General features: G+C 68.1%; 52 protein-coding genes (2 of these 52 only partly in view). 24 read left to right on the top strand and 28 right to left on the bottom strand.

Annotated elements, in window-relative coordinates; all coding sequences use genetic code 11:
• Positions 1–537, bottom strand: the 5' portion of a protein-coding gene (locus AC3WT6_RS04330; protein WP_492652334.1) for an SIR2 family NAD-dependent protein deacylase. 201 nt of this gene lie to the left of the window's left edge; only the first 537 of its 738 coding nucleotides appear in the window; its start codon is at positions 535–537; its stop codon lies off the left edge, out of view.
• Positions 538–594: 57 nt separating this feature from the next.
• Between AC3WT6_RS04330 and AC3WT6_RS04325 the strand changes: the two genes are divergently transcribed.
• From AC3WT6_RS04325 to ptsP, 14 genes are all read left to right on the top strand, one after another.
• Positions 595–1,818 (top strand): RsmB/NOP family class I SAM-dependent RNA methyltransferase, encoded by a 1,224-nt coding sequence (locus AC3WT6_RS04325; protein WP_492652333.1) that lies wholly within the window; start codon positions 595–597, stop codon positions 1,816–1,818.
• A 34-nt stretch (positions 1,819–1,852) separates the two neighbouring features.
• Positions 1,853–2,824 carry a KpsF/GutQ family sugar-phosphate isomerase gene (locus AC3WT6_RS04320; RefSeq protein ID WP_492652332.1) on the top strand — a complete coding sequence of 324 codons (972 nt, stop codon included), beginning with the start codon at positions 1,853–1,855 and terminating at the stop codon, positions 2,822–2,824.
• Positions 2,824–3,339 (top strand): KdsC family phosphatase, encoded by a 516-nt coding sequence (locus AC3WT6_RS04315; protein ID WP_492652331.1) that lies wholly within the window; start codon positions 2,824–2,826, stop codon positions 3,337–3,339. The genes AC3WT6_RS04320 and AC3WT6_RS04315 overlap by 1 nt, the downstream gene beginning before the upstream one ends.
• A gap of 6 nt (positions 3,340–3,345) precedes the next feature.
• Positions 3,346–3,897 (top strand): LPS export ABC transporter periplasmic protein LptC, encoded by a 552-nt coding sequence (gene lptC / locus AC3WT6_RS04310; RefSeq protein ID WP_492652330.1) that lies wholly within the window; start codon positions 3,346–3,348, stop codon positions 3,895–3,897.
• Positions 3,881–4,438: a lipopolysaccharide transport periplasmic protein LptA gene (lptA, locus tag AC3WT6_RS04305; protein WP_492652329.1), complete on the top strand. Its 558-nt coding sequence runs from the start codon at positions 3,881–3,883 to the stop codon at positions 4,436–4,438. Before lptC ends, lptA begins: the two co-directional genes overlap by 17 nt.
• Entirely contained in the window at positions 4,435–5,175 is a 741-nt protein-coding gene (gene lptB / locus AC3WT6_RS04300) for an LPS export ABC transporter ATP-binding protein (protein ID WP_492652328.1), read from the top strand. The genes lptA and lptB overlap by 4 nt, the downstream gene beginning before the upstream one ends.
• A gap of 87 nt (positions 5,176–5,262) precedes the next feature.
• Positions 5,263–6,738: an RNA polymerase factor sigma-54 gene (locus tag AC3WT6_RS04295; protein ID WP_492652327.1), complete on the top strand. Its 1,476-nt coding sequence runs from the start codon at positions 5,263–5,265 to the stop codon at positions 6,736–6,738.
• Positions 6,739–6,862: 124 nt separating this feature from the next.
• Positions 6,863–7,186, top strand: a complete 324-nt coding sequence (hpf, locus tag AC3WT6_RS04290) for a ribosome hibernation-promoting factor, HPF/YfiA family (protein ID WP_492652326.1) — start codon at positions 6,863–6,865, stop codon at positions 7,184–7,186.
• Between the two features lie 118 nt (positions 7,187–7,304).
• Entirely contained in the window at positions 7,305–7,757 is a 453-nt protein-coding gene (gene ptsN, locus AC3WT6_RS04285; RefSeq protein ID WP_492652325.1) for a PTS IIA-like nitrogen regulatory protein PtsN, read from the top strand.
• 15 nt (positions 7,758–7,772) lie between these two features.
• Positions 7,773–8,603 carry an HPr(Ser) kinase/phosphatase gene (locus tag AC3WT6_RS04280; protein WP_492652324.1) on the top strand — a complete coding sequence of 277 codons (831 nt, stop codon included), beginning with the start codon at positions 7,773–7,775 and terminating at the stop codon, positions 8,601–8,603.
• Positions 8,600–9,478: an RNase adapter RapZ gene (rapZ, locus tag AC3WT6_RS04275; protein WP_492652323.1), complete on the top strand. Its 879-nt coding sequence runs from the start codon at positions 8,600–8,602 to the stop codon at positions 9,476–9,478. The genes AC3WT6_RS04280 and rapZ overlap by 4 nt, the downstream gene beginning before the upstream one ends.
• Positions 9,478–9,885 carry a PTS sugar transporter subunit IIA gene (locus AC3WT6_RS04270; protein ID WP_492652322.1) on the top strand — a complete coding sequence of 136 codons (408 nt, stop codon included), beginning with the start codon at positions 9,478–9,480 and terminating at the stop codon, positions 9,883–9,885. The genes rapZ and AC3WT6_RS04270 overlap by 1 nt, the downstream gene beginning before the upstream one ends.
• 14 nt (positions 9,886–9,899) lie before the next feature.
• Positions 9,900–10,175: an HPr family phosphocarrier protein gene (locus AC3WT6_RS04265; RefSeq protein ID WP_492652321.1), complete on the top strand. Its 276-nt coding sequence runs from the start codon at positions 9,900–9,902 to the stop codon at positions 10,173–10,175.
• A gap of 38 nt (positions 10,176–10,213) precedes the next feature.
• Positions 10,214–11,959 carry a phosphoenolpyruvate--protein phosphotransferase gene (gene ptsP, locus AC3WT6_RS04260; RefSeq protein WP_492652320.1) on the top strand — a complete coding sequence of 582 codons (1,746 nt, stop codon included), beginning with the start codon at positions 10,214–10,216 and terminating at the stop codon, positions 11,957–11,959.
• A 48-nt stretch (positions 11,960–12,007) separates the two neighbouring features.
• Here ptsP and pmbA read toward each other — a convergent pair whose 3' ends face one another.
• The 4 genes from pmbA to AC3WT6_RS04240 form a co-directional block, all read right to left on the bottom strand.
• Complete coding sequence (pmbA, locus tag AC3WT6_RS04255; RefSeq protein WP_492652319.1) at positions 12,008–13,342, bottom strand: metalloprotease PmbA; 1,335 nt, start codon at positions 13,340–13,342, stop codon at positions 12,008–12,010.
• Between the two features lie 248 nt (positions 13,343–13,590).
• Positions 13,591–14,271, bottom strand: coding sequence for a SanA/YdcF family protein (locus AC3WT6_RS04250; RefSeq protein WP_492652318.1), 681 nt, complete (start codon positions 14,269–14,271; stop codon positions 13,591–13,593).
• A gap of 23 nt (positions 14,272–14,294) precedes the next feature.
• Complete coding sequence (locus tag AC3WT6_RS04245) at positions 14,295–14,699, bottom strand: MAPEG family protein (RefSeq protein WP_492652317.1); 405 nt, start codon at positions 14,697–14,699, stop codon at positions 14,295–14,297.
• A gap of 34 nt (positions 14,700–14,733) precedes the next feature.
• Positions 14,734–15,915, bottom strand: a complete 1,182-nt coding sequence (locus tag AC3WT6_RS04240; RefSeq protein WP_492652316.1) for a vWA domain-containing protein — start codon at positions 15,913–15,915, stop codon at positions 14,734–14,736.
• 29 nt (positions 15,916–15,944) lie between these two features.
• On the opposite strand from AC3WT6_RS04240, the gene AC3WT6_RS04235 reads away from it, so the two are divergent.
• Positions 15,945–16,601, top strand: coding sequence for a DNA-3-methyladenine glycosylase family protein (locus AC3WT6_RS04235; protein WP_492652315.1), 657 nt, complete (start codon positions 15,945–15,947; stop codon positions 16,599–16,601).
• 157 nt (positions 16,602–16,758) lie between these two features.
• On the opposite strand, the gene AC3WT6_RS04230 is transcribed toward AC3WT6_RS04235, so the two are convergent.
• Positions 16,759–17,556: an AAA family ATPase gene (locus AC3WT6_RS04230; protein ID WP_492652843.1), complete on the bottom strand. Its 798-nt coding sequence runs from the start codon at positions 17,554–17,556 to the stop codon at positions 16,759–16,761.
• Positions 17,557–17,716: 160 nt separating this feature from the next.
• On the opposite strand from AC3WT6_RS04230, the gene AC3WT6_RS04225 reads away from it, so the two are divergent.
• On the top strand, positions 17,717–18,082 hold the full coding sequence (locus tag AC3WT6_RS04225) for a hypothetical protein (RefSeq protein WP_492652314.1): 366 nt from the start codon (positions 17,717–17,719) through the stop codon (positions 18,080–18,082).
• Between the two features lie 63 nt (positions 18,083–18,145).
• Here AC3WT6_RS04225 and AC3WT6_RS04220 read toward each other — a convergent pair whose 3' ends face one another.
• The 6 genes from AC3WT6_RS04220 to tkt all read right to left on the bottom strand — a co-directional run bounded on the left by AC3WT6_RS04220 (position 18,146) and on the right by tkt (position 24,625).
• Entirely contained in the window at positions 18,146–19,324 is a 1,179-nt protein-coding gene (locus tag AC3WT6_RS04220) for a phosphoglycerate kinase (RefSeq protein ID WP_492652313.1), read from the bottom strand.
• Between the two features lie 107 nt (positions 19,325–19,431).
• Positions 19,432–20,436, bottom strand: a complete 1,005-nt coding sequence (gene gap, locus AC3WT6_RS04215) for a type I glyceraldehyde-3-phosphate dehydrogenase (RefSeq protein WP_492652312.1) — start codon at positions 20,434–20,436, stop codon at positions 19,432–19,434.
• A gap of 141 nt (positions 20,437–20,577) precedes the next feature.
• Positions 20,578–21,276, bottom strand: a complete 699-nt coding sequence (locus tag AC3WT6_RS04210) for a TonB family protein (protein ID WP_492652311.1) — start codon at positions 21,274–21,276, stop codon at positions 20,578–20,580.
• 25 nt (positions 21,277–21,301) lie between these two features.
• Positions 21,302–21,757 (bottom strand): ExbD/TolR family protein, encoded by a 456-nt coding sequence (locus AC3WT6_RS04205; protein ID WP_492652310.1) that lies wholly within the window; start codon positions 21,755–21,757, stop codon positions 21,302–21,304.
• Between the two features lie 44 nt (positions 21,758–21,801).
• Positions 21,802–22,491 carry a MotA/TolQ/ExbB proton channel family protein gene (locus tag AC3WT6_RS04200; RefSeq protein ID WP_492652309.1) on the bottom strand — a complete coding sequence of 230 codons (690 nt, stop codon included), beginning with the start codon at positions 22,489–22,491 and terminating at the stop codon, positions 21,802–21,804.
• Positions 22,492–22,639: 148 nt separating this feature from the next.
• Positions 22,640–24,625 (bottom strand): transketolase, encoded by a 1,986-nt coding sequence (tkt, locus tag AC3WT6_RS04195; protein ID WP_492652308.1) that lies wholly within the window; start codon positions 24,623–24,625, stop codon positions 22,640–22,642.
• A gap of 163 nt (positions 24,626–24,788) precedes the next feature.
• Here tkt and AC3WT6_RS04190 point away from each other — a divergent pair, with 163 nt between their 5' ends.
• The 4 genes from AC3WT6_RS04190 to AC3WT6_RS04175 all read left to right on the top strand — a co-directional run bounded on the left by AC3WT6_RS04190 (position 24,789) and on the right by AC3WT6_RS04175 (position 28,864).
• Complete coding sequence (locus AC3WT6_RS04190) at positions 24,789–25,733, top strand: UDP-glucuronic acid decarboxylase family protein (protein WP_492652842.1); 945 nt, start codon at positions 24,789–24,791, stop codon at positions 25,731–25,733.
• Positions 25,734–25,794: 61 nt separating this feature from the next.
• Positions 25,795–27,663: a cytochrome c3 family protein gene (locus AC3WT6_RS04185; protein ID WP_492652307.1), complete on the top strand. Its 1,869-nt coding sequence runs from the start codon at positions 25,795–25,797 to the stop codon at positions 27,661–27,663.
• Between the two features lie 4 nt (positions 27,664–27,667).
• A complete protein-coding gene (locus AC3WT6_RS04180) occupies positions 27,668–28,111 on the top strand; it encodes a hypothetical protein (RefSeq protein WP_492652306.1) in 444 nt (147 codons plus the stop codon).
• Between the two features lie 60 nt (positions 28,112–28,171).
• The gene (locus AC3WT6_RS04175; protein ID WP_492652305.1) at positions 28,172–28,864 is read left to right on the top strand and encodes a hypothetical protein; all 693 of its coding nucleotides are present in this window, start codon (positions 28,172–28,174) and stop codon (positions 28,862–28,864) included.
• Between the two features lie 63 nt (positions 28,865–28,927).
• Here the strand turns inward: AC3WT6_RS04175 and AC3WT6_RS04170 are convergent, their stop codons facing one another.
• A complete protein-coding gene (locus AC3WT6_RS04170) occupies positions 28,928–29,839 on the bottom strand; it encodes a LysR family transcriptional regulator (protein WP_492652304.1) in 912 nt (303 codons plus the stop codon).
• Between the two features lie 116 nt (positions 29,840–29,955).
• Here AC3WT6_RS04170 and AC3WT6_RS04165 point away from each other — a divergent pair, with 116 nt between their 5' ends.
• On the top strand, positions 29,956–30,666 hold the full coding sequence (locus AC3WT6_RS04165; protein ID WP_492652303.1) for a pirin family protein: 711 nt from the start codon (positions 29,956–29,958) through the stop codon (positions 30,664–30,666).
• A 51-nt stretch (positions 30,667–30,717) separates the two neighbouring features.
• Here the strand turns inward: AC3WT6_RS04165 and AC3WT6_RS04160 are convergent, their stop codons facing one another.
• Entirely contained in the window at positions 30,718–31,704 is a 987-nt protein-coding gene (locus AC3WT6_RS04160; RefSeq protein ID WP_492652302.1) for a DUF3187 family protein, read from the bottom strand.
• Between the two features lie 391 nt (positions 31,705–32,095).
• Between AC3WT6_RS04160 and AC3WT6_RS04155 the strand changes: the two genes are divergently transcribed.
• Positions 32,096–33,151 carry a 3-deoxy-7-phosphoheptulonate synthase gene (locus AC3WT6_RS04155; protein ID WP_492652301.1) on the top strand — a complete coding sequence of 352 codons (1,056 nt, stop codon included), beginning with the start codon at positions 32,096–32,098 and terminating at the stop codon, positions 33,149–33,151.
• Positions 33,152–33,176: 25 nt separating this feature from the next.
• On the opposite strand, the gene AC3WT6_RS04150 is transcribed toward AC3WT6_RS04155, so the two are convergent.
• From AC3WT6_RS04150 to AC3WT6_RS04110, 9 genes are all read right to left on the bottom strand, one after another.
• On the bottom strand, positions 33,177–34,286 hold the full coding sequence (locus tag AC3WT6_RS04150) for a hypothetical protein (protein WP_492652300.1): 1,110 nt from the start codon (positions 34,284–34,286) through the stop codon (positions 33,177–33,179).
• Positions 34,287–34,399: 113 nt separating this feature from the next.
• The gene (locus AC3WT6_RS04145) at positions 34,400–36,385 is read right to left on the bottom strand and encodes an SDR family oxidoreductase (RefSeq protein WP_492652299.1); all 1,986 of its coding nucleotides are present in this window, start codon (positions 36,383–36,385) and stop codon (positions 34,400–34,402) included.
• A gap of 73 nt (positions 36,386–36,458) precedes the next feature.
• Complete coding sequence (locus AC3WT6_RS04140) at positions 36,459–37,481, bottom strand: chorismate transformation FkbO/Hyg5 family protein (RefSeq protein WP_492652298.1); 1,023 nt, start codon at positions 37,479–37,481, stop codon at positions 36,459–36,461.
• A gap of 99 nt (positions 37,482–37,580) precedes the next feature.
• Positions 37,581–37,967: an SH3 domain-containing protein gene (locus tag AC3WT6_RS04135; protein WP_492652297.1), complete on the bottom strand. Its 387-nt coding sequence runs from the start codon at positions 37,965–37,967 to the stop codon at positions 37,581–37,583.
• Entirely contained in the window at positions 37,964–38,602 is a 639-nt protein-coding gene (locus AC3WT6_RS04130; RefSeq protein ID WP_492652296.1) for an SH3 domain-containing protein, read from the bottom strand. Before AC3WT6_RS04130 ends, AC3WT6_RS04135 begins: the two co-directional genes overlap by 4 nt.
• A gap of 160 nt (positions 38,603–38,762) precedes the next feature.
• Entirely contained in the window at positions 38,763–39,602 is an 840-nt protein-coding gene (locus tag AC3WT6_RS04125) for an Aq_1264-related membrane protein (protein WP_492652295.1), read from the bottom strand.
• Entirely contained in the window at positions 39,595–40,392 is a 798-nt protein-coding gene (locus AC3WT6_RS04120) for a hypothetical protein (RefSeq protein ID WP_492652294.1), read from the bottom strand. The genes AC3WT6_RS04125 and AC3WT6_RS04120 overlap by 8 nt, the downstream gene beginning before the upstream one ends.
• Before the next feature lie 11 nt (positions 40,393–40,403).
• The gene (locus AC3WT6_RS04115) at positions 40,404–42,125 is read right to left on the bottom strand and encodes a hypothetical protein (protein WP_492652293.1); all 1,722 of its coding nucleotides are present in this window, start codon (positions 42,123–42,125) and stop codon (positions 40,404–40,406) included.
• A 227-nt stretch (positions 42,126–42,352) separates the two neighbouring features.
• Positions 42,353–44,800 carry a hypothetical protein gene (locus tag AC3WT6_RS04110; RefSeq protein ID WP_492652292.1) on the bottom strand — a complete coding sequence of 816 codons (2,448 nt, stop codon included), beginning with the start codon at positions 44,798–44,800 and terminating at the stop codon, positions 42,353–42,355.
• A gap of 232 nt (positions 44,801–45,032) precedes the next feature.
• On the opposite strand from AC3WT6_RS04110, the gene AC3WT6_RS04105 reads away from it, so the two are divergent.
• Positions 45,033–45,674: a TetR/AcrR family transcriptional regulator gene (locus tag AC3WT6_RS04105; RefSeq protein ID WP_492652291.1), complete on the top strand. Its 642-nt coding sequence runs from the start codon at positions 45,033–45,035 to the stop codon at positions 45,672–45,674.
• 276 nt (positions 45,675–45,950) lie between these two features.
• A complete protein-coding gene (locus tag AC3WT6_RS04100) occupies positions 45,951–49,331 on the top strand; it encodes a M36 family metallopeptidase (RefSeq protein WP_492652290.1) in 3,381 nt (1,126 codons plus the stop codon).
• A gap of 61 nt (positions 49,332–49,392) precedes the next feature.
• On the opposite strand, the gene AC3WT6_RS04095 is transcribed toward AC3WT6_RS04100, so the two are convergent.
• From AC3WT6_RS04095 to AC3WT6_RS04075, 5 genes are all read right to left on the bottom strand, one after another.
• Positions 49,393–51,102 (bottom strand): M14 family zinc carboxypeptidase, encoded by a 1,710-nt coding sequence (locus AC3WT6_RS04095; protein ID WP_492652289.1) that lies wholly within the window; start codon positions 51,100–51,102, stop codon positions 49,393–49,395.
• Between the two features lie 53 nt (positions 51,103–51,155).
• Positions 51,156–52,442 (bottom strand): DUF1501 domain-containing protein, encoded by a 1,287-nt coding sequence (locus AC3WT6_RS04090; RefSeq protein ID WP_492652288.1) that lies wholly within the window; start codon positions 52,440–52,442, stop codon positions 51,156–51,158.
• A gap of 5 nt (positions 52,443–52,447) precedes the next feature.
• Positions 52,448–54,025, bottom strand: coding sequence for a DUF1800 domain-containing protein (locus AC3WT6_RS04085; RefSeq protein ID WP_492652287.1), 1,578 nt, complete (start codon positions 54,023–54,025; stop codon positions 52,448–52,450).
• Positions 54,026–54,184: 159 nt separating this feature from the next.
• Positions 54,185–54,829, bottom strand: coding sequence for a sensor histidine kinase (locus AC3WT6_RS04080; protein ID WP_492652286.1), 645 nt, complete (start codon positions 54,827–54,829; stop codon positions 54,185–54,187).
• A protein-coding gene (locus tag AC3WT6_RS04075) for a serine/threonine-protein kinase (protein WP_492652285.1) crosses the window boundary here: on the bottom strand, positions 54,826–56,003 show its end. Its footprint extends 1,234 nt past the window's final position; 1,178 of the gene's 2,412 nt are visible here — the last part of the coding sequence; the start codon falls outside the window, past its right edge — the gene reads right to left on this strand; the stop codon is at positions 54,826–54,828. The genes AC3WT6_RS04080 and AC3WT6_RS04075 overlap by 4 nt, the downstream gene beginning before the upstream one ends.

Below are 56,003 nucleotides of genomic sequence, written 5' to 3'. Positions count from 1 at the left end.
CCCGACCGAGACGAACAGATCGGCGCGGCGCACCCAGTCCGCCACCCGCTCGAAACAGGCGGCGTCCACCGCGTCTTCGAACCAGGTGATGTCCGGCCGCAGCCATTGCCCGCAGTCGGCGCAACGCCGCCGCGGGTACTCGGCCGGGGCCGGGGCCTCCCGCGCCCCGCAGGCGCAGCGCAGCCGCCAGAGCGAGCCGTGCAGTTCGGCGTCAACCCGGATGCCGGCGCGTTGCAGCAGGCCGTCGATGTTCTGGGTCACCACCCGCAGCGCCGGCCAGGCCGACTGCAATCGGGCCAGATGCTGGTGACCGGCGTGCGGCTGGCAGGCCAGCACCGTCGCCCGCCGCAACTGGTGAAAATCCAGCACCTTTTCCGGATCGCGCTCGAAAGCCCGCTGGCAGGCGTAGTCCTGGTAGTCGTATTGCTCCCAGATACCGCCGCGCCCCCGGTAGGTGGGCACGCCGGACTCGGCGCTCATGCCGGCGCCAAGGAAGAACAAGGGCGCGCGGTGGGCGGACAGATCGATGGCGTCCATGGCGATTCAGGGCTTGAGTCCTGCGGACCAGCTTGGCCCGCCCTTTAGACTGTGGCAATGACCGAATCCCCCAAGCCTCGCCGCGCCCACGTCGCCCGTGCCCGCGCGGCGCTGGAAGGCATCGCCGCCGGCAGCCGGCCGGCCGACCAGATCCTCGACGCCCTGTTCCGCAGCCACCGCGAGATGGGCAAGCGCGACCGCGCCCAGGTCAGCGCGCTGGTCTATGGCGTGCTGCGCGATGTGCTGCGCCTGCAGGCCCTGGCCGGCCCCGAGCCCGCCGCCTGGCTGGCGCGCCACCTCGCCGACCTCGGCGGCGACCCGGCCGACTACGAGCTGCCGCCGGCCGCCGCGCTGGCGCCGGTCTCCGCCGCCGCCGCCGCCAATCTGCCGGAGGCCATCTACGCCGCGCTGAGCGCGCAGTACGGCGAGGCCGAAACCCTGGCGCTGGCCCGCGCGCTCAATCAGGAGGCGCCTGCCGACCTGCGCGCCAACAGCCTGAAGATCGGCCGCGACGCCCTGCTCGCCCAGCTAGCCGAAGACGGCATCGCCGCCAGTGCCACGCCCTATTCGCCTTGGGGCATCCGCCTGGGCAAGCGCATCGCCAGCGGCGCGCGCGCCTTTACCGAAGGTCTGGCCGAGCCGCAGGACGAGGGCAGCCAGTTGCTGGCCCTGCTGGTGGCCGCACAACCGGGCGAGACGGTGATCGACTTCTGCGCCGGCGCCGGCGGTAAGACGCTGGCGCTGGCGGCGACGATGCGCGACCGCGGCCGGCTGATCGCCGCCGACAGCTCCGCCGGCCGGCTGGCGCGGCTTGCACCCCGGCTGGAACGGGCCGGCGTCGCCTGCGTGGAAACCCGGCCACTGGTAGCCGACGACCCGGAGCCCTTCCCCGATCTGGCCGGGCAGGCCGACGCGGTACTGGTCGATGCCCCCTGCTCCGGCACCGGCACCTGGCGGCGCAATCCGGAGCTGCGCCTGCGGTCGGTCGATACGGCGGCGCTCGCCGAGCAACAACTGGCCATCCTCGAACGCGCGGCGCGGCTGGTCCGCCCCGGTGGGCGACTGATCTATGCCACCTGCAGCCTGCTGGCCGCCGAGAACGAGGCGGTGGTCGATGCCTTTCTCGCCCGACACCCCGACTACGCAGCCGACCCCGCCGCCGGCCAGCACTGGCCGCCGCTCGCCAAGCTGCTCGGCCCCGACCTCCGGCTGCGGCTGCTGCCACAGCGCCACGGCAGCGACGGCTTCTTCGCCGCGCCGCTGCGGCGCCGGGCCGACTAGGTCGGCCTGGGCGAGCGCCTACAATAGCCATCCCATGAACTCAGAAACCCTATTCGCCAGCGCCCGCCGGACGCTGGAGATCGAACGCGACGCCGTCGCCGCCCTCGCCCCCCGCATCGGCGAGGATTTCGCCCGCGCCTGCGCCGCCGTCCTCGCCTGCAAGGGCCGGGTGGTGGTGACCGGCATGGGCAAGAGCGGCCATATCGGCGGCAAGATCGCCGCCACCCTGGCCTCCACCGGCACGCCCAGCTTCTTCGTGCATCCCGGCGAAGCCAGTCACGGCGATCTCGGCATGATCACCCGCCAGGACGTGGTGATCGCCATCAGCAACTCCGGCGAGACCGCCGAGGTGCTGACCATCCTGCCGCTGATCAAGCGCCTGGGCGTGCCGCTGATCGCCATGACCGGCAGGCCCGGCTCCACCCTGGCCAAGGCCGGCGATGCCCACCTCGACGTGTCGGTGACGCAGGAAGCCTGCCCGCTCAACCTCGCTCCCACCGCCAGCACCACCGCCACCCTGGCGATGGGCGATGCCCTGGCGGTCGCCCTACTGGAAGCACGCGGCTTCACCCCCGAGGACTTCGCCTTTTCGCACCCCGGCGGCGCACTCGGCCGGCGCCTGCTGCTGACGGTGGAAAACCTCATGCAGAAGGGCGAGCGCCTGCCGCAGGTGAGCCGCGACGTGCCGCTCACCGCCGCCCTGCTGGAGATGACCCGCAAGGGCCTGGGCATGACGGCGGTGATCGACGCCGACGGCGTGGTCCAGGGCGTGTTCACCGACGGCGATCTGCGCCGGGTGCTGGACAGCGGCGTCGACGTGCGCACCGTGCCCATCGCCCGGGTGATGACGCCGGGCGGCAAGCGCATCGCCGCCGAGGCCCTGGCCGCCGAGGCGGTGCAGAAGATGGAGGCCGCGAAGATCACCTCGCTGATGGTCACCGACGCGGCCGGCAAGCTGATCGGCGTGATCCATTTGCAGGACCTGCTGCGCGCCGGGGTGGTCTGATGAGCACCACCGCACTGCCACCGAGCGCCGAGGAGCGCGCGCGCCAGATCCGTTGCGTGATCTTCGACATCGACGGGGTGATGACCGACTGCAAGCTCTACCTCACGCATGACGGCGAGGAGATCAAGGCGGTCAACGTCCGCGACGGTCTCGGCATTAAGCTGCTCATGAAGAACGGCATCGAGGTGGCGGTGATCTCCGGGCGGCCCAGCGTGGCCATGCAGAAGCGCCTGAAATTCCTCGGCGTGAAGCACATCTGGCTCAACACCGAGGACAAGCTGCCGGCCTACCGCAAGTTGCTCGACACCCTGGGCATCAGCGATGCCCAGTGCGCCCACATGGGCGACGACGTGCCCGACCTGCCGCTGTTCCTGCGCGTCGGCCTGGCACTGGCGCCGGGCGATGCCCACCCCAAGGCCAAGGCGGCGGCGCATTGGGTGAGCCAGGCGCGCGGCGGCGATGGCGCGATTCGCGAGGCGGTGGATTTCATCCTCGCCTGCCAGGGCAAGGACTAGTCCGGCGTGCTTTCGCGCCTGCTGCTGGGCCTGCTGGCGGTCGCGCTGGCGGCCTGGCTGCTGTTCGGCGAATTCCACGCGCCGGTCGATCCGGTCGCCGAGGCCGCCCAGGGCTTTGCCCCGCGCTACAGCCTGGACGGACTGGACCTGCTGCGCACCGACGAACAGGGCCGGCCGACACTGGCGGTGCGCGCCAGTCATGCCGACTATTTCGACGACGGCTCGGCGGAGCTCAAGACCATCGTCGCCCTGGGCCTGAGCGGGATGGCGGCCCCCTGGCAGCTGCAGTCGCCGCGCGGTCTGGTGCCGGTGGGTGAGCAGCGCCTGCAATTGCTGGCGCCGGTGACCGGCCTGGGCCGCTGGCCGGACGGCGAGCCGCTGCGGCTGACTGCCGCCGAGGTCTGGATCGACGATCAGCACAAGCGCATTGAATCGGCGCAACCGATCGCCATAGAAAGCGAGTCGCGGTCGGCCAAGGCGCAGAGCTTCAACGCCCCCTTCGATGCCGCCACACTGCAACTGAACTCGGTGGAGATGCGCTATGCGCTACGCGATTAGTTTCCTGCTGCTGGCGCTCGCCGCCGGCCTGGCGCAGGCCCAGAGCCCGTCGCGGCCCAGCGGCCCGATCACCATCACCGCCAAGAGCGGCGAATGGCAGGACGGGGTGATGATCTACAGCGGCGATGTGCTGATGAAGTCCAAGACCCTGGAACTGCGCGGCGCGCGGCTGGAACTGCGCCAGCCCGGCGGCAATCGCGCGCCCTACGAGATCACCCTCACCGGCGAGCCGGCGACCCTGATGCACGCCGGCGAAACCCCGGCCGAGCTGCCGGTGGAGGCGCGCGCCAGCCGCATCGTCTACCGCTCGGCCAGCCAGGACGTGGAGCTATCCGGCAGCGCCCAGCTGTTGCGCGGCAAGGACGAGATCAATGGCGAGAAGGTGCGCTACAACGTGCCCAGCCGGCGGGTGCAGGCCGATGGCGGCGACACCGGCCAGGTGCGCATCGTCATCGACGTGCCGGAAGACGGCGCGCCCCTGACGCCGCCCGCCGTCGCCCCTGCGCCGCAAGAGAAGCCAGCACCGGTGCCGCAGCCATGAGCGCCCAGCCGCCGGCGCGCCTGGTCGCGCGCAACCTGGTCAAGCAATACAAGAAGCGCACGGTGGTGCGCGACGTGTCGCTGGAAGTCGCCGCCGGCGAGATCGTCGGCCTGCTCGGCCCGAATGGCGCCGGCAAGACCACCTCCTTCTACATGGTGGTGGGCCTGGTGCCCGCCGATGGCGGCAGCGTCGAGCTGGACGGCGAGGACATCACCCACCTGCCCATGCATGCCCGCGCCAAGCGCGGCATCGGCTATCTGCCGCAGGAAGCCAGCGTGTTCCGCAAGCTGTCCACCGCCGACAACATCCTGGCGATCCTAGAAACCCGTGCGGACCTCGACGCCCAGGGCCGCCAGCGCGAGCTGGAGCGCCTGCTCGGCGAGCTGCACATCGAGCACATCCGCGACGGCCTGGGCATGAGCCTGTCCGGCGGCGAACGGCGGCGGGTGGAGATCGCCCGGGCGCTGGCGGCCAATCCGCGCTTCATCCTGCTCGACGAACCCTTCGCCGGCGTCGATCCGATCGCCGTGCACGACATCCAGGCCATCGTCCATCACCTGAAAGCGCGCGGCATCGGCGTGCTGATCACCGACCACAACGTGCGCGAGACCCTCGCGCTCTGCGAGCGCGCCTACATCCTGGCCGAGGGTCGGGTGATTGCCGGTGGCTCGCCGGCCGAGCTTCTGGAAGACACCACCGTCCGGCGGGTCTATCTGGGCGAAGGCTTCAAGCTGTAGCAGCCTGGAATCCTGCCCCACAGAGCTTGACATGCAAAACCTGTACCGCCGTTACAATGCGGCTATGACGATGGACAGGGACAACCCATGAGGCAGGCGCTAGGACTGCGCACCGGTCAGGCGCTGACCATGACGCCGGCATTGCAGCAGGCGATCCGCATGCTGCAGCTCTCGACGCTGGATCTGAAGCAGGAGATCCAGCAGGCCATCGAATCCAATGTGATGCTGGAGCTCGACGAAGACGCCGCCGGCGAGTCGCCGGACGATCTTGCGCCGGAGATGCAGTCGCAGGACAGCGGCGGCGGCGAGGATCACGACTCCGGCGAAGTCTCCGACCTCCGGGGCAGCGAGGACAGCATCCCCGAGGAAATGCCGGTCGACGCCGACTGGAGCGACATCTACGACACCGCCCCCAGCCGCGAGAGCGGCGGCGAGGACGAGGAGGATCTGGCCGAATTCCGCCGAGCCAACCTGCGCGAGAGCGAGAGTCTGCAGGAGCATCTGCGCTGGCAGGCCCGGCTGGCGCCGTTCAGCGAATGGGAGGCCGAGGTCGCCGCCTACCTGATCGACGCCGTCAACGAAGACGGCTACCTGGAAGGCTGGGACGAGGCCTGCGTGCATTTCCGCGAGACCATGGGCCTGGACCCGCGCCGCATCGAAAAGGTGCTGCGGGTGGTGCAGGACTTCGATCCGCCGGGCGTGGCCGCCCGCGATCTAGGCGAGTGCCTGACGCTGCAGCTCAATCTGCTGCCGGCCAACACGCCGGGGCGGGCCGCGGCGCTGGCCCTGGTCGCCAAACACCTGATGCTGATCGCCCGCCGCGACCTCGGTGCCCTGCGCCGCGCCTCCGGCTACGACGAGGCCGAGCTGAAGGTGGCGCTGGCCCTGATCCGCAGCCTGCAACCGCACCCGGGCCGGCCGTACGCGGCGCACGAGAGCGACTACATCGAGCCGGACGTGTTCGTCACCAAGCACCAGGGACGCTGGAAGGTAAGCCTCAACCGCGAGGCTTCGCCCTCGGTGCGGATCAATCCGCACTACCTGGCGATGGTCAAGCGCGCCGACAGCTCGCGCGACCAGGTGACGCTGAAAACCCATCTGCAGGAGGCCCGCTACTTCCTGCACAGCCTGCAATCCCGAAACGATACGCTACTTCGGGTCGCCCAGTGCATAGTTGAAGAACAGCGCGCTTTTCTGGAATATGGGCACGAAGCCATGCGCCCGCTGGTCTTACGGGATGTGGCCAGTCAGCTGGGGATACACGAATCAACCGTATCGCGCGCCACTGCCAACAAGTACCTGCTCACGCCCCGTGGGCTGTTCGAGCTCAAGCATTTTTTCTCCAGCCATGTGCAGACCGTCGGCGGCGGTGTCGCCTCGGCCACCGCCATCCAGGCCATGCTCAAGCGGCTGATCTCCGGCGAGCAGCCCAATCAGCCGCTGTCCGACGCCACCCTGGCCGAACTCTTGCAGAAGGAGGGTATCCAGGTTGCGCGGCGTACCGTCGCCAAATACCGGGAAGCCCTGGGCATCCCGCCCTCGCACGAAAGGAGGCCGCTATAGCGAGATAGCAGAACCGATTCGTGAGCCGCTGTAACAGCGGCGACTGACGAACCGCTTTTGCGCCGTAAGCGCAGGAACCGTCAGGGGCTCCGGTTTATAGGGCACCCACCTGAAGGAGTGAACGATGAATCTCACCATCTCCGGCCACCATCTCGACCTGACCGAGCCGATCCGCGCGTATACCAAGGAAAAGATGAAGCGACTCGAACGCCATTTCGATCACTTCATAGATGCGCAGGTGATTCTCTCGGTGGACAAAGAACGGCAGAAGGCGGAGGCGACGGTTCGTTGTTCCGGAGCGACCCTGCATGCGGAGGCCATCCACAGCGACCTCTACGCGGCCATCGATCTCTTGGCCGACAAGCTCGACCAGCAGACCCGCAAGCACAAGGACAAGCGCCGCGACCACCACGCCAGCGAGGTGGATCACCACCAGGCCAGCCTCTAGGCCCAGCGCTTAGACCAAGGACGGGACGCTCAGGCGTCCCGTTTTTGTTGGCGGCGCCGCTATCATGTGCACCTGAGCCATTAGAGCCCTGCCACAAGCCTTTCTGGAAGACCCCAAGATGAAACTCGCCGAAATCCTCTCCGCCAGCCGCGTCGTCGCCGGCGTTACCGTCACCAGCAAGAAGCGCGCGCTGGAAGAAATGAGCAAGCTCTTGGCCAAGGGCGCGGGCACCGTCACCGATGCCGAGATCTTCACCAGCCTCACCGCCCGCGAAAAGCTGGGCTCCACCGGGCTCGGCCATGGTGTCGCCATTCCGCACGGTCGCATGAGCGGCGTCGAGAACAGCATCGGCGCCCTGATCCGCCTCAAGCACCCGGTGGACTACGACGCCCACGACGGCCAGACCGTCGATCTGCTGTTTGGTCTGGTGGTGCCGCAGCAGGCCACCGAAACTCATCTCAAGCACCTGGCCGCCATCGCCGAACTGTTCTCCGACGAGGCCTTCTGCAAGCAGGCGCGGGCGGCAGCCGACGATGCCGCGCTGTATGCGCTGGTCACCAGCCGCGGCTAAGCCGCCACGACGACCATGACGGCTGCGCAAGCGGCCGTCGGCCTTTTCGATCCGGTACACCCGGCCCGCAGCTTGGTGCTGGGTGAAGCGGCGGCCGCCTGGTGGCAGAAGGCCGACGCCCCAACCCGAGCCACTCTGCCGGCCCGTCTGGCCGACGCCGGGGTGCGCCAGCTGATCCGCAGCCGCGGCGCCCCAGAGCTGGACGAGGCCGCCTGGAACCAGGTCGGCATCGCCCTCATCGAAGCCAGCGAGACCGCCGCCCACGAGCGGCTGGCGCAGCTGCGTACGCAGCTCTCCGAGGAAGCCCCGGCCACCACCCTGCACGGCGTGTTCCTGAGCGTGCTCGGACTGGGCGTGCTGATCATGGGGCCTTCCGGCGTCGGCAAGAGCGAGCTGGCGCTGGACCTGATCTCGCGCGGCCACCCGCTGGTGGCCGACGACGCGGTGGAGCTGCGCCGACTCGCCGAGGGCGTGCTGGTTGGCTCCAGCAGTCCGCTGTTGGCCGGCTTCATGGAGGCGCGCGGCCTGGGCGTGCTCAACATCGCCCGCTGCCACGGTCCGCAGGCGGTGAAACGGCGCGAGCGCCTGGACCTCATCATCCGCCTCGACGACGCGCCGCGACCGCTGTTCTCCGGCGAGGAGCGGCTGCGCGGCCGCCGCGACTGCCGCCGACTGCTGGAGGTCGCGGTGCCGGAAATCTTCCTGGCGCGCGGGCTCGGGCATAATCTGGCCCCGATGGTGGAAACCGCCTGCCGCGACCACTGGCTGCGGCTCACCGGATATCACGCCGCCGACGCCTTCGAGGCTCGGCAACAACTGCAGATCCTCGACCCGCCCCCGCCATGAGCGAGACGCCCGCGCGCATGAAGCTCACCATCGTCAGCGGCCTGTCCGGGGCCGGCAAGACGGTGGCGCTTCGGCAATACGAAGACCTCGGCTGGTTCTGCATCGACAACATTCCGCTGGGGCTGATCGAGCCCTTGCTGGTGCACGCCCTGCACAGTGGCGATGCCCGCTACAACCGGGTGGCAGTCGGTGTCGATGCCCGCGCCGCGCCTGCCGAGATTGAGGGCTTCACGCGAAGCTTGGAGGAACTACGCCTGAGGGACATTGAGATCGACGTGCTGTTTCTACAGTGTGACGATCAGGTTCTCCTTAAGCGTTACACCGACACTCGCCGCAAGCACCCCTTATCCGATGCCGAGACGCCGTTGTTCGAGGCCATCAAGCGCGAGCGCGAGTTACTGAAACCGGTATCGCATGCGGCGAACGCCATTCTCGACACCAGCGCTCTCAACTTGCATCAGCTCCGAGAGGCCATTCTTCAGCGCCTTCCGGAGCACAGAAACGGGCGCATGTCGGTACTGTTCCTTTCGTTTGGATTCAAGAATGGCGCACCAAATGGCGCAGACTTCCAGTTCGATGCCCGCTGCCTGCCTAACCCCCATTGGGAAATGGCTCTACGCGAACTCGACGGACGGGATGCTGCCGTCGCGCGTTGGCTGGAGCGCCAGCCAGACGTGATCAAGTTTCAGCGGGACATCCGCGTGTTCATGGAGTCCTGGCTCCCTCGCTACCAAGAACAGGACCGCGCATACATAACAGTGGCCATCGGCTGCACCGGCGGCCAACATCGCAGCGTCTATCTGGTTGAAATGCTCGGCCGCTTCTTCAGGGAACGGTTTGATCAGATCATCGTCAAACACCGGGATCTCAGTTGATGGCCGTCGGCGTACTCCTGGTCACACACGGCAAGCTCGGGCACTTCCTGCTCGACACCCTGCGCGACATGATGGGCGAACTGCCCTGCAAGGCCGACGTGCTGGAAGTACGGCGAGTGCAGGCGCACGAGGCGCTGCTGCTGCAGGGCCAGCGCATGCTCGACAATCTCGACAGCGGCGAGGGCGTGCTGTTGCTCACCGACGCCTACGGCTCCACCCCCAGCAACATCGCCAACAAGCTTGGCGCGCTGCGCAGCGAGCGCAGCCTGGTGGTGGCCGGCGTCAACCTGCCGATGCTGATGAAAGTCTTCAACTACCCGCAGCTGCCACTGGACAAGCTCGCCGCCGCCGCCATCGAAGGCGGCCAGCGCGGCGTCACCCTCTGTCCGCGGCCCGCCCCCCCTTAAGGAGAACTCCACCCATGCCCACCCTCGAACGCACGGTCGAAATCGTCAACCGCCTCGGCCTGCACGCGCGTGCCTCGGCCAAACTGGTGACGCTGGCCAGCAAGTTCACCGCCGATGTTCGCCTACGCAAGGACGGCCGCGAAGTCTCCGCGAAGTCGATCATGGGGGTGATGATGCTGGCCGCCGCCAAGGGCAGCTCGGTGACCCTGGTCGCTGAAGGTGAGGATGCCCAGCAGGCGCTGGACGAGCTGGCACAGCTGATCGCCGAGCGCTTTGGCGAGGAGGCCTGAGTGAAGCAATTTCGGCCGCGCGGTTGGCGGAGCCCGGCATGAGCATCTGGCTCAATGGCCTGGGAGTCTCGCGCGGGGTCGCCATCGGCCGCGTGCAGCGCCTGCATGCCAACGATCTCGAGATCCTCGAACGCAAGCTGGCGGCTGGCGACATCGAGCACGAGATCACCCGCTTCTACGGCGCCCAGCGCCGGGCCCGCGACGAGCTGCGGGCGGTGCGCGAGCAGATTCCGGCCGGCACGCCGGGCGACATCGCCGCCTTCATCGACACCCATCTGCTGATGATGGACGACCGCTCCATCGTCGATACCACCGTTGCCAACATCCGCAGCCACCAGATCAACGCCGAAGCGGCGCTGAAGAAGAGCCGCGATGTGCTGGTGGCGGTGTTCGAGCAGATGGACGATCCCTATCTGAAGACCCGCAAGGACGATGTCGAACACGTCGTCGCGCGCATCCAGCGGGTGCTGATGAAACAGGCGCAGCCCAGCGCGCCGGTCGAGGGCGCGCCGAAGTTCGACATCGCCGAGCCGACCGTGATCGTCGCCGACGACATCACCCCGGCCGACATCATCCTGCTCAGCCAGCAGCAGGTGGTTGCCTTCATCACCGAGTTCGGCGGCCCGCTCTCGCATACCGCGATTCTTGCCCGCAGCCTGGGCATCCCCGCCATCGTCGGCCTCCGCGATGCGCGCCGCTGGCTGCGCGAGGGCGAGAAAGTCATCGTCGACGGCGAGCAGGGCCATGCCCTCGCCGATCCCGATGCCCAGGCGCTCGCCTTCTTCCGCGCCAAGCAGCGGCGACTGGCCGAGGACCGCGCCCAGCTCGACCTGATCCGCGACCAGCCGGCGGTGTCGCGCGATGGCGTGAAGATCCGCCTGCTCGCCAACATCGAGTTGCCGGAAGACGCCGCCCACGCCGCCGGGATGGGCGCCGAAGGGGTCGGCCTGTACCGCACCGAATTCCTGTACATGAACCGCAAGGACCTGCCCGGCGAGGAGGAGCAGTACGACGCCTACGCCAAGGTGGTCAGCGCGGTGCAGGGGCCGATCACCATCCGCACGCTGGACCTCGGCGCCGACAAGCAGGTCGACTCCGGCGCCCGCGTCGGCCCTACGCCCAACAATCCGGCGCTGGGCCTGCGTGCGATCCGCCTCTGCCTGAAGGAGCCGGAGCTGTTCCGCACCCAGGTGCGCGCGCTGCTGCGCGCCAGCCGCTTCGGGCAGATGAAGATCATGCTGCCGATGATCTCCAGCGTCGGCGAGTTCCGGCAGGCGCTGGCGGTGATCGAGCTGGCGCGCGAACAGCTGCTGCGCGAGGGCCAGGTGCTGGCCGATGACGTGCCGGTGGGCGCGATGATCGAGGTGCCCGCCGCCGCCCTCGCCGCACCAATGCTGGCGCGGGTGGCGCGCTTCTTCTCGATCGGCACCAACGACCTGATCCAGTACACCCTGGCCATCGACCGCGTCGATGACGAGGTGAACTACCTCTATGACCCCTTGCACCCGGCGGTGCTGCAGCTGATCCACCGCACCATCGACGCCGGCCTGCGCGCCGGAATCCCGGTGACCATGTGCGGCGAAATGGCCGGCGACGTGCGCTATACGCGGTTGCTGCTGGGCCTGGGCCTGCAGGAGTTTTCCATGCATCCGGCCAATGTGCTGGAGGTCAAGCGCGCGGTGCTCGATGCCGACCTGCGCGAGCTGCACGCCAAGGCGCTGCGCATGCTGGCCTCGGCCGATGTCGAGGAGCAGCAGGCCCTGATCGAGGCGATCGGGCGCTAATTTGCTGCGCTGTTTAGCCGCTCGCGAGCGGAAGAATGCACACGGCGGTCAAGTGCCGGCGATGGTCATCCCGTCCACCAGCAGGCTGCCCACCCGCACGCCACCGCGGCTGTCGACATCGCTGCCCACCGCCACGATCTGCCGGTACATGCTCAGCAGATTGCCGGCCACCGTCACCTCGTCGACCGGATGCAGAATCTCGCCGCCCTCCACCCAGTAGCCCTCGGCGCCGCGTGAATAGTCGCCGGTGACGGCGTTGACGCCCTGGCCCATCAGGCCGGTGACCAGAAGACCGGTGCCCATCTCCTTGAGCAGCGCCTCGAAGCCCAGCGGGCCGGGCGGTACCAGCACGTTGTAGGCGCCGCTGGCGTTGCCGGTGCTGGTGAGGCCAAGCTTGCGGGCGGCATAGCTGCCCAGCAGCCAGCCGCGCAGCACGCCGTCTTCGACCAGGCTGCGCTCGCGGGCGGCGACGCCCTCGCCGTCGAAGCGCGCCGAGCCGGCGCCGCGCGGGATGAAGGGGCGCTGCAGCAGGCTCACCGCCGGCGAGAACACCGGGCTATCGAGCTTGCCGAGCAGGAAGCTGGTCTTGCGGTAGAGCGCGCCACCGCTCATCGCGCTGAGCGCGTGGCCGATCAATCCACGCGCCATCTCCGGCGCGAACAGCACCGGCGCGGTGCGGGTGGACAGGGGCCGCGCGCCCAGGCGGGCGGCGGCACGGCGGCCGGCTTCGGCGCCGACCACTTCCGGGCTCCAGAGATCGCCGGGCGCGCGAGCGCTGGTGTAGTGGTGGCCGGTCTGCATGTCCTCGCCGGCGCGGGCGATCACGCCGCAGGAGACCGAGTGATCGCTGGAGCGGCGGTGGCCGATGAAGCCGTGGGTATTGGCGTAGACGCCCACGCCCTCGCGGCTGTCGACGCCGGCGCCCTCGCTCTGGCTGACGCGCGGGTCGGCGGCGAAGGCCGCAGCCTCGCAGCGCAGCGCCAGCTCGCTGGCCTGCTCCGGGCTCAGTGCCCAGGGGTGGTAGAGATCGAGCTCCGGCAGCTGCGCGGGATCGGCCATCAGCGCGGCGTCGGCCAGGCCCAGGCAGGGGTCTTCGCCGGCGGCGCGGGCGATGTCGCAGGCCGCCTGCACGCTGTCGCGCAGGCCGGCATCGGAAAGATCGGCGGTGCTCGCCGCGCCCATGCGATGGCCGAAGTAGACAGTCAGGTTGAGATCGCGGTCGCGCTGGAACTCCACCGACTCCAGTTCGCGCATGCGCACGTTGACGGTGAGCGCGCGGCTGGTGGAAACACTCACTTCCGCCTGCGTGGCGCCGGCCCGGCGGGCGGCTTCCAGGGCGCGGACGGCCCAGGCTTCAAGTTCGGTGGCAGCGGGTAGCGACATGGAGGTCTCGCAAAGGCAGGCCGCGATCATGCCGCAATCCGCCACAAAAAAAAGCCGGCAGAGCCGGCCCCAACTAACGCGCTCACCTCACTTCAACTGCAGATAGCCTGACATCCATCGGCGGCGAGGCAGGGCGAAGCTGGTCGGGGCTAGTCCTGCCTCGCCTCGTCCCTAAGCGCGCCAAACGCACTCCTTTCATACGTCGAAGATCAGCGGGCTGGGATGCAGAGAATGCGCAATAAACGACCTCAAGGCCGTTGCTGCACAACAGGCTCCGGCTCCGCCGCTGGAGCCAGCGGCAAGGGCTGGGGTTCGCCTAGGAACTTCGGCCGGGTTTCGAGCAGGAACAGATCCAGAATCGCTTGGATGCGTGCCAGCACCTCGCGCAGATAGGGCTGGAAGGCCGGGCCGGAACCCTCTCCGGGCACGGCATAGGCCACTGGGTGCATCTTCAGCTTCTTGCCGATGAAGACTGCGCGATAGGCGTGGTACTCCTGCGTGATGAGCGTGAGCCGGTCGAGCCCGAACACATGCTGGGCGCGCGCCATCGAATCAAAGGTGCGGAAACCGGCGAAGTCCATGGTGATGGCCTCGGGCGGCACACCAGCCGCGGTGAGCGCCTGCCACATCTTGCGCGGCTCGTTGTAGCTGGCATCGGGGTTGGCGCCGGAAACGATCAGGTGCTTGATCTTGCCCAGCTGGTAGAGCTCGGCGGCGGCGGCGATACGGCCCTTGAAATGCGGGTTGCCACGACCCTCGCGCGTATAGGGGCTGGTGCCAAACACCAGCCCCACCTCGTTCTCCGGCAGCGCCGCCCAGTTGCTGAACACATAGGCCTTGCTGTTGTTGACCACCCAGAGATTGCCGAGCACCAGCAGCAGCGCAGCGAGCACCAGCAGCGCCTGGATTGCCAGCAACAGGCCCCGCAAGCCGCGCCGCCACCGCCGGGAAATCACGCGAACAGCTTCACCAGCATCAGGAAGAACAGAACCAGCTGCACCGACCAGAAACTGGCGCGGATCAGAACCTGCAGCTGGTTGGTGCCGGAGAGATGCACCAGGCTCTGACCAACGCGGGCGTACAGGACGTACGGGGCCAGGGTGTTGATGGCTTCCAGCTTGCCCATGGCCGCCGCGCTCAGCACCAGCACGGCGAAGATCGGCAGGTTCTCCAGGGCATTGGCGTGGGCGTCCTCGACCCGCTTCATGAACACCGGATCTTCCACCGACTTAGCACCGCGGCTCCAGCTGTTGATCGGCGTGCCGGTCAGCAGGCGGAAGCCACGGTAGGCAAACACCAGCGCCACCAGCAACAGGGTCCAGCCGGTAAAGCCCAACAGGGCGTGATAAGCAGCCATCGTGCGTCTCCTCCTTAGGTTTGGAGCGCCGAGTTTACTTGCTGGATAGCCTCTTCATCGCCGCTTCCAGGCCCTTGAGGGTCATCGGGAACATGCGGTTTTCGCCCAAAAGCTGGTTGACCATGTTGATCGAGGAGGTGTGGCCCCAGTATTCCGCCGGGGTGGGATTGATCCACACCGTGTGCGGGAACTGCTTGGTGAGGCGCTCGAACCAGGTGGCGCCGGATTCCTCGTTCCAGTGCTCGACGCTGCCGCCGGACTGACCGATCTCGTAGGGGCTCATGGTGGCGTCGCCGACGAACACCAGCTTGGTGTCCGGCGTGTGCTTGCGGATCACGTCGTAGAGCGGAATGCGCTCGCTGTGCCGGCGCAGGTTGTCCTTCCACACGCTCTCGTAGACGAAATTGTGGAAGTAGAAATGTTCGAAGTGCTTGAACTCGCCCTTGGCCGCCGAGAACAGCTCCTCGCAGACTTTCACATGCGGGTCCATGGAGCCGCCGATGTCGAGGAACAGCAGCACCTTCACGGTGTTGCGGCGCTCGGGCTGCATGTGCAGCTCCAGCCAGCCGGCGTTCTTGGCGGTGCCCTCGATGGTGCCGTCGAGGTCGAGGATGTCGGGCGCGCCCTCGCGGGCGAACTTGCGCAGCCGACGCAGCGCCACCTTGATGTTGCGGGTGCCCAGTTCCAGCGAGTCGTCGAGATTCTTGAACTCGCGCTTCTCCCAGACCTTCACCGCGCTGCCACCGCCACCCTTGCCGCCCATGCGGATGCCTTCCGGATTGACGCCGGAGTTGCCGAACGGCGAGGTGCCGCCGGTGCCCACCCACTTGCTGCCGCCGTGATGGGCTTCCTTCTGCTCGGCCAGACGATCCTTGAGCGTCTTCATCAGCTCGTCGAGCCCGCCCAGCTTCTGGATCGCGGCGCGCTCCTCCTCGCTCAAGCTGCGCTCGAACTGCTTCTTCAGCCAGTCCTCGGGCACGCTGCCGAACAACTCGCCGGTGACTGCCTCGACGCCCTTGAAGTAGGCGGAGAAGGCACGGTCGAAACGGTCGTAGTGCGCCTCGTCCTTCACCAGCGTGGTACGCGACAGCACGTAGAACTCGTCCAGCGAAAACATCGCCAGATGCCGCGACATGGCATCCAGCAGGGTCAGGAACTCCGACAGCGAGGCCTTGACCCCGGCGGCGCGGACGGCGGCGAAGAATGTGAATAGCATGGGCTGAATTCTACGCCCGCCCTCCGCCGATGATCGCCGCCAAAACCCTGCGCGCCGCCGAAGCGCACCTTGCCGCCGCCGATCCGGTGATGGCGCGCCTGATCGAACAGCACGGCCCGAGCACGCTCGGCCGCCAGCGGCGCGAGCCCTTTCATGTGCTGTGCACCTCGATCATCAGCCAGCAGCTGTCGACCAAGGCGGCGGACACCATCCAGACCCGGGTCGCCAGCCTCTTGGGCGCGCCAGCCTCGGGCTTCGCCCACCATCACTTCAGCCGGGTCGAGCAGGAAGCGCTGCGGGCCTGCGGGCTCTCCAATGCCAAGGCCAGATGGCTGCTGGAACTGGCGGCGCGCGCCGGCGACGGCCGCTTTGACGCCCGCGCGCTGGCGAGGCTGGAAGATGCCGCGCTGGCAGCGGAACTGGACGCCCTGCCCGGCATCGGCCCCTGGACGGCGGAAATGATGCTGATCTTCGCCTTCGACCGTCTGGACGTGTTCTCGCTGGGCGACGTCGGCCTGCGCAACAGCATCAACGCGCTGTATTCACGCCGCGGCCGCGACGGCAAGTTCAAGCCGCTCGACGACAAGAAGACGCTGAAGATCACCGCGCCCTGGGCGCCATACCGCTCGGTGGCCAGCTGGTATCTGTGGCGGCAGATCGACGCCACGGTGCAGGCCTGGGCCTGAGGCGCAGCGCCCGCTACGCGGGCTGGCTGAGAGGTCGGGGCGCGTCGCGCCCCTGTGAGGGAAAACCATCAGACGAAGCAGGCCGCGCACCGTTCCCTCACAGCGTGGGCGCGAGCCCCGCGCCCTCACAGGCGGCACAGCCGCCGCCCTCACCGCTCTAGTTGGAGCGCCGCGCCATGAACGCCACGCGCTCGAACAGATGCACGTCGGCCTCGTTCTTGAGCAAGGCACCGTAGAGTGGCGGCAGGGTCTTCTTGCTGGCGGTCTCGCGCAGCGCATCGGCCGGGATGTCCTCCGCAACCAGGAGCTTCAGCCAGTCCAGCAACTCCGAGGTCGAGGGCTTCTTCTTCAGGCCCGGAATCTCGCGCAGGCCGAAGAACACCGCCAGCGCGTCGTTGATCAGGTTCTTCTTCAGATTCGGGAAGTGCACATCGACTATCTTCCCCATGGTCTCGGCGTCGGGGAAGCGGATGTAGTGGAAGAAGCAGCGGCGCAGGAAGGCGTCCGGCAGTTCCTTCTCGTTGTTGGAAGTGATCAGGATGATCGGTCGCTGCGCGGCCTTGATGGTCTGCCGCGTCTCGTGGACGTAGAACTCCATCTGGTCGAGTTCGCGCAGCAGGTCGTTGGGGAACTCGATGTCGGCCTTGTCGATCTCGTCGATCAGCAGCACTGGCCGCCGCTCGCTCTCGAAGCACTCCCAGAGCTTGCCCTTGACGATGTAGTTGGAAATGCTCTGGGCCTTGGCCTCGCCCAGCTGGGCGTCGCGCAGGCGCGCCACCGCGTCGTACTCGTAGAGCCCGTGCTGGGCCTTGGTGGTGGACTTGATGCCCCATTCCAGGAAGGGCGCACCCAGGGCGTTGGCGATCTCGCGCGCCAGCTGGGTCTTGCCGGTGCCCGGTTCGCCCTTGACCAGCAGCGGCCGCTCCAGGGTCACGGCGGCGTTGACCGCCAGCATCAGATCGGCGGTGGCGACATAGTTCTCGGAGCCGGTAAAGCGCACGGGCAAGTCTCGGTAAAGGGCGGCCCGTGCAGTCTAGCGCAGGCGCCGGGAGCAGCCATCGCCGGAGCCCGGAGGCGGTGGTATCGTTACTTGGTCATCCCCAAAGGAATCCCTCATGAAAAAGCTGTTCGCCCTGGGCCTGCTGCTGTCTTCTTCCGTGGTCTCTGCCCAGGCTCCGGCGCCTGCCGCAGCCACCGCTCCGGCACCGGCCACCATCGCGCCAATGAGCTGCCCTAGACCGGTTCTGCTGCCGCCGACCAAGGCCATGAGCAAGAAGGAATCCGAGAAGCTCAATGCCGACAACAAGAGCTTTCAGGACTGCGTGAAGGCCTATGTCGGCGCCCGCAAGGCGGTGGTGGACGAGCACAACGCGATCGCCAAGGCACATGCCGACGCGGCGGTAGCGGCGCAGACCGAATTCAACGCCTACGTCACCGAGCTGAATGCCAACCTCGCGGCGCGCGAAAAAACCGGCGAGTAAAGCGTAGCGGCACACAAAAGGCCGGTCGGGTTTTGCCCGACCGGCCTTTTGCTTGGTTGATCTTCAGCCCTTAGCGCGCGCTTCCAGCATCGCCACCGCCGGCAGCTTCTTGCCTTCCAGGAACTCCAGGAAGGCGCCGCCACCGGTGGAGACATAGCTGAGCTGGTCGTAAACCCCGAACTTGTCCATGGCCGCCAGCGTGTCGCCGCCGCCGGCGAGCGAGAATGCCGAGGACTCGGCGATGGCCTTGGCCAGGGTGCGGGTGCCGGCAGCGAAGCTATCGAACTCGAACACGCCGACCGGGCCGTTCCAGACGATAGTGCCGCAGGCCTTGAGCTTCTCGGCCAGCATGGCCGCGGTCTTGGGCCCGATGTCGAGAATCAGCTCGTCGGCTTCGACCTCGTCCACCAGGCGGGTGTGGGCATGCGCCTCGGCGGAGAATTCCGTCGCGGTCACCACATCGACCGGCAGCGGAATGTCGCCACCGCGGGCGCGGATCTTGGCGAGGATGGACTTCGCCATCTCGATCATGTCCTTCTCGTACAGCGACTTGCCCACCGGTTTGCCGATGGCGGCCAGAAAGGTATTGGCGATGCCACCGCCGACGATCAGCTGGTCGGCGACATCGGCCAGGCTGTTAAGCAGATCCAGCTTGGTCGAAACCTTGCTGCCGCCGACGATCACCGCCAGCGGGCGCTTGGGCGTGGCGAGCGCGGCGCCTAGAGCATCCAGCTCCGCCGCCAGCAAGGGGCCGGCGCAGGCCACCGGCGCGTACATGCCGACGCCATGGGTCGAGCACTCGGCGCGATGTGCGGTACCGAAGGCATCCATGACGTAGATGTCGCAGAGCGCGGCCATCTTCTTCGACAAGGCCTCGTCATCTTCCTTCTCGCCCTTGAGAAAGCGCGTGTTCTCGCCGAGCACGATCTGCCCGGGCTCCAGCGCAATGCCGTCGATCCAGTTGGTGACGATGGGCACGTTGCGGCCGAGATGCTCGGACAGCCAGCCGGCGACCGGCGTCAGCGAGCTATCCGGATCGAACTTGCCGGCCTTGGGCCGCCCTAGATGACTGATCACGATCACCGAGGCACCGCGCTCCAGTGCCAGCTTGAGCGTGGGCAGCGAGGCGCGCAGGCGGGCGTCGGAGCTGATCTTGCCGTTGGCGATGGGCACATTCAGATCCTGGCGAATCAGCAGGCGCTTGCCGGCGAGATCCAGGTCGGTCATGCGGAGGACGGTCATTGCATTTCTCGTGAGGCGGGAGGAGGGAGGGGGGAGGCGCAAAAGCAGAAGGCGGGGGCTTGAGGGCTGTTTCGCCTCACGCCTCCCGCCTTCCACCTCATGCGCGCTTAGCGCGCGGCGACGACGCGGACCATCTCCAGGCACTTGTTGGAGTAGCCCCACTCGTTGTCGTACCAGCTCACCAGCTTGACGAAGGTCTTGTCGAGCGCGATGCCGGCATCGGCGTCGAAGATCGAGGTACGGGCGTCGCCACGGAAATCGGTGGCAACCACCTTGTCCTCGGTGTAGCCGAGGATGCCCTTCAGCGCGCCCTGGCTCTGGGCCTTCATCTCGGCCTTGATCTCTTCGTAGGTGGCTTCCTTCTCCAGCTCGGCGGTGAGATCCACCACCGACACGTCGGAGGTCGGCACGCGGAAGGACATGCCGGTCAGCTTCTTGTTCAACTCCGGAATCACCACGCCGACCGCCTTGGCCGCGCCGGTTGACGACGGAATGATGTTTTCCAGGATGCCGCGGCCGCCGCGCCAGTCCTTGTGGCTGGGACCATCCACAGTCTTCTGGGTGGCGGTGGTGGCATGCACCGTGGTCATCAGGCCGCGCTTGATGCCCCACTTGTCGTGCAGCACCTTGGCCAGCGGCGCCAGGCAGTTGGTGGTGCAGGAGGCGTTGGAGATGATCGCTTGACCGGCGTAGGTCTTGTGGTTGACGCCATAGACGAACATCGGGGTGTCGTCCTTCGACGGCGCCGACAGGATCACCTTCTTGGCACCGGCGTCGAGATGCTTCTGCGCGGTCACCTTGTCGAGGAACAGGCCAGTGGACTCGATGACGACATTGGCGCCGACTTCGCTCCACTTCAGGTTGGCCGGGTCGCGTTCCTGGGTCAGGCGGATCTTCTTGCCGTTGACCAGCAGCGCGCCGCCGTCAACGGCGACCTCGCCCTTGAAGTGTCCGTGCACCGAGTCGTACTGCAGCATGTAGGCCAGGTAGTCCGGGTCCAGCAGGTCATTGATCGCAACGATTTCGATGTCGCCACCGAAGTTCTGCACGGCAGCGCGCAGCACGTTACGGCCGATACGGCCGAAGCCATTGATACCTACTTTGACGGTCATGGAAGCTTCCCTGGTGCGTGAAAACAGGCGCGACGTGCGCCGGTAGCCCAATATTTTAGCCCCCGACAGGGGCTGGCGCACGCCCAACAAAAAGGGCCCTGCTAAGGGCCCTTTCTGCAACACCTGCAGCACGGCGGGCTACTACCAGCCCTCGTCGTCGAGCTTGAAGCTGACCGGCAGTACCACCGAGAAATACTGGGTGCCAGGCGCTTCAGTCGCGGAAACGGGCGGGAACCGACGTGTCCGCGTGACTGCGTCCAAGCAAGCGCGGTCAAGAATGGCCGCCCCTGTCTTCCGCACCAACACCGAGTTGCTGATCTCACCAGAACGATCGAAGGTGATCTGCACTTGGCATTCACCCTCCGTACCGTCCTGTGCCGCCTTCGGCGGATACTGAACATTCTTGCCAAGCAGAGCACCGATCTTGGCGTAATAGTCAGCACTGACCGAGGTCGCAACGCGCGGCGCCTCCGGTGCCGGCGGCGCGGGCGGGGCCGGCGGTGCCGGCGTGGCGGACACCGTCGGCTCGCTGGGCGTCACCGGCGCCTCGACCGCGATATCAGGCGCGGGCGGTGGCGGCGTGTTCGGCATCGGCGGCGGCGGCTCCTTCGGCGGCGGCGGCGGTGGCGGCTTCGGCGGTGGCGGCGGCGGAGGGGGTGGCGGCGGCGGAGGCGGCAGCTGGATGGCGACCGGAATCTTGCGCGGCTTTTTGTCCTCGAACACGCCCTGACTCACCATGCCCTTGATCAGGATCACGGCAATCAGGATGTGGATCACCACCGTAGCGCCGATGCCGAAGCTCAGCGCCTGCTTGCTCAATAAGGGACGTTTTCTGCTCATGGTTTCTCCGATTTCGGCAGGCGCATTACTGCGGCGCCTCCGACATCAGCGACACCCGATAGAACCCGGTCTCGGCGAGCTTTTTGATGATCGAGTAGACCTTGCCGTATTCCGCCGCGTTGTCGGCCCGGACGTAGACCACGGGGAAGCGGTCCTTGCCGGAAAAGTGCTTGTAGCGCGAGAACACGTCCTGCAGCCGGGCTGGCAACTCGGCCTCGGTGAAGGTGGAGGTGTGGTGGTTTTCTTCGAAGTAATACTGGCCCTGCAGATCCAGCGACAGGACCAAGGGGTCCACTGGCTTGCCCATTTCGTCCAGGTCAGCCTTGGGCAGCTTGACCGGAACGGTGGACAGCGCCAGCGGCGCGGTGACGATGAAGATGATCAGCAGTACCAACATGACGTCCACGAGGGGCGTTACGTTGATTTCGGACATCACGCTGCCGTCGTCATCATCCTCGGAGGATTTGACGTTCATGCCCATGACGGGTCTCCCGGAAACTCAAAGGGAAGCGGCTTGACGCCGCTTCAGGCCGGCTTGCGCTTGGACAGCTTGCCCGAGAACACGCCGATGGCGGTGGCGAGGCGGCCGTTGTAGCGGGAGAGGTCGGTGGTGAACTTGTTGTAGGCCAGAATGGCCGGAATGGCGGCAGCCAGACCGATGCCGGTGGCGAACAAGGCTTCAGCGATACCGGGGGCGACGGTGGACAGCGAGGTGTCCTTCATCGCGCCGATCTGGGTGAAGGTGTTCATGATGCCCCAGACGGTGCCGAACAGACCGATGAAGGGCGAGGACGAACCCACCGAGGCCAGGAACGGCAGCATGAACTGCATGCGCCGGGCTTCATTGCTGGCTTCCTGACGCATGGCGGTGGCGATGCGGTCGCGCACTTCGTGCAGACCTTCGTGCTCGTGCTCGCCGGAACCGTCCTTCCACTCGGCAACGCCGGCCTTGAAGACGTCGGCGATCGGGTGATCCTTGGCGTCGCTGTAGTTGATCATGCTGTCGAGGTTGTTGTCCTCCAGCGTGGTCTCCAGCCGATCCAGGGCGGCCTTCGACTTCTTGAAGTCGAACCACTTGATGAAGGCCACGGCCCAACTCCAGACCGAGAACACCACCAGCAGCAGCATCACGCCCTTGACCAGCGGCGTCGACTGCATGAACAGGTGGGTGAAGGACATATTGGTAACAGCAGCAGCAGCGGTGGTCGGATCCACGAGAGACACTCCCGATAAAGAGGTTTCAAGAAAGCGCCGAAAAGGCGCGTGGGCGCGATGCGCCAAATTGGTGCGTAGGCCGCGATGGTATGGGCTTCGCGAGCAGGCAGCAACCGACGGGCGCCGGGTCCAGCCCTACAAGCAACGCCTATGCCAGTAACGAGAGGACACGCGCCTCGACATTCTCCACGGTAAATCCGAAGTGCTTGAGCACCGCCGCCATCGGTGCCGATTCGCCAAAACTGTCGATGCCCAGCACCGCGTCGGCGAGGCCGCGCCAGTAATGGCTGACCCCGGCTTCCACCGCCAGCCGCTTGAGGCCGACCGGCAGCACCGTCTGCTGGTAGGCGGCATCCTGGGCCAGGAAGCGCTCGACGCAGGGCAGCGACACCACTCGCACCGGCTTGCCCTTGGCCGCCAGGGCCTTGGCGGCATCGACCGCCAGCGCCACTTCCGAACCAGTTGCCAGGATCACCGCCTGTGGCGCCTCGGACGGCTCCCACAACACATAGCCGCCGCGCGCTGCCATGGCTGCGTGATCGGCGGCGTGCGCCTGCGGCGGCAGGTTCTGGCGGGTCAGGATCAAGAGCGAGGGGCCGGTCTTGTGCTCCAGGGCGGAGGTCCAGGCCACCGCCGTCTCGAAAGCGTCAGCCGGGCGCCAGAGCTGGACATTGGGGATCAGCCGCAGCGTCGCCAGATGCTCCACCGGCTGGTGGGTGGGGCCGTCTTCCCCGAGCGCGACCGAGTCGTGGGTGTAGACGTAGATCACGCCCAGCTTCATCAGCGCCGACAGCCGCAGCGCATTGCGTGCGTAGTCGGAGAACACCAGGAAGGTGCCACCGAAGGGGCGCAGGCCGCCATGCAGGTACTGGCCGTTCATCGCCGCCGACATGGCGAATTCGCGCACGCCGTAATTGACGTAGTTGCCGCCCAGCTTGCCCTGACGCAGCGAGACATGGCCCTTGAAGTCGGTGCCGTTGGATTCCGACAGGTCGGCGGAGCCGCCGAACAGCTCCGGCAGCTTGGCGGCGAGGGCCTCGATCACCGCCTTGCTGGACTTGCGGGTGGCGTTGGGCTTGTCGGCCTTGGCCTGTTCGGCAATCAGGGCTTCGGCGAACCCGCGCCAGTCGGCCGGCAGCGCGCCCTGGATACGACGCTGGAACTCCGCGGCTTCGCTGGGGAATTTCTTGGCATAGGCGTCGAACACGCCGTTCCAGGCCTGCTGCTTGGCAGCACCCTTGGCACGGGCGTCGTAGGCGGCATAAACCTCGGCCGGAATCTCGAACGGGCCGTGCTTCCAGCCCAGCTGCTCGCGGGTCTTGGTGATTTCTTCCGCGCCCAGCGGCGCGCCGTGGCTGGATTCCTTGCCCTGCTTGGCGGGCGAGCCGAAGCCGATGATGGTCTTGCAGCAGATCAGGGTCGGCCGGCCCGCGGACTTGCGCGCGGTCTCCAGCGCCAGCTTGATCTCGTGGGCATCGTGGCCGTTGACGTTGCGCACCACCTGCCAGCCGTAGGCCTCGAAGCGGGCCGGAGTGTCGTCGCGGAACCAGCCATGCACCTCGCCATCGATGGAGATGCTGTTGTCGTCGTAGAACACCACCAGCTTGCCCAGCCCCAGGGCCCCGGCCAGCGAGCAGGCTTCGTGACTCACCCCTTCCATCATGCAGCCGTCGCCGGCGAACACATAGGTGTGGTGATCAACCAAGGTCAGGCCGTCACGGTTGTACTGCGCCGCCAGATTGGCCTCGGCGATGGCCATGCCCACCGCCATGGCAATGCCCTGGCCGAGCGGGCCGGTGGTGGTCTCGACCCCCGGAGTCATGCCGTATTCCGGGTGGCCCGGGGTCTTGGAATGCAGCTGCCGGAAGTTTTGCAGCTCGGCCAGCGGCAGGTCGTAGCCGGACAGGTGCAGCAGCGCGTACAGCAGCATCGAACCATGGCCATTGCTGACCACGAAGCGGTCACGGTTGAACCAGTGCGGATCGGCCGGGTTGTGGTTCAGGACGTCGTTCCACAGCACCTCGGCGATGTCCGCCATGCCCATCGGCATTCCGGGGTGGCCGGAATTGGCCTTCTGGACAGCATCCATGGCCAGCGCGCGGATGGCGTTGGCAAGTTCGAAACGGGAGGTCATGCGCGGGCTCGGCGGACGGCGGGGAATACCACTTTCTTCGCTATTGTCCCCAGAGGCGGACGATGGTGGCAAGGCGCGCACTACAATTAGCCGTCGAAACTCCAATTTCAATCAGGGGAAAACAGTAGTGCGTACTCAGCGCGAATTCGGTCCGCAGCGGATCATGGTCACCGGCGGCGCCGGTTTCATCGGCTCCCATCTCTGCGAGCGGCTGCTGGAGCGCGGCGACGAGGTGCTGTGCGTGGACAACTTCTACACCGGCAGCCGCGCCAACATCGAAACCCTGCTGAGCAATCCGCGCTTCGAGCTGATGCGGCATGACATCACCATGCCGCTGTACGTGGAAGTGGACCAGATCTACAACCTGGCCTGTCCAGCAAGCCCGATCCATTACCAGTTCGACCCGGTGCAGACCACCAAGACCTCGGTACACGGCGCAATCAACATGCTAGGGCTGGCAAAACGCATGAAGTGCCGGATCTTCCAGGCCTCCACCAGCGAGGTTTACGGCGACCCCGAGGTGCACCCGCAGCCAGAGGGCTACTGGGGCCACGTCAATCCGATCGGCTACCGCTCCTGCTACGACGAGGGCAAGCGCTGCGCCGAAACCCTGTTCTTCGACTACCACCGCCAGCACAAGCTGGACATCAAAGTCGCCCGCATCTTCAACACCTATGGCCCGAAGATGCACCCCAACGACGGCCGGGTGGTCAGCAACTTCATCATGCAGGCCCTGCTCGGCCGGCCGATCACGATCTACGGGGAAGGCCTGCAGACCCGCTCGTTCTGCTATGTCGATGATCTGGTCGAAGGCTTCATCCGCCTGATGGACTCCCCCGCCGGCGTCACCGGGCCGGTCAATCTCGGCAATCCTGGCGAATTCACCATGATTGAACTGGCGCAGTTGGTCATCGAGCTCACCAACTCCAAGAGCACTCTGGCCCACCAACCGCTGCCGCCAGACGACCCCAAGCAGCGCCGCCCGGACATTAGTCTGGCCAAGGAAAAGCTCGGCTGGGAACCCAAGGTGTCACTGCGTGAAGGCCTGACCAGGGCCATCCCCTACTTCGAGAAGGTGCTCAAGTCTGGCCACCGCGCCTTAACCTGAACCCGGCTCGAAACCGATCAAGCCCGGCTTGGAGCCGGGCTTTTTCTTTAGTCTTCACGCCATGTCCCGCCGCCTTGCCGCCAACCTCTCGCTGGTCCTGCTGAGCCTGTCGGCGCTGGTGCTGGTCGGCGCCTGGGGCTGGAGCGCGAAGCAGGGTCTGGAAGCCCCGGAGCCGCGTGACGAGTTCGCCTACGCCGGGTCCACTAGCTGCAAATCCTGTCACGCAGACCACCATGCGAGCTGGAGCCGCACCTACCATCGGACCATGACCCAGGAGGCCAGCGCCAAGTCCGTGCAGGGCGCCTTCGACGGTCAGGTGGTGCGCTATTGGGGCCAGCCGGTGCGGCCGACGCAGAAGGACGGGCGCTTCCTGTTCGAGTACCTGGACCCGCGCGATCTCTCGGTCCTCGGCAGCGTGCCAGTGGCGCGCACCGTCGGCTCTCACCGCTATCAGCAGTACCTGGCCGAGGCGCCGGGCGGCCGCTACCAGCGGCTGCCGCTGATCTGGCACAACGGCGAGCAGCGCTGGATCCACTACAACGGCGCCTTCCTCTACGACGACAACCAGCGCTACGACCAGCACGCCGCGACCTGGAACCCCAACTGCATCTACTGCCACAACACCGGCCCGGAACCGCGCATCACCAACGCCGAAGAGCTGTTCCAACGCCTCAAGCGGGGAGAACGCTTCAATTACCTGAGCGAGGCGCATTGGGACAGCCAGGTCGCGGAACTGGGCATCGCCTGCGAGGCCTGCCACGGCCCCGGCGCCCAGCACGCCGCCGCCAACCGCAACCCGGTACGCCGCTACTGGCTGCACCTGTCCGGCCACGCCGACCCGAGCATCGTCAATCCCCGGCGACTGACGCCGGAACGCGCCGCCCAGGTCTGTGGGCAATGCCACGGCCAGCGCCTGCCGGCCAGGCCGGACTTGGTGGATCGCTGGCTGAGCCGCGGCCCGACCTACCGGGCCGGAGATGACCTCCAGGCCCATGTGCGACTGGTGACCCGCGATACTCCGGTGCCGGCCGGCGACCCCGATACCTTCAGGCTACGCTTCTGGTCCGACGGCACGCCGCGACTGTCGGCCTACGAACTGCAAGGCTTGATGCAATCAAGCTGCTACACCCGAGGCGGCGCGAGTTGTATCGGCTGCCACTCCGCTCACGACGGCGATCCCGCCGGCATGATCAGCGCCGAGAACCGCGAGGGCGCCGCCTGCGAGGGCTGCCACCAGGGCATCGCGCAGACTCTGCCCGCGCACCGGCAACACGCCGCGACTGGCGCCAACACAGATTGCGTGGACTGCCACATGCCCAAGCTCGCCTACGGGGTGATGGAGATCCATCGCAGCCATCGCATCGAGAAGCCCGCGCCCGCCGTCAACGCCTCGGGCCAGCGCCCGGATGCCTGTACCGGCTGCCATGGCGACCGCAGCGCCGGCTGGGCCGAAACCGCCCTGCGGCAGTGGCGTGGCGAGCCCACCGAGCCATCGTCGCCAACCGCGCTGCCAGAGAACCTGCGGCAGTTGTTCGCGGGCGATCCGGTGCAGCGCGCGGTGGCCGCGCGCTTGGCCGGCGCCGAGGACAGCGCGCTAGGGCCGGTCGCACGCCGCGCCCAGTTGCCCCTGCTGTTCGCTGCCATGGAGGACCGCTATCCCGCCGTGCGCCGCTTCGCCTGGCTATCGGCCCGGCAGACGGCGACCGTGCTTGGCGACGCCCGCCTGCTGCAGACCCTGGCCGGCTTCGACTTCATCGCTGATGCGCCGCTGCGCGCCGAGGCCCTGATCCGCATCCGCCAGCAGTTCCGTCCGGTCGCGGTCGCCGACCTACAGGGCGGCCTGTTGCGCGACGACGGCAGCGTCGATGCCGAGCTGATCGCCAGCCTGCGCGCCCAGGCCGACGGCCGCGCCATCAATATCGGAGAGTAATCGCATGGCCCAGAAACCTTACCCCTCGGCGCCCGCCGCCGAAACCGCGCTGGAACCCGCGATCCGGGCTCATCTGCGCTACGGGACCAGTGCCCTGCTGCTGTTCCTGGTCGGCGGCCTATCGCTGGAATTCCTGCATTTGATCAAGGCCCCCTGGTATCTGGACCACCATCTAAGGCGGGAACTCTGGGTGCTGGGCCATGCCCACGGCGCACTGCTGGCCCTGCTCAACCTGGCCTGGGCCGCCGTGCTGCCGCGGCTGCCGGCGGCGGCCAGTGCCGGCTGGGCACTGCGCTGGGGTGCCGCCCTGGTCCCCGCGGGCTTCCTGTTTGGAGGCATCGGCAACAGCGAAAGCGATCCTTCGCTGGCGATCCTCGCCACGCCGCTCGGCGCCGCCTTGCTGCTGCTCGCTCTGTTCAAGGCGGCACACGCGGCTTGGCGGCGCTGAGCCGGCCAGCCAGGCCTGCGCATGGCTTAAGCTCGGGGCAATCACTTGGAGAACATCCCGATGTACAGCAGCACCCTGCTCCGCCGCGGCCTGTTGCTCGCCGCCGCGAGTACCCTGTCCGCCTGTGCGCTGACGCCAACCGCCGAGATGCCGACGCCGCCCCTGAACGATGTGCTCGCCGCACGCATCCAGTCGGTCGGGCAAACCCAGACCGCCCTGGTGCAGTCACTGTTCCGCGCCAAGCGGGCGACCGCCGATCACTTCATCGACAGCGTCTGGACGCCGGTATTCCTCGACAACCTTGCGACCAGACCCGAGGTCAAGCAGGTGCTCAAGAACAACCGCAAGCGCGGCAAGGCCGGCGCCAGACCGGCGGACCCGGCGCTGGCCATGGACCTGATTCCGGCAGCGCGCGCCGAGATCGAGCAACGCCGCACGCGTCTGCACGCCCCCATCGACGCGCTGGAACAGCGGGTGCTGGAACGCCTTTCCGCGCAAACCCGCGCGATGGACGCCATCAACGCCGCGCTGAGCACCAATGCCAAGGCCGGCAGCGCACAGCTTCCCGCCGCGGTGATGCAGCCTGGCGCGCCCACCGCCGCCGCGATTCGCGAACTATTCGTCAGTGTCGACAGCGCGCTCGACCGGCTGCAATCCGAGGTGCCGCGCTCGGCCAAGCTGCTGGCGGCGTTCCCCAAGCTGGCCGATGACTTCGAGCGCCGCCTCGGCGAGGCGGGCATGCTGCTGAACTAGGTCGGAACAGTCCGGGACAACAGCCTCGCAGGCGCCCCTCGGCGCAGGTCCGCCGGAGCGCCACTAAGCCCGGAACGGCGCCTGCGGACCCTGGCCAGCGGACAGGATGCGATCCCGGAACCAGGCCAGCGCCCTCCCGTCCTCGGCGGCGCGCCAGGCCACCCGCAGTGCGCTGGCCGAGCGATTATCCTCGACTCCGCGGCTGACCAGCCGCCCCGCCCGCAGGTGCTCCGCGGCCAGGTGGGAGGGCACGAAGCCCACACCCAGGCCCGCCAGCAGGGCACCGATCTTGGTCTCCAGATTGGGCACATGCAGGGTTTCCTGTGCCGGCTGCAGGTTCACCGTCCGCGCCTCGATGCGGCGGGAAGAATCGGACACCACGATGGCCCGATGGCGGGCGATGTCGCTGGAGCGCAGCGGCTCCGGCAAGGCCGCCAGCGGATGCCCGGGAGCCATCACGAAGATGAAGGCCTCGATCTGGATCCATTCGCGGCTGACCAGCCCGAAGCCGCTGGGCGGGTCGCTCGGCACCCCGATGGCCAAATCGGCGCGACGGTCGATCAGCGCATCCCAGCCGCCGCCCAGGATTTCCTGGGTCAGCTTCAGGCGCGTGGTGCAGCCCAGCGCGTCGAACTCGCGGATGATCGGAAACAGCCACTGCATCGGCACGACGTTGTCGACGGCGATGCTCAACTGCGGTTCCCAGCCCTCGCCCAGACGCTTGATGCGCCGCTCCACGCCCTCGGCCTGGCGCAGCAGGTCGCGGCCCTGCTCCAGCAGCATGCGGCCGATCGGCGTCAGCACCGCCCGCTTGCCGCTGCGGTCGAACAGCTGCACGTCGAGGTCCGACTCCAGCTTCTGCATGGTGTAGGTCAGCGCCGAGGGCACCTTGTGCAGGGCCTCGGCGGCCTTGGCGAAGCTGCCCTCGGTGGCGATGGCGTCGAGGGCGAGCAGGGCGTCCAGGGTCAGGCGCATGGCGAATCTCCGCAGGTTCAACGGTCTTGAATGATTGACTCAAAACCTTCCGCTTTAGAGCGGCCTAGGTCAAGCCTATATTGCTTTGGCAGATTCAAAACTTTTGGAGAACTACCATGATCCAGCTCCGCCGCTCCGCCGACCGAGGCCATGCCGAACACGGCTGGCTGGAGGCCCGCCACAGCTTCTCGTTTTCCGAATACTACGACCGCCGCTGGATGGGCTACTCCAATCTGCGCGTCATCAACGAAGACCGTGTCGCCCCCGGCACTGGCTTCGCGACCCACGGTCATCGCGACATGGAGATCATCACCTACCCGCTGTCCGGCACCGTGCGCCATCAGGACTCCGCCGGCGGTTCCGGCCTGATCCACCACGGCGAGTTGCAGGTGATGCACGCCGGCAACGGCATCCGCCACAGCGAGATGAACGGCAGCTACAGCGAGCCCCTGCACCTCTTGCAGATCTGGATCGAACCCAACCAGTTGGGCGTCAAGCCGGGCTACGAGCAGTCGGTGCTGGACGCCGAGACCCTGCACCAGGGCTTTGCCCGGGTGGTGGCACCGGTCGCGGAGCCGGGTGCTGAGTCGGCACCGTTCCACATCAACGCCGACGCCGGCCTGTCACTGGCCTGGCCGAAAGCTGGCGGCTCGGTTCACCAGCCGCTGCGGGCCGGCCGCCGTCACTACCTGCACCTGGCACGCGGCGAAGTGCGGCTGGGCGAGCAGACGCTGTCGTCCGGCGACGCAGCCTTGATCGAGGGCGAGGCGGCGCTGGACCTGGTTGCCGAGACGGATTCCGAACTGCTGCTGTTCGACCTGCCCTGAGCACGTCGCCGCGCGGTTACGCGACCCGGCTGGCGCACGCCAGCCGGGTTTTCAGTGGCCGCCGCCAAACCCCAGCGCAAAATGCAGGCTGAAGTCGGGCGCGGTGTAGACCGCGAGATCTTCCTGGATCGCCAGCTCCAGTCGGCCCAGCGCGGTGGGCAGCCGCAGGCCGAATGCGACCTGCAGACTGTCGCCGCCTAGGGGCTCCAGCTCGGAGTCCTGGTACAGGGCGCTGTGTGCGTCGAGTTGCAGCACGCCCTCGGTCGCTCCCAGCAGTGCCGGCCACAGGGGCCCGCTGAAGCTGGCGCCCGCCACCGCCACCAGCGGCTGTTGCAGCTCGCCCAGGGGACCGTCGGTGGCGCTGGCGGACAGGCCGCCGGAAAGACTGAGCCGGTAGCGCTCGGTTTCGCCCAGGCCGAAGCTGTAGTCGGCCCAGAGCGCGCCGCCGGCATGCCCGCCGCTCAGGCGGTCGGCGTCACCGGTGGGCAGTTGCAGCAGGGCGCGCACGACCCAGCGCTCGCCCAGCGCCGCTGCCAGGCTCAGGCGGGCGTCGCCCAGGCCGCTCTCGCCCTCGCTCAAATCCAGCAGCGTCTGGCCGTCACGCTGGTAGCGGATCAGGTAGCGGTCGCGCGGCGCGTTCTCGCGGCCACCATTGGGCAGGCCGAAGGTGTCGTGCCAGTTCTCGATCAGCGAGTCCAGGCTGCCGCCGCCACTGCTGAGCAGGGGCAGCTCCACACCCCACTCCCAACCGTTCACCGACACCACGCTGCCGCCGAAGCCGCGCCGGTAGCGCAGCGCGTAGCGCTGGGTTTCGGCGTCCAGGCTCAGGCTCTCGGTGCCGGACTGCGCCTCGTAGTACTCGCTGGACCAGTCCAGCGCGACCTGCCCCTGTGATTCGCCGGCCGCCAGCACCGGCGCGGCGTTCAGCGCCGGCAGCGCCGCCGCGCGCGCAAAGCTGGACTGGTTGAACAGCGCATAGCCCTCGGCCTGGGCGGCACCGGCGGCAAGCAGCGAAGCGGCGAACAAGGCAGCGCGCATGGATCGAAATTCCAAATCGGGGGCGGAACTAGGGTGTGTTGACACTAAATACCTCGCTGCGTTGCCGGTCAAAAGCGCGTCAGGCAAGGCGCCTGCTGACGCGAAGGCTGGTTGCCTTCGCGAGGCGGGCAACGCGGCATGACGCGCTTTTGACCAGCAACCCTTCGGGGCGGGACGGTTTTGGGGCATTGCCGCGTCAGCAAGAGTTTCAATAGGCCCGCTATTGCGCACTCTTGCTTCCTTGCACTGCCCCAAAACCGCCTTCCGCCACAGCGAGGTATTTAGTGTCAACACACCCTAGAGCCTATCAGCCGGACGAAGCCCGGGCCGACCGCCATCCGCTATCATCGCGCGCCATTTGTCCACAACGGCGCCACGAACTCTCGCTGCAATGAAGCTGGTCACTGAAAATCTGCGGATCGCCTCCGTCAGCCCCGTCTCCACCCCTGCCCAGGTGCAGGCCGAGCTGCCGCTGCTGGAAGCCGCCGCCAATACCGTCGCCCGCACCCGCGCCGCCATCCAGGGCGTGCTGTCCGGCGAGGACGACCGCCTGCTGGTGATCGTCGGCCCCTGCTCGATCCACGACACCCAGGCCGCGCTCGACTACGCCGGCAAGCTGGCGGCGGCGCGCAACCGCTACGCCGGCGAACTGCTGATCGTGATGCGCGTGTACTTCGAAAAGCCGCGCACCACGGTGGGCTGGAAAGGCCTGATCAACGACCCCGGCCTCGACGACAGCTTCCAGATCGACCGCGGCCTGCGCACCGCGCGCGAGCTGCTGCTGACACTCAACACCCGCGGCATGCCGGCCGGCGTGGAATTCCTCGACATCCTCACGCCGCAGTACCTGGCCGACCTGGTCAGCTGGGGCGCCATCGGCGCGCGCACCACCGAAAGCCAGCTGCACCGCGAGATGGCCAGCGGCCTGTCCTGCCCGGTGGGCTTCAAGAACGGCACCGATGGCAGCGTCAAGATCGCCGTCGATGCCTGCCTGTCGGCCAGCCATCCGCACCGCTTCCTGTCGCTGACCCAGACCGGCCAAGTGGCGATCTTCCAGACCCGCGGCAACCCGGACTGCCACCTGATCCTGCGCGGCGGCAATCGCGGCCCCAACTTCGACGCCGCCAGCGTCGATGCCGCCTGCGCCGAGCTGAAGAAGGCCGGCCTGCGCGAGCAGGTGATGATCGACTTCAGTCACGCCAACAGCCAGAAGCAGCACCAGAAGCAGATCGAGGTCGGCCACGACATCGCCACGCGCATGGCGGCCGGCGAGCGCCGCGTCACCGGCGTGATGATCGAGAGCCATCTGGTCGCCGGCCGGCAGGACATCAAGCCGGGCGTCAGCCTCAACTACGGCCAGAGCATCACCGACGCCTGCATAGACTGGGACGACACCGAAGCCCTGCTGGCGACGCTCGCCGAGGGCGTCAGCAAGCGGCGCGGCTAGACGCCGCGCTGCTGCGCCACCCTGGCTAGCGGTAAACCTCCACCGGATAGCTCAGCTCCAGCCGCGGCTGGATCATGGCCTCGGGGATGCGCGGAAACGGCGCGGCGGCACGGATGATCTCGGTGGCGCGGCGGGCCGCCTCTACGGGCACCGTCTCGGCGGCGTAGACATCGAGCACCGCGCCACGGCGATCAACCACGAACTTCATCCGCACCGTCATCCTTGGCGTCGCCTTCACCGCCTCGGCGAGGGCGCGCTGGTTGGTGGCCTTGAGCTGCGCGGTGAGGCGCGCGAAATACTCGGCGCGGTTGCGGGTGTAGTCGCCGCTGCCGGCATCGGCGCCGGCCCGGCTGGCGTCGGGCGCCAGCGGCGCGTCCAGGGGATAGGTGGTGATGCCCGAGGGCGGCGCCGGCGGCACTGGCCTGAGCTCGATCAAGGGCTTGCTGCTGCGGCTCGGCGATGGCTGCGTCGGCGCCAGCGGCCCCTGCGGCAACAGCGCGCGAAGATCGGTGCTGGCACGCGGGCTCGGCTCCACCCGGGCGCTGCGCCCCGCCGACTCGGCGGCGCGGCGGATCGCCAGTTCCAGCGCCGCCTCGTCCTGCGCCGAAGGCAGGCGCAGCGGCGCCTGCGGTTCGGGCAGCGGCGGCAGCTCGGGCGCCGGTTCCGGCGGCGCGGCGGCGGTGAGCGGCGGACTGGCCGCTGGCCGTGGCGGGCGTGCCGGCCGCGCCGTGCGCGGCTGCACGCCCCTCGCCTCGATGTCCGGCAGCCGCACCACCTCGGGCACCAGGGCGGCGGTGAGCGCCGCGGTCAGCGAGCTGCCGGACAGACTGGTACTCAAGCTCAGGAAGCCGCGCCCCGGCGGCGCCGGCTTGGGGAAGAAGTCGTCGGGCAAGGGCGGCGGCAGGTCTTCCGGCGAGCCGCTGCTGAGCTTGGTCGCCAGCGTCCAGCGATTGCGCGGTGGCGGTGGTGGTGGCTCCGGCGCGAGTTCGACCACCGCCTCGCTCACCGTCTCGGTCTGCAGCGCCGCCACCACCCGCGCACGCAGATCGCCCGCGTACCGCCAGGCCAGCAGCGCGTGCAGGGCCAGCGCGATCAGCAGCGCCCAGCGCAGACGGCGGGAGTTTTTTGACGGCATGGCGGGATTGTAGAAGGGCGCCTAGCAGCTTGGCAGCGCGAGCCGCGCCTGCCCTTACCGCAACAAGAAGGGGGCCAACGGCCCCCTTCTTGTTGCCAGCTGGCCGAGCGGACTCACCAGTGCTCGCCCTTGAAGATATTGGCGAACACGGTCTGCTCGAGGGTGAGCTTCTCGCCGCCGTCCTTCTTGCCCTTGGCGGCGCTCGACGAGGGGAACAGCTGGAAGCCCTTGGACAGCACCCAGTCATTGGCCTTGGGCCAGATCGCGTAGCTCACCGCGGCGGCGGTGCCGACCGTGGTGGCGATGCTCTTGGGCCGATCGAGAATGGCCTTCACCACCGTGTCGGCGGCGTCCTCCGGGCTCCAGGTCGGGATGTAGTCGTACATCTTGGTCGGCGCGATCATCGGCGTGCGCACCAGCGGCATGTAGATCGCCGTGGTGTGGATGTTGCGCGCCTTCACCTCCGCCGACAGGCAGCGGGTATAGGCGTCGAGCGCGGCCTTGCTGGCGACATAGGCGGAGAAGCGCGCGGCGTTGGCGAGCACGCCGATGGAGCTGATGTTGATGATGTGGCCGCTCTTCTGCTTGGCCATCGCCGGCAGCAGATTCATGATCAGCCGCACCGCGCCGAAGTAGTTGAGCTGCATGGTGCGTTCGAAGTCGTGGAAGCGGTCGAAGCTCTCGAACACCGCGCGGCGGATCGAGCGGCCGGCATTGTTGATCAGCACATCGACATGGCCGAAGTCGCGCAGCACCTCGGCGGACATGCGGTCGATGTCGGTGAGACTGTTGAGGTCGCAGGGATAGACATGCGCCTCGCCGCCGGCCTTCTCCAGGATCAGCTTGGTCTCCTCCAGCTTCTCGCGGGTACGCGCCACCAGGATCACCTTGGCGCCGGCGGCAGCGATCTTCTTGGCCGCTGCGAAGCCGATGCCGGAGGAGGCGCCGGTGATCAGCACCACCTTGCCCGACAACTTCTGGCGCAGGCGCGGCGGGATCTTCACCTTGAGGTCGAGCTGCAGCTCCCAGTACTGCCAGAGCTTGTCGGCGTAGTGCTTGATGTCCGGGCAGACGATGCCGGTGCCCTTGAGCGCGCGGCGCGCCTCGCGGTCGTCGAACACCGCCTGGTTGAAGGCGTAGCCGAGCACCGACAGCGGCACGCCCAGCGCCTCGGCGATCTTCTGCTCGTTGCGGCTGGAGATCGACTTGCCGATCCGGCCCATGAACTTCTTCACCGAAGGCGGCAGTGCCGGAATGTCGAGGCGGCCACCGAACTCCGGCCCGTGGGCGGCTTCCAGGAAGCACTGCAGCAGATCGCCAACCGTCGGCGACTGCGACTGCATCAGGTGGAAGCACTGACCGTCGAGCTTAGGCAGGTGGGCGATGGCATCCATCGCCGCCGCCACGTAGTCCACCGGCGCGATCGCCACCTTGCCGCCCTCGATGCCCAAGAGCGGCAGCCACTTCGGTACCCGGTAGCTGATCTTCTGGATCGCCTTGGCGAAGTAGTAGGGGCCGTCGATCTTGTCCATCTCGCCGGTCTCGCTGTGGCCGACGACCACGCCCGGACGGTAGATGCGCCAGGGCGCGGCGCACTCATTGCGGACGATGGCCTCGCTCTGGAACTTGGTGCGGTAATAGGGGTGGTTGGTGGTCTGCCCCTCGTCGAACATGGTCTCCTTGAAGATGCCGACGTAGTCGCTGCCGGCGACCGCGACGCTGGAGACGTGGTGCAGGCGCACGGGACCGCCGAGATCGTTGACGAAGGCGACCAGGTTGCGGGTGCCCTCGTTGTTGATGCGGTCGCCCTGCTCGTCGCTCATGGTCATGTCGTAGACCGCGGCGAGATGGAAGACGTGGTCGATCTTGCCGGCCAGCTTCTTGAAGTCCGCTGGCGAGATCAGTCCCGGCTCGGTGATGTCACCCGGCACCATCACCAGCTTCTTGCCGGCTTCGCCGTAACGCTCCTTCAGCTCCTCGAACTTGGCGACCGAGGACGGGCGCACCAGCACGTGCACCTTGGCGCCCTCGCGGGCGAGCAGCTTTTCCAGCAGGAACTTGCCGATGAAGCCGGTGGCGCCGGTGACGAAGTAATTCATGGACTCTTCCTCTCTCCAATGGACCGCCGTTCTCGGGGCGTGATGGAGGAAGTCTATAGGAGCCGGCGAGTTCCTAGCCTGGCCCGTCCCAGCGGTACACCGCCTCCAGCTCCACCAAGAGATCCTGCCTACAGATGTCGCCCTGCAACAGCGCCCAGGGCAGGCCGTGGGCCAGCCGGCGCTCGAAGGCCGCGCGCACCGCTTCTGCGTGCTCCGGGTGGCGCAGATACACCTTGAAGCTCTCCGGCGCCCACATCGGCTCGCCGACATCGGGGAAGTGGCTCACCGCCGCGTGGCGCAGCAGCGCCTCGACATTCACCGCCGCCTCTTCCAGCTGGGCCAGCACATCGCCGGCATGGCGGGTGGCGTGGCCGACGATGCTGGCGGTGCCGGATACCAGCAGGCGCGCGGCGGTGCCGGCGCCGGCGTCTTCGCGCAGCAGCATGGCGCGGGTGAAGCTGGGGCTGCGCGGACCGTACTGGCGCGGATAGCGGAAGGCGGAGACCTGGCGCGGGTTCTCCAGCGCGATGCCCGGCTTACGCCCGGCCAGCACCGCCACCACCAGACCGGGCTCGGCACTGCCGATGGCGGTGGCCGCCGGCAGGTGGCGCTCAAAATCGCTGCGCGCCGCCAGCGCCTGACCGCGCCCTAGGCAGAACTGCCGGTAGCGCTCGCCGTCGCCTTCGCCGGCGTTGATACCGGAGAGGAAATTCCAGGTGCGCAGCCAGTAGGGAAAGCCGTGGTGCACCACCAGCCGCTCCAGCCGCCAGTAGGCGTCCTCGCTGGCGGCGATCACGTCTTCGGCCGACAGGCTCAGGTGGGCGAACAGATACTGGCCGTCGTGGGCCCAGTGCAGGCCCTGCTCGCTGCTAGCCTCCAGCACCGGCCGGCCGGCGCTCCACAGCTCGGCGGCGTGGCCGTGCAGCAAGGGCAGCGGCAGGCGCAGGCGGCGCGGGTCGGCGTCCGGCAGCGGGCCACCGTGGTGCAGGCAGGCGAGCGCATCCGGCGGCAGCCGGCCAGGGCCGGCGACGGCGGTCAGAAAGGGCGCGCCGACAGGGCCGGGCAAGGTGGCGGAAACGGGGCTGGCGAAAGTCATACGGGTGGCGGCCGGCCCGCGCCAAGGAACGGCGGAGCACAGCGGCGAAGATCGGGAAGACCCCTCTAGGCTAGCACCGGCCGCCGCAATGGCCGGCTTCTAGTGGCTGGAGTCCAGCCCGCCGCTCGGCAGCCAGCCGACCGTGTCCCCGGCCCGCACACTGCTCCAGTGGCCAGAGGCATTGTCGATCTCGCCGAGGATGCTGACCGCGCTACCGGCCGGCAACTCGGTCAGCACCGCGGCGCTGTTCAGCGGCTGTGCGCGCAGCGGCAGGGCCTCGCGCAGACGCGCCGGCAGGCCGGCGGCGAGCAGTGCGCTGGCGAGCGGCGCCGGGACGGGCGCGGCTTCCAGCGACTCCATGCCGACCTTCTCTTCCGGCGCAAGCAATACCGGTGTGCGTGCCGAGGGCGGCGGCAGCGGCGCCTGACGCACGCAGGCGCCCAGCAGCAGCAGCGCCAGCGCGCAGACCAGCGCCGCCGGCTTCACGGGATCAGCAGATCGCTCTGCGCCACCCAGCCATCGTCGGCACCGACGGTGACGTACCACCAATAGCCCTCGGCGTTATAGACCCGCGAGTCGAGCACCACCGGGGTATCCAGCAGCAGCGACTGGATCGCCTCACTGGACGAGCTGGGGCGCAGCCGCAGCGCCGAACCCGGACGGGCGCTGACCTTCACGCCCTTGCTGAAGGCAGCGACCTGGGCATGCGTCGCGGCCGGCTCGCCACGCGCGCTGACCGCCGGCGGCGGGGAGGCCGGCGGCGGCGGTGGTGGCGGTGCATACGCCGGCGCGATCACCGGTGCCGAAGCCGGCGGCAGGGCTGGCGGCGGCGGAGTCGGCGCGGCGGGATAAGCGGGATAGGCCGGCGCCAGCGGCGCGCTGCCGCCCAGGCGCGCTTGGGCCTCGCGGGCGGCGATGGCGTCGGGCGTGTTCAGCTCCGACAGCGGCTTGGAGCCGAAGCTGGGCGGCTCGGCCGGCGGCGCCTTGCCGATGGCGGCGGTGTGGATGCTGCCGCTCTCGTTGCCGGGCTCCTTGCGGAGCGGCCCCGAGGAGCAACTGGACAGCAGGGCGCCGGCGCAGAAGCCCAGCAGCAGGCGTGCGGCGATAGTGGCTTGGTTCATCGACTTCCCTCTCTGAAATTTCTTTGGACTTCTATTCCGGACTCACCGGGTCAGGGCGTCGCCCGGACGTTGCGGAACACGACACATTTAGCGTGCCAGCGGCCGGTCAGCCTAGCGGGACTGCGCGACCGTTCGGTGACCGCGTAACCCGGGCGGCGGGTCAATAATCCCCCTCGCCATGACGCGCAGCCTGCCGCTGCTCGGCCTTGGCCGCAAGCCGGGGCGCGCGGTCCTTGTCCGAGGCCCAGATCACTTCCGGGAACAGCAGCACCCGCAGCAGGCCGATCAGCATCCACAGATAGCTGACCGAGAAGACGATGCCGCAGAACATCGATACCCACTCGAAGTTGGGCGACAGAAACTTGATGCCCCACCAGGACATGACATCGGTCAGCGAGGCGGCCAGCCCCGCCGGAAACACCCACTGGTAGAGCTGGAGCTGGTTGAACTGCATCGAAAACGGGATGCCGATGATGAAGAAGCTGGTGGTAAAGCCGAACAGGTGGGCGTGGGTAAAGGCGATGAGCTTGCCCAGCGACATCTGCGCGAAATAGGCCTCGGCCGAGCCGTGCAGGCGCAACTGGTACCAGATCTCGGAGGCGCCGAAGCAGAAGGCGATGCCGAACATCGCCACCGCCAGCGCGATGCCGCGCTTGGCCGCCGGCGGGAAGTTGCGCAGGTTGATGTCGACGCTGTGACTGGAGAACGGCACCAGCCACCAGATGATCGCCAGCACCAGGAAGAAGAAGGCGAACAGCGCCAGCGGGCCGCCGAGGCTGAGCCAGCGCGACTTCTCCGGCGGCAGCTCGACGATCTCGGCGCTCTGCACCGGGGTGTCGCTGAAGAAGTCGAAGTTGTCGGCGGGAACCTCGGCCGCGCTGGCGGGGACCGGCACCGCGCCACCATCGGCCTCGGCGGCGGCCTGGGCGATGGCGCGCGCGCCGAACAGGCCCAGGCCGCAGACCAGCATCAGCAGCAGCGTCGGCAGCCAGTTACGCATTCTTGAGCCTCACATAGAGCAGCGTCCCTGCCTTCTTCACCGCCGCGGTGATCGCCGCATCAACGCCCTGCCCGCCGCTGGCCGGCAACTGATCGACCGCCAGGCCCTTGAAGCTGGCGTACACCGCGCTCTTGGCCGCCGCCGGCACGTGGGTGGTGTTGAGCGGCTGCACGACGGTGACCTTGAGCTGGCGGTCGGTGGCAAGCAGCAGGAAGAACAGCTTGCCCTGGTACTCGGCCGGGAAGATCAGCGCCGTGCCAGCCGGCTTCTTGTCCACCAGCGGGATGTAGATGGTGTTCTCGTCGGCCTTGGCCAGCACAGCACCCAGCGCCTTGGCGCGCGCCAGATCGGCGTCGGTGAGCACGGCATCGCGCGGCAGGTATTCGCGCACGCCGGGGAACAGCGCCTGCACCTCGCGCGGGATCAGGCTGGCGGTATCCAGCCATTCGCCCTTGCTGGCCGGCGTGGACTTGGCGTCGCCCGGATTGGCCTTGGCGGCGGCCTCGTCGGCATTCCTGGCGCCATCACCATCGGCGTCGAGCGCGGCGATCTTGGCGAAGGCCGCCAGGCTCTCGCCAGCGTCCTTGAACTGCTGTCCATAGGCGTTGTTGGGCGTGCCGCCACCGTCCTTGTGGCAGGCGTTGCAGGAGGGCGTGTAGCCAAACTGCTGCTTGTAGAGCCGGGCGAAGGCGGGTTCGGCATGGGCAGGCAGCGCGCACGCCAGCAGTAGCAGCACGCCGGCTCGCCGGGCGGTCGTGAGCTTGAAGAGTGGGTGCTGCTGCGAATCCATGAGCGACATCCTTAGAAATCAAACAGCCCGGGCACCAGCGCCCGCATCTGTTCCAGCAGTTGCGGATTCTGCTGCATAGCCTCTTCCAGCGCCGCGTGCTGGGGTGCGTCGGCGGGCGGCATCAGCTTGGCTGCCTTGTCGGTGCCGCGATAGCGCTGCCAGTCGAGCGCATCGCGGATCTCCGACTTGGCCTTGATGTTGGCCGTCACCTCGGCCTCGCTCGCGCCGGACATGAAGTTGAGCCGCTTGCTGGGATTGCCGCGATGGCAGGCGAAGCAGTAGTGCGCGAACGGCTCTATCGGCGAACCCGCCGCCAGTTGCACCGGCGGCTCGCCGCTGCTGATCGGCGGCGACATCTCGGCGGTCTCCAGGCAGCAGTAGCCGGGCATCGCGCCCGCACTGCCACCGCGAATCAGGCCCGGCACCAGCAGTGCCTGCATCAACGGCACCCGCGCGACCGGCGTCTCGGCGAACAACGCCTCCGGCAGGCGATCCACCGCCTGCTCGACCGCGCTCCAGTCGTAAGCGGCGGCGGCTTGCAGGCGGCGCAGGTCGTCCGGCGTGAACAGGCTGGCCAACGCGTAGACGCCGTCGATGTCGGCCGCGCCCAGCAGGCGCTTGGGCGCACGCGGCGTCAGCGGGTCCTGCGTGGGGGGCAGCTTGGGCAGGCGGTCAAAGGCTTCGAGATCGGCATTGGTCTTGGCCCCATCGCCGAGCTTCACGGCCGGCTTGAACAGGCTGCGGAAATAGCCCTTGATGCCGCGACCTTCGCCGATGGGATCACGGTTGGGCAGATCGGACTGCGGCACCGCGATGTCACGCTCGCCGCTCGCCGCCTGCAGGCGACGCAGCTCGGCGACGCCAGGGCTGTCGGCCTGGAAGTCGCCAGGCGCACGCGCGTAGTCCAGCGCCAGCTTGAGCAACTGCCGGCGGCAGGCGGCATCCGCGCAGCGATCTAGCCAGAGCTTCTGCGCCGCGATCAGATAGGCGCCGACATCGGTCAGCTCGTCGTAGCGCTCCGGCGCCGCCAGCGGCGCCGCCGTGGGCAGGCCGAGGTAGCGCTCGCCGCCGACGGCCGCGGCGATCTTCGCGGCGGTCTCCGGCTGGCCGTTGGTCTCGTTCCAGGGCCGCACCGAGAAGATCGGCGTGCCGCCCTGGTGGCAGGACTCGCAGATCGCGCGCTGGGCGTAGACCAGCCGGCGCGCGCCGTTGGCCCGGTAGTCCTGCACCAGCTGGAACTCGTAGCGGCCAGCCGCCTCGTTGTAGCTGATGACCTCGATCTCGTTGGCCTGCTCGGTAAAGCCGAGGAACAGCTGACCGCGCGGCGCCAGGCCCAGGCTCGCCGGTGTGCCCGGCGCCTGGAAGTCGGCCGCGACCAGCACGCGCGGGTGCGCGTAGTCGGCCTGGCCCTTGAGCAGGGAGCGGCCGTCGGGAATCAGCAGGCTCAGCGGCGCACCACCGCTGGGGTCTTGCTTGGCGAGCAGCGCCACCAGCTTCTCGAACGGCCAGGGCACGCCGTCGGCCTGCGCCACCAGATGATCGAACAGCGAGCGCGTTCCACGGGCAACACCGTCGCCGCCAACGACGACAGGCGGCAGGTCGGCGCGCGACAGCACTCGCGAGGAGGTGGCGGTCGGATCGGTGACCGGCGCGTGCTTGGCCAGCTCGGCGATGGCGGGGCCGTCGCGATGTGCTTGCGACCAGCCGTAGACAGCCAAGGCGAGGGCGGCCAAAGCCAGCGCTGCAAACAGTATCCACCGCATCGCGACCTAGCCTCGAACGAAGGCTCCCTCCCCCGCCTGCGGGGGAGGGCTGGGGTGGGGGCGTTCGCTATCGACTCGCGGAACCGCCCCCCTCTCGCGATTGGCTAAACGAGGACTGACCAATGTCAGTCCTCGCCCCGGCCAATGGCCCCCCCGCTCGCGGGGGGAGGAAAAGGGCGCGCCGGATGCTGGCCGCATCACATCAGCTTCAAGAATTCGCGCAGCGCCAGCTTGTCCTCGGCCGACAGCGAGACACCGAACTGGTGGCCCTTGTTCTCCACCGGGTCGTCGCACTTCATGAACAGCGGGGCGTGCGGATTGGCGCTGGCGAAGTTGGCAATCGGCGTGCCTTTCGAGACCGGCAGCTTGATGAGCCCTTGGCCGTCCTCGCGCGGCGCCAGCCAGAAGTCGATGGGCGTGACGCTGATCTTCTGCGGCCGGGCGTTGGGATCATTCGGATTGTCGGAACGCAGCAGTTCGTCGAAGGCCTGCTCGAAGGCCTGGATGCGCGCCGCCACCGAGGGATCGGGCGTGCCGTCCGGCAGGCGCGGCATCTCGCCGATGGCGTTGTTGTGCAGGAAGGGCGCGGTCGCCCAGACCGACAGCAGCGAGATGTTGCGCAGATAGCCGGGGCCGCCGCTGATCTCCTGCTCGCCGAACTTCATGCCGCCCAGCAGCGGAATCATGCGATTGACCACCCTGGGCATGCTGCCCGGCGAGGGCCGCTCCTTGTAGTCCAGCGAGGAGAACTCCTCCCAGATGTGGCCCTCGTTGTGGTTGTCGTGCAGCGCGCGGCAGGCATTGGTGCCGACGATGTTGAACGGCGTCGGCTCGTCGTTGCCGAGCCAGTCCTGGCCGAACACGCCGCCGCCATTGCTGGCCTCGGCCGTGAACTGCTTGGGGCGCAGGGCGCCAGTCTTGGCGTCCTTGACCAGATACTGGGCGACGAACTCGGGGCTGTTGCGCTCGGCCTCGCTGAACTCGTACTGCCAGTAGTCCTCCTTGCCGAACACATGGCCCTGGTAGAAACGGGCCAGCGCCTCGCGGTCGCCGCGCACGTTCTCGGGTGCGACCTTGGTCGAGTGGCAGGCCGCGCATTCGCGGGCAAAGACCTTGCGGCCGGCCGGCACCTGGGCGAGATCGACAAACTGGCTGCCCGGCTTGCCATCGACCTCCTGCGCCTGCAGCAGATAGGTCGGGCCGCCGGTGACGAGAAACGCGGCGAGATCGTCCATCTTGGCGTCGGCGTAGTTCCAGGGCTCGCAGTCCTTGGCGCACTGGGCGATGCGGAAAGGTTTCTGCTTGGCCTTGTCGCCGAAGAAACTGCCCGGGGTCGGGAAGTTCGGCGTCCAGCATTCTTCCGTGCACATGCCGATGTTGACGTAGACGCGGATCAGCGCGAGGTGATCGCCCACCGAGTCCTCGCCACCCTTGAGCACGTGCTGGGTCAGGCCTTCGCGGATCTCGCCGGTCACCGGATCCTTCATCCGGTTCTTGAACACCCGCCGGTTCTGGAAATCCATGATGTTGTTCTGCGTGCCCGGATTGTTCTGGAAGTCGTTCGCCACCAGCGAGGTGTCGATGGTTCCGGGCCGGCCGGCCTGCAGCGCGATGCGCGCCAGCGAATCCTCCGGTGCGCCCTGGAAGAACATGGTCGGCTGGTTGATGTGCTGGTTGCCGATGGTGGCGCTCAAGTTCTCCCACTTCGGTTCGTTGGGATTCGCCGGCGGATGGGTCGGGTCGAAGCCGACGTGGCACTGCACGCAGGGATGGCCGATCACGAAGCGCTTGTTGTGCTTGAGCTCATCGGCCTCGTAGGGCGCGGTCTGCGGGTCGAACACGACCTTGCCGCTCTCGTCCTTGAGCGGGTCGGCGTAGTACTTGCGATAGCCGAGCACGCCGGAGGAGTGCGGGTCCGGGCACTTGTCCCAATAGTTGGTGGAGGCATCGCCCTCGGTGCAGTCGGGGTCGTTGATGACGCCGTACTTCGTGAAGCGCTGCTTGCGCTCGCGGGTGTCCAGCCAGGGGTACCAGATGTCCTTGATGCCGTTCGGCGTGGTGCGCGAGAAGTGCAGGTAGATCTCGTCCTGATTGCCGAAGGTGCCCTTGAACCAGACATCGCGGCCACGGCGCACGCGCTCGCGCGCCGCCTGCGCCTTGGCCGGATCGCTGGCGGCCAGCTCGGTGAACAGCGAGTTCACGTAGCGGCAGGACTCGGCGTCGTAGCCGGTCGGCTGCGGCTGGTCGCAGGGCGGGGGTGCCGCCTGCGGGATCGGCGCGAAGCCCCAGGGCCGCTCGCCCTGCCATTTCGCGAACCAGTGCTGGCCGCCGTCCGGCCAGACCTTCTTGGCGGCCAACGTCGCGTAGAAGTTCTGCTCGTACCAGGCGCGATTGGCGTTGAGCTCTGGCGTGCCCTTGTAGATACCCAGCGGCAGCAACTGACGGGCGTCGAGGTCTTCCAGCGTCACCGAGCGCAGGGTGTGGCGGTAGGGCGTCGCCGGAACCGGGTATTGACCGGCGGCCGGCCAGTAGTTCTCCGGCACCGCCACATAGTCGCCGGCCGTCACATGACCGCCCGGTCGGGTCACGGCGGCAAACGCCACCAGGCTGGCGGCTACGAGGCCGGCACTAAGCGCTAAACGCATGGGTTCTCCCCTAAGAAGGGCTGTTGATATTTGTATTTACAGCGAGTCTAGGCGCCCGCTCCGGCGGCCGACAAGCGCTCGTCGGGCCGGCACCGCCTGCCGGACAGCGGCCAAGACAGCAGGCCAAAACCTGACGTACGCTCCAGGATTAGAGAGCAACGCCGCGGGTCAACCGGGATGCCACGCGTGCGCTAACTGCCTACCACTTCCCTCGCTGCATCTCCCCTAGCTCATGTCCGATACCCCGCAAAAAGCGCCAGAGAAGAAGGCCGGCCGCCTGGTGCGCCTGCCCAAGGCGCATCGCGTCGAGCAGCTCTTGAACGTGGCGCTGGAGCTGTTCATCGCCCACGGCTACCAGGGCACCTCGATGGAGGACATCGCCAGCGCCGCCGGCGTCACCCGCCCGATCGTCTACAACCACTTCGGCTCCAAGGACGGCATCTACCTGGCCTGCCTGCGGCGCGCGCGCGCCGACCTCGACCGTCAGCTGGCCCATGCCGGCAACTACAGCCGGCTGGAAGACCGCCTGCGCGCTGGTGTGAACGGCTACTTCAATTTCGTCGAGCAAAACCGCCTGTCCTGGCGACTGCTGTTCGCCGGCGGCGTGGCTGTCGCCGGGCCGGCGGCCGAGGAAGCCGCGAGGCTGCGCTTTTCCACTGTCGACGGCATCGCCCAGTTGTTCACTGGCGTCACCCGCAACAACGACCGCACCGCGTTGCTCGCCTACGCCCACGCCCTGTCCGGAGCCGGCGAGCAGTTGGCCAAGTGGTGGCTGACGCAGCCGCAGTTGCCCAAGGAGGTGGTGGTGGAGCTGATGGTGCGGCTGATGTGGCAGGGTCTGCAGGCCCAGGCGCCGGAAACCTCCCAGGCCTAAGCTCCCCCGGAAGCGCCAGCCGATACCGCCCCGGACTGGACCTGGCCGCCGGATTCCGAAATCCGCGTCAAATGACATGACGATCCTGTCATCAGGACCGCCGCTGCTGCGTTGTTGAGGGGTCCGCTGCACCAGTTCCGGCGCGGCTGCCGTGGCGCTTCACAGGCGACCTCGGCCATCGTGGACATCGGCAAAACCAAATATTGACGCGCCATCGACAAAGCCGGCGAATGCCGGGCTTTGTTTGGCGCCGTCCAACTTTCGTCGGGTGAGTTCATGCATTTCCGCCAATTGTTCCTACGCGCCGCCTTGAGCCTCGGTCTGGCTGGCGTCCTCGGCAGCGCCCTCGCCTCCGAACCCGCGTCTCAGGACGTGACGGTGACCGGCACTCCTGGCGAGACCATCGTCGTGGAATGGACCGGCACCGCCCTGCCGGGGGTCTCCGGCGCCGGCAGCGTCGGTAGCCTCGGTGGCGTGGGCACCGCCTGCCTGCCGGCCGGCCCGGACGACAGCCACGACATCAACCTGGTGATCCCCGACGGCCTCTACGAGAGCAACCACGTCACCGCTGATTTCCAGATCACCTGGACACCCGGCGCGCCGGTGCCCGGCGGCCTGGTCAGCGATCCTGACCTGGCGCTGTCGGTGTACAGCGGCACCACCGCGCTGGGCTCCAGCGACGGCGGTGATCCGCAGGAAACCGTCGGCCTCAACGATCCGGCCAGCGGCACCCTGACCGCGGTGGTCTGCCCCTTCACCGCCAGCGCGCCCACCGACTACCACGCGACGCTCACCGTCAAGGTGCTGAAGGCCGCCGAATGCCTGGCGCCGTCGAGCAAGGCGCTGGCCAATTCCACGGTGCCTTCGGCCGGCGCGGTCGGCGGATTCGACGCCGCGGACCAGTACCGGCTGCCCAACTTCGACCAGTTCCTGCACGAGGCCAGCGCACGCCGCAGCGCGCCACCGGCCAGCGGCCTCGGCGGCCGCCATCAGTCGCCGATCTTTGATCTGGACCTCGGCCTGCCCAGCTTCCTCTGGGCACGCAAGGACGCGCCGGTCGCAGCGGTCGGCGCGCTCGCCCCACGCGAACTGCTGATCGCCCGTGCCCGCGCGCACCTGCGCAGCGAGGCCAAGCTGCTCAAGCTCAGCGCAGCGATGATCGACGAGGCCGAGGCCTACGACGCCCGCTACAACGGCGACGGCCCGGCCGTGGTGCGCTTCCGCCAGCGAGTCAAGGGCACCGAGGTCTATCACCGCGGCCTGAATGTGCTGCTCGACAGGCAGGGCCAGCCGATTGCCAGCTCCGGCTACTTCGCCACCGACTACGACGCCGCCGCCAGCGAGTCGCTGCGCTACCAGCGCAGCGCCGCCCAGGCCATCGCCGCCGCCTGGGCCAGCTTCGGCGGCCAGTTGCCGGTCGGGCAGTTGCTGCGCACCGGCAGCAAAGCCGGCTTCGATCTCTACACCACCCCCAGCCTGGGCAGCCGCTTCGTGTTCGAGCGCGCGCCGCGCGCCAAGCCGGTCTACTACCCGCGCGCGGGTCGTCTGGAACCGGCCTACGAGGTGGAGCTGTTCGTACGTCACCGCGCCGCCGGCGGCGGCCTGCTGGCCTACTCGCTGGTGGTCTCCGGCCTGGACGGCACGATCCTGCACCGCGACAACCTGAGCGCCAACGCCAGTGCCTACAGCTATCGCGTGTTCGCCGATCCTGAGGGCATCCACCAGCCTTACGACGAGCCGACCGGCAACGATCTGATCCCCTTCCCGTTCAGCGACCCGAACGCGCCGGTCAATGCCGTCAGTGCCAGCGCCAACCTGATCACCCTGGTCAGCGGGCCGATTGCCAACGGCGATCCCTGGCTGCCGGACGGCGCCACCCAGACCACCGGCAACCACAGCGACGCCTGCATCGACCAGTACGACCTGCAGGGCGTGCCAATTGCCGTGCCGCCGCCAGTGAATTCCTGTGTCGAAGGCCTGGAGCCGCGCGCGCCGACCACCGGGGCCAACAGCTTCGACTACCCCATCGCCGCCTTCGATGACCCCAGCACCGACAACGCGAAGAACGCGGCGGTGGTGAGCATGTTCTATACCGTCAACTGGCTGCACGACTGGTGGTACGACCACGGCTTCGACGAGGTGGCTGGCAACGCCCAGACCAGCAACTACGGTCGCGGCGGCGTCGAAGGCGACCCGCTGCTGGCGCAGGGCCAGGATGGCTCTGGCCGCAACAACGCCAACATGGCCACACCGTCGGACGGCAGCTCGCCGGTGATGCAGCAGTACCTGTTCAACGGCCTGATCAAGGGCAGCGTGGAAGTCACTTCCGATCCGAGCATCGGCAAGATCGCCTTCAACGCCGTCGAATACGGCCCGCAGACCTACGACTACAGCGGCGTGGCGGCGGTCGGCAACGACCAGTTCGACCCGACCAACGACGGCTGCACCGGGCTGGCCACACCCGCCGGTCCGGCGCTGCCGGTAGTGGGCTCGCCGACGGTGGCGGTGCCGGTACCGCAACCCGATCCCAACCTGCTCGGCAAGATCGCGGTGATCGTGCGCGGCGGCGGCTGCCCCGGCTCCTACAAGGTGCGCTGGGCCGTGGAGTCCGGCGCCTCGGCGGTGCTGCTGGTCCACAACGGCGACGGCCCGCCGCCCTATCTCGCCAATGGCGACATCCCCATCGACGCGCCGGTGCAGCCCACCAATTACGTCTACCAAGTGCCGATCGCGGTCATCAAGCGCGACGACGGGCAGAAGATCATGGACGCCATCGCCGCCGGCCAGGAGGTCAGCGTGCATATGGTCCGCGAGCCGACCATCGACCTCGATGGCACGCTCGACAACCTGATCATCGCGCACGAGTACTTCCACTACGTGCACCACCGCCTGACCGATTCCAGCAACAACCAGGCGGACAGCATGAGCGAGGGCTGGGGCGACATTAACGCCTTCATGCTCTCGACCCGGGAGAACGACCGCGCGGTGGCTGGCAATGACCAGTACCAGGGCGCCTACCCGGGCGCGACCTATGTGACGCAGAGCTACTTCTACGGCATCCGGCGCGCGCCCTACTCCACCGACTTCGCCAAGAACGCCTTCACCTTCAAGCACATCGCCGATGGTGAACCGACCCCGGACGGCGGCGACGGCTCGATCAACTCGGAGGTGCACAACGCCGGCGAGATCTGGGCGAACATGGTCTGGGAGTGCTACGTGGGCCTGCTCAACGATCCTCGCCACAGCTTCGCCGAGGCGCAGAAGCGGATGCAGGACTACATCATCGGCGGCTTCAAGATGACGCCGGCCGACGCGACCTACACCGAGGCACGCGACGCGATCCTGAGCGTGGCGCTGGCCAACGACTTCCAGGACTACCAGGAATGCTCGAAGGGCTTTGCCAAGCGCGGCGCCGGCCTCAACGCGGTGTCGCCGGCACGCGCCAGCACCGATCACATCGGCGTGATCGAGGACTACAGCGAGTTCGTCTGCAAGGTGGACAACCCGGGCGGCGGCTCCAGCTCCGGTGGAACCAGCGGCGGTGGCGGCTCCGGTGGCGGCAGTCAGACTGGCCGCTTCGGCGGCGGCTCGCTCAACCTGCTGCTGTTGCTACCCCTGCTGCTGACGGGCCTGTTCCGGCGGCGACGGCTGGGCTAGTCCGACAGCCAGCGACACACCGATCCCCGGCCTGTGCGCCGGGGATTTTTTTGCCCGTCGTTCAGCTCAGCGTCTGCGCGCAGCGGTAGATCGGGTAGAGCCCGTAGCGCTCGTCCCAGGACGGGTGCCGGCGGTAGAAGAACTCCAGCCGCGCCTCGGGATCGGCGGCGAAGGCCGGGTCGGAATCCAGGCGGCGCTTGAACTCCGCGCCCAGCAGCGGATCCTCGTCGAGCATCTGCTCGGCCACCTGTTCGGCGACATAGCCCTCCATGTACTCGACCTGCTCGTAGCAGCCGTTGAAATAGCCCCAGGCGGCGTAGGAGTCCGGGCTCATCGGCTCCAGCAGGCTCATCAGCAGGCGCGCGCCGGGCTGGGCGATGGGCACGAACAGCGAGCCGGCCGGTAGCTCGCGGATCTCGGCCTGCCAGACGCCTTCCAGCTCCAGCTTGGTGCGTCCCTCGTAGGTCTTCGCCGACAGCGTGTGGCGGCTAGCGCGGAAGGTTTCCAGCGCCAGCTCCGCGCGCGCCTCGCTCAGCCGCCGGTAGGCTAGGCCGTGCAGCTCCAGCTGGGTCGCCAGCCAGTCGGCATAGGCGGCCGGCACCAGATAGCCGCCATTGGGCGCGCGTTCGATCAGCCGTGGCTCGACCACATCCTTCAGCGGCACCCGCCAGATCGCCGGCTGCTGGTCGTCGTAGCGGGTGGCGAGCGCGCCGGAGATCGCCGAGGGCGTGCGCGTGTAGGCGTAGCCGCGAAAGTCGATCAGCGTCGTGCGCGCACCGTTCTGGTAGTCCAGCGCCACCCGCTCGCCGCCCAGCCGGCTGGCGGCGGCATCGGCGGCCTGCGCGCGCGCCAGCCAGTCGCGGCCTTCCACCGCCGCCAGCTCGCAGAGCGCGCGGATGCTGTTGCGGGTGATCTGCACGCGGGTGGCGTAGTCCTTCCAGGAATGGGTTTCCACCAGCACCGTCCAGCGGTTGCGCCAGGCCCAGTAACCGGTGGAAAAGCGCGGCGCGTAGGCGTCGACCACGAAACCGGAGGCGGGGTCGTCGGCCTCCACCAGCGAGGGGTAGAACGGCAGCGGCAGCGAACCCTTGGCGGCCAGCCGGTCGAGGATGCCATCGCGCAGCGCCACGCCAGCGGCGTGCAGGCCGGGCTCGCCGACATGGATGGGCTCGACCTGGATCGAAATATCGTGCTCGAACTGCGCGCCATTGGTGGCGTGCAGGTCCATGTACACCAAAGGGTCCCAGTGATTGAGCAGGCGCAGCAGGGCCTGCATCTCCGGCGCCGCCGCCTTGGTGTAGTCGCGGTTGAGATTGAGGTTGTGCGCGGTGGTGCGCCAGCCCATCTCCTCCGGGCCGTTCTGGTTGGGGCGGTTCCAGGCCTTGAAGCGCTCGTGGCCGTCGGCATTGAGCACCGGCACGAACAGCAGCAGGAAGTCGCGCAGCAGCGGGCTGTCGGTCTGGAGCAGCTCGCGCAGTTCGGCGAAGCCGGCGTCCTTGCCGTCGCACTCACCGGGGTGGATGCCGCCCTGCACCAGCAGCACCGGCAGGCCGCGCTCGCGGGCGGCTTCCGGCGTCAGCGCGCCGCTGGTGGAGACCGCCAGCGCGTGCAGCTCGCGACCTTCCGGCGTATGGCCAAAGTTGAAGGCGCGCGCGGCCTGCGGCCAGCACTGCGCAAAGGCGCGGCACAGCGCGCCGACCTCGTCGTAGCGGCCGGTCAGCCGGTAGCCGGATCGTTCGGCGAGCGTGGTCAGCGAGGCGGGCGTGGTCATGGCGGCAAAGGCTCCGGAATCAGGCGATGCCGGAGGTTAGCCGAGCCCCAGCCTCAGCGCAGGATGCCCCGCCAGTTGGCCGGCGCGGCGTAGCCACCGGGGAAGATTTCCTCCAGCAGCTCGCTGCTCAGGCCCATGCGCCCGGCGAGCAGCTCGCCGAGCACCGAGCGGAAGTCGGTGGTCGGCTCCAGATCCTCGCCTTGATAGAGCGCGCCGGCCGACAGCCCCGGCCACTGGCCATGCACACGGCCGCCGAGCACGCCGGCACCCATCAGCAGCATGGAAGAAGCGGTGCCGTGGTCGGTGCCGCCGAGGTTCTCCCTGGCCTTGCGGCCGAACTCGGTCATGGTCACCAGGGTCACGCCGTCCATCAATTCGCCGAGATCGTCGTGGAAGGCGCGCAGCGCGCCGGCGAAGTTCGGCAGCGCCGCCGCGTGCCGGCTGACCTGGTTGACGTGGGTATCCCAGTCGTCCTCGGAACTCACCGAGATCACCCTCGGCGCCAGACCACCCCGGATCGCCTGCGCGGCGACTTTCAGCCCCTGCCCCAGGCTGGTGGCGGGATAGCTCACCGTCGGCTCCGGCGGCGGCGAGGCCTGCAGCAGGCGCATGCCCTCGGCGAGCTGGCGGATGCGCTCGCCCGGCGCGCCGGCCAGGCCGGCCATGGTTTCGATCAGCGCGGTGGCGGCATCGCCCATCACCGAGCCGTGCTGGTAGTCGGCGAAGTTGCGCACCGCGATGGCGCCGGCATAGCCCTGGAAACTGGCCGGCACCGCGCTCTCGGCGGCCAGCGCCGCCCAGGTACTGTCGTGGCTGTCACGCAGCATCACCCGCGCCAGCCAGCCGCCGTAGGCGCCACTACGGGCGCCGGCCTCGGCGATCGACTGGGCGAAGAAGTGCGAGCGGTCGCGCGCCTCCTGCGGCACCCAGCCGGTGGCAGCGACAAAGCCCAGGCGACCGCTGTCGTACAGCGGCTTGAGCGCGGCGAGGCCGGGATTGAGGCCGAAGTAGCCGTCGAGATCGAGCGGGCTGCCGACCTTGATGTTGGGGCGCAGCGCGGCGTAGTCGGGATCGCCGTAGGGCACCAGCAGATTGAGCCAGTCGGCGGCGAAGCGCTGGAACACCACCACCAGGGTGTGCGGACTGGCGCTGGCAGCGCTGCCGACCGTGGTCGCGCCCCCTGTGGAGGTGGTCGAGGTAACACCGGAGGAGGTCGCAGTGCCACCGCCGGTGGCGGCCTGGGGCGCGGCGGTGGGGGCCGTGGTTTCGCCGGGACGGGAACCGCAGGCCGCGGTGCCGCTGGCGGCCAGCAGGGTGAGCAGGGCGCGTCGGGAGAGCATCAGGGCTACCTCAGCAGAAACCAGGGCGAGGCCAGCAGCACGAACACCAGACCCTTCACCCGCTTCTCCAGCTCGGTGTTGGTCATCTCGGCGTCGGGATCGGCGTCCTGGGCGACGAAGGCCAGCGCGGCGGCGCTGGCGGCCTCCGGCAGCGGGGTGAACAGCAGATTGGCGACCGCGTTGCTGACCGCCTGCCGCGGCGTCTTGGCGCGGGTGACGCCGGTGGCGACGCTGTTGCCCAGGGTCAGGAAGCTGATCGGGTCGGCAAGCAGATAGCTGTAGCTGATCCCTTCCACCAGCCCGACCAGAAACTTCTGCTGGTAGAGCATGGTGTTGCTGTTGGCCCAGTAGTCGGCGCTGTCCGGGTAGCCGTTGGGCGGCACCCAGCCGAAGGGCTCGTGGCCGGCCTGCACCAGTGAATTGAACAGCAGGCCATTGGGCGCCGCGACCGGAATGCCGAACAGATTGGTGTTGGCAAGCTGATCGACCTGGTTGATGCCGCAGGCGCGCAGCGCGCCGACCATCGCCTCCAGCGGGCGCTTCAGCTTGGCGCCGGCGCTGGCCTCGAATTCCGCCGAGTTGAGGATCAGCCGCAGCATCGCCTTGATGTCGCCGCCGGTGGCGGTGAAGCTGGTGGCGACGCGCTCCACCAGCGCCGGCGGCGGCGTGTCGGCGACGAAGCGGCGGCAGAGCTTGGTAGCGATGAAATGGGCGGTGCCGGGGTGGGCGAGGATCAGATCCAGCGCGCGGTCGATCTCGGCCTCGCCGCCACCGGCGGGGAACTCCACGCCCAGGAAGCTCTTGGCGCTGCCGTCGTGCTGGCTGGCGTTGAACTGCACCGTACCGTAGGCGAGCGCGCTGAGCGGCAGGTCGGTGACGAAGCCCAGCCCGCTCAGGATCAGCGACAGCGCCTTCATGTCGGCCTCGCTGTAGCCGCCGCCCTTGCCCAGCGTGTGCAGCTCCAGCAGCTCGCGGGCGTAGTTCTCGTTGATCTGGCCGCTGCGGTTCAGCCAGTTGTCGAGGTAGTGCAGCATCTCGGCGCTGCGCACCGAGGCCTTCAGCAGGGTCTTGAAGTTGCCGAGGGCATTGGCGCGGATGACGTTGCGATCGAAGTCGATCTTCATCGGCACCGGGTTCTTGCGGATATAGGTGTTGAAGTGGTCGTTCCAGAAATCGACCATCACCTCGTGCAGCTGGGCGCTGGACAGCAGCGCGCGGTGCAGCATCGCGCTCTGCAGCTCCAGTTGGTGGATGTTCACCACAAAACCGGCGCCGGTGCTCAGGTAGATGGCCGAGCCGGTGGTGTTGATCAGCGGATAGAGCGCGGCGGTGAGGGTTTCGGCGAGCAGATCGCTGGCGCCGAGCTGCTCCTCGATGTAGGCGGCGCGGCCGAGGTCGCGCACCCGCGCCAGGCTGGCCGGGGTCGGGCCGAAGCTGATCCGCCGCAGCAGGTGCAGGTCGAGATCGGGGCCGGCGATCTCGCCGGGCTCCATCGCCAGGGCGCTGCGGCCGAGGTCCGCCAGCAGGCCGCCGTAGAGCGCCGAGTAGGCGGCGAGTTGAAGAAAGCTCCTGCGCTGCATCATGGTCACCGCCTGCGTTCCATGCCGGCCGAGGGCCGGGCTCGGGTTGGACTCCCAACAATCGTGCCTACCGATTCAGCCGGCATTGAAACGCAGCCGGGTGGCGCGCGCCAGAGGCGGATCGTCAGGTGGCGGGCCGGTGCCCCGACACCGGCGGACCGCTCAGGCGTGCAGCGGGAAGCGCAGCAGCACCTTGGTGCCGCCCTGGGTGGCTTCGTCCCACTGGATGTCGCCCTGCAATTCGGCGGCGCGCTCGCGCATGCCCGCGGTGCCCTGGCCGGCACCGATCCGTTGCGGGTCGTAGAGGCCGAAGTCGGTGATCTCCAGCACCAGCTCGCCGGCCAGCTCGCTGACGCGCACCCGCAGCGCCCGGGTCTGGCCGTGGCGCAGGGCATTGCTCACCGCCTCGCGGACGATGCGCGACAGGTGCAGCACCCGCGCCTGATCGAGCACCACCGTGGGCAGGGGCGCCGCCTGCTGCCAATCCAGCGCCACACCCAGCGCGCCCAGACGCTGCGCGACCTCGGCACGGATGACATCCAGCAGCTCCGGCAGCGGGCCGGCGACGCGGCTCGACTGCGAGACCACCTCGCGCAGGATCTGCAGCGCCTCGCGCGCACGGTCGGCCTGCACCGGCGTCTCGGCGCCGTAGACCAGATCGAGCAGCTTGGCGCCGAGATCGTCGTGCAGGTTCTGATAGATGCGCTGACGCTCGCGCAGCAGCGCCCGCGCCTCGGCAGCACCCGCGTCTTCGCCCGCAGTCGCGGTGGTCGCGGTGGCGGCCGGGCGCGGCCTCCACAGCCTCATGGCACGGCCCCGGTCGCCGGCGCGCCGAGCTTGGCAAGCAGGGCGTCGGCCTTCTGCACGCGCGGATGCGTGGGTTTGAGCAGGCTCAGCAGGATCGGCCGCGCGCGTTCCAGGCGCTGGCGCGCCTCCTCCGGCTGACCGAGGTCGTAGAGCGCCTGGGCATGGCCGGTCTCGAACACCGCGACATTGAAATTGTCCGGCCCGAACACCGCGACGCTGTCGGCGTGCAGCCGGCGGTACAGCGCCAGGGCCTCGGCGCTGCGTCGCTGGTCGAGCAGGAATTGGCCGAGGTCGTGGCGCGCCTTGAACGGCTCCGGGTGCTTGTCGCCCATCACCTTCGGCAGGCCGGCGATGGCGTGCCGGAACAGCCGCTCGGCCTCTGCCGCCTGGCCGGTCTGCGCCAGGCCGCGCGCGAGGTTGCGCTCGGCCATCAGCGCCACCCGGCTCTCCACGCCCTGCGCGGCGCGCGCGCCTTCCAGATTGAGCGTGCCAAGGGCCGTGGCCTCGTCCCACTTCTTCTGGTTGAGCAGGGCGTTGACCAGATTGCCCTGCGCCGCCAGCGTGCTCAGCCCCTGCGGTCCGTAGATGCCGACATTGATCTCGCCCAGCTCTCGCAGCACCGTCTCCGCCTCGGCGAAGTTGCCGGCGCTGAGTTGCAGCAGCGCGATCTCGTTGAGGGTGGCGGCGGTCAACGGGTGGCGCGGGCCGAGGCTGCCGCGCGCACGCGCCAGCAGGCCCTGCTGCAGGCGCACCGCCTCGTCGTTGTTTCCGGCCAGGCGCAGGGCGTAGGCCAGCCGGTAGAGATTGAACAGGGTGTAGAGATCGTCCTTCGCCAGCGTCGTCTCGCTCTCCGCCACCGCCTCGCGCAGCAGGGCGATCACCGCCGGGTAGTCGCTGCGCGCCAGTTGCTGATCGGCGATGTGGCCGGCCAGCACCATGCGCAGGCGCTGCGCCTCGCCGGTGGCCGGTGGCAACTGGGCGCGCAGCTTGAGCAGGGTTTGCAGGGCCTCGTCGCGGTCGCCGGTCTCGCCCTTGGCGATGGCATACAGCGCCTCGATCTCGATGCCCAGCAGCGGCTCCTGCGCGCTGCCCCGCGGCGCGGCGGCCAGACGCTCGCGCGCCTTCTCGAACAGCGCCAGCGCCTGCGGGTAGCGCTCCAGCGAATGCTGGGTGC

Source organism: Stagnimonas sp. FW305-C-60 (assembly GCF_058782965.1).
The sequence above is the reverse complement of the archived record's forward strand: the minus strand, read 5'-3'. Positions and strand labels throughout refer to the sequence as shown.

Bases quoted from the DNA above. Each gene is read 5' to 3' on its own strand.
- AC3WT6_RS04325 (WP_492652333.1), top strand. From the start codon at position 595: ATGACCGAATCCCCCAAGCCTCGCCGCGCCCACGTCGCCCGTGCCCGC.
- AC3WT6_RS04320 (WP_492652332.1), top strand. From the start codon at position 1,853: ATGAACTCAGAAACCCTATTCGCCAGCGCCCGCCGGACGCTGGAGATC.
- AC3WT6_RS04315 (WP_492652331.1), top strand. From the start codon at position 2,824: ATGAGCACCACCGCACTGCCACCGAGCGCCGAGGAGCGCGCGCGCCAG.
- lptA (WP_492652329.1), top strand. From the start codon at position 3,881: ATGCGCTACGCGATTAGTTTCCTGCTGCTGGCGCTCGCCGCCGGCCTG.
- lptB (WP_492652328.1), top strand. From the start codon at position 4,435: ATGAGCGCCCAGCCGCCGGCGCGCCTGGTCGCGCGCAACCTGGTCAAG.
- AC3WT6_RS04295 (WP_492652327.1), top strand. From the start codon at position 5,263: ATGAGGCAGGCGCTAGGACTGCGCACCGGTCAGGCGCTGACCATGACG.
- hpf (WP_492652326.1), top strand. From the start codon at position 6,863: ATGAATCTCACCATCTCCGGCCACCATCTCGACCTGACCGAGCCGATC.
- ptsN (WP_492652325.1), top strand. From the start codon at position 7,305: ATGAAACTCGCCGAAATCCTCTCCGCCAGCCGCGTCGTCGCCGGCGTT.
- AC3WT6_RS04280 (WP_492652324.1), top strand. From the start codon at position 7,773: ATGACGGCTGCGCAAGCGGCCGTCGGCCTTTTCGATCCGGTACACCCG.
- rapZ (WP_492652323.1), top strand. From the start codon at position 8,600: ATGAGCGAGACGCCCGCGCGCATGAAGCTCACCATCGTCAGCGGCCTG.
- AC3WT6_RS04270 (WP_492652322.1), top strand. From the start codon at position 9,478: ATGGCCGTCGGCGTACTCCTGGTCACACACGGCAAGCTCGGGCACTTC.
- AC3WT6_RS04265 (WP_492652321.1), top strand. From the start codon at position 9,900: ATGCCCACCCTCGAACGCACGGTCGAAATCGTCAACCGCCTCGGCCTG.
- ptsP (WP_492652320.1), top strand. From the start codon at position 10,214: ATGAGCATCTGGCTCAATGGCCTGGGAGTCTCGCGCGGGGTCGCCATC.
- pmbA (WP_492652319.1), bottom strand. From the start codon at position 13,342: ATGTCGCTACCCGCTGCCACCGAACTTGAAGCCTGGGCCGTCCGCGCC.
- AC3WT6_RS04245 (WP_492652317.1), bottom strand. From the start codon at position 14,699: ATGGCTGCTTATCACGCCCTGTTGGGCTTTACCGGCTGGACCCTGTTG.
- AC3WT6_RS04240 (WP_492652316.1), bottom strand. From the start codon at position 15,915: ATGCTATTCACATTCTTCGCCGCCGTCCGCGCCGCCGGGGTCAAGGCC.
- AC3WT6_RS04235 (WP_492652315.1), top strand. From the start codon at position 15,945: ATGATCGCCGCCAAAACCCTGCGCGCCGCCGAAGCGCACCTTGCCGCC.
- AC3WT6_RS04230 (WP_492652843.1), bottom strand. From the start codon at position 17,556: ATGCTGGCGGTCAACGCCGCCGTGACCCTGGAGCGGCCGCTGCTGGTC.
- AC3WT6_RS04225 (WP_492652314.1), top strand. From the start codon at position 17,717: ATGAAAAAGCTGTTCGCCCTGGGCCTGCTGCTGTCTTCTTCCGTGGTC.
- AC3WT6_RS04220 (WP_492652313.1), bottom strand. From the start codon at position 19,324: ATGACCGTCCTCCGCATGACCGACCTGGATCTCGCCGGCAAGCGCCTG.
- gap (WP_492652312.1), bottom strand. From the start codon at position 20,436: ATGACCGTCAAAGTAGGTATCAATGGCTTCGGCCGTATCGGCCGTAAC.
- AC3WT6_RS04210 (WP_492652311.1), bottom strand. From the start codon at position 21,276: ATGAGCAGAAAACGTCCCTTATTGAGCAAGCAGGCGCTGAGCTTCGGC.
- AC3WT6_RS04205 (WP_492652310.1), bottom strand. From the start codon at position 21,757: ATGGGCATGAACGTCAAATCCTCCGAGGATGATGACGACGGCAGCGTG.
- tkt (WP_492652308.1), bottom strand. From the start codon at position 24,625: ATGACCTCCCGTTTCGAACTTGCCAACGCCATCCGCGCGCTGGCCATG.
- AC3WT6_RS04190 (WP_492652842.1), top strand. From the start codon at position 24,789: ATGGTCACCGGCGGCGCCGGTTTCATCGGCTCCCATCTCTGCGAGCGG.
- AC3WT6_RS04185 (WP_492652307.1), top strand. From the start codon at position 25,795: ATGTCCCGCCGCCTTGCCGCCAACCTCTCGCTGGTCCTGCTGAGCCTG.
- AC3WT6_RS04180 (WP_492652306.1), top strand. From the start codon at position 27,668: ATGGCCCAGAAACCTTACCCCTCGGCGCCCGCCGCCGAAACCGCGCTG.
- AC3WT6_RS04175 (WP_492652305.1), top strand. From the start codon at position 28,172: ATGTACAGCAGCACCCTGCTCCGCCGCGGCCTGTTGCTCGCCGCCGCG.
- AC3WT6_RS04170 (WP_492652304.1), bottom strand. From the start codon at position 29,839: ATGCGCCTGACCCTGGACGCCCTGCTCGCCCTCGACGCCATCGCCACC.
- AC3WT6_RS04165 (WP_492652303.1), top strand. From the start codon at position 29,956: ATGATCCAGCTCCGCCGCTCCGCCGACCGAGGCCATGCCGAACACGGC.
- AC3WT6_RS04160 (WP_492652302.1), bottom strand. From the start codon at position 31,704: ATGCGCGCTGCCTTGTTCGCCGCTTCGCTGCTTGCCGCCGGTGCCGCC.
- AC3WT6_RS04155 (WP_492652301.1), top strand. From the start codon at position 32,096: ATGAAGCTGGTCACTGAAAATCTGCGGATCGCCTCCGTCAGCCCCGTC.
- AC3WT6_RS04150 (WP_492652300.1), bottom strand. From the start codon at position 34,286: ATGCCGTCAAAAAACTCCCGCCGTCTGCGCTGGGCGCTGCTGATCGCG.
- AC3WT6_RS04145 (WP_492652299.1), bottom strand. From the start codon at position 36,385: ATGAATTACTTCGTCACCGGCGCCACCGGCTTCATCGGCAAGTTCCTG.
- AC3WT6_RS04140 (WP_492652298.1), bottom strand. From the start codon at position 37,481: ATGACTTTCGCCAGCCCCGTTTCCGCCACCTTGCCCGGCCCTGTCGGC.
- AC3WT6_RS04130 (WP_492652296.1), bottom strand. From the start codon at position 38,602: ATGAACCAAGCCACTATCGCCGCACGCCTGCTGCTGGGCTTCTGCGCC.
- AC3WT6_RS04125 (WP_492652295.1), bottom strand. From the start codon at position 39,602: ATGCGTAACTGGCTGCCGACGCTGCTGCTGATGCTGGTCTGCGGCCTG.
- AC3WT6_RS04120 (WP_492652294.1), bottom strand. From the start codon at position 40,392: ATGGATTCGCAGCAGCACCCACTCTTCAAGCTCACGACCGCCCGGCGA.
- AC3WT6_RS04110 (WP_492652292.1), bottom strand. From the start codon at position 44,800: ATGCGTTTAGCGCTTAGTGCCGGCCTCGTAGCCGCCAGCCTGGTGGCG.
- AC3WT6_RS04105 (WP_492652291.1), top strand. From the start codon at position 45,033: ATGTCCGATACCCCGCAAAAAGCGCCAGAGAAGAAGGCCGGCCGCCTG.
- AC3WT6_RS04100 (WP_492652290.1), top strand. From the start codon at position 45,951: ATGCATTTCCGCCAATTGTTCCTACGCGCCGCCTTGAGCCTCGGTCTG.
- AC3WT6_RS04095 (WP_492652289.1), bottom strand. From the start codon at position 51,102: ATGACCACGCCCGCCTCGCTGACCACGCTCGCCGAACGATCCGGCTAC.
- AC3WT6_RS04090 (WP_492652288.1), bottom strand. From the start codon at position 52,442: ATGCTCTCCCGACGCGCCCTGCTCACCCTGCTGGCCGCCAGCGGCACC.
- AC3WT6_RS04085 (WP_492652287.1), bottom strand. From the start codon at position 54,025: ATGATGCAGCGCAGGAGCTTTCTTCAACTCGCCGCCTACTCGGCGCTC.
- AC3WT6_RS04080 (WP_492652286.1), bottom strand. From the start codon at position 54,829: ATGAGGCTGTGGAGGCCGCGCCCGGCCGCCACCGCGACCACCGCGACT.